Here is a 57671-nt window from a genome sequence, read left to right as displayed (position 1 = left end):
AGTCGTCGTGCATCAACTGCCTGATCACCTCGGTGATGGTGCGGGCGACCCCGGACGACGTCCGCATGGTGCTGGTCGACCCCAAGCGCGTCGAGCTGACGGCGTACGAGGGCATCCCGCACCTGATCACGCCGATCATCACCAACCCGAAGCGCGCCGCCGAGGCACTCCAGTGGGTCGTGCGGGAGATGGACCTGCGGTACGACGACCTCGCGGCGTTCGGCTACCGCCACATCGACGACTTCAACCAGGCCGTCCGCAACGGCAAGGTCAAGCCGCCCGAGGGCAGTGAGCGCGAGCTCTCGCCCTACCCGTATCTGCTGGTGATCGTCGACGAGCTCGCCGACCTGATGATGGTCGCTCCCCGCGATGTGGAGGATGCCATCGTCCGGATCACCCAGCTGGCCCGCGCCGCCGGTATTCACCTGGTGCTGGCGACCCAGCGGCCCTCGGTCGACGTCGTCACCGGTCTGATCAAGGCGAACGTGCCCTCCCGGCTCGCCTTCGCGACCTCGTCGCTGGCCGACAGCCGGGTCATCCTCGACCAGCCCGGCGCCGAGAAGCTCATCGGAAAGGGTGACGGTCTGTTCCTGCCCATGGGTGCGAACAAGCCGACCCGGATGCAGGGCGCCTTCGTCACCGAGGACGAGGTCGCGGCCATCGTCCAGCACTGCAAGGACCAGATGGCGCCGGTCTTCCGCGAGGACGTGGTGGTCGGCACCGCCAAGAAGAAGGAGATCGACGAGGACATCGGCGACGACCTGGATCTGCTTTGCCAGGCCGCCGAGCTGGTCGTCTCCACTCAGTTCGGGTCCACCTCGATGCTTCAGCGCAAGCTGCGTGTCGGCTTCGCGAAGGCAGGCCGGCTGATGGACCTGATGGAGTCGAGGAACATCGTCGGCCCCAGCGAGGGATCCAAGGCGCGCGACGTCATGGTGAAACCCGACGAGCTGGACGGAGTGTTGGCTCTGATCCGCGGGGAAACCGGTTCGTAAGGGTGTTACGGGCAACCGTTTCGTCGGGTCGTACGTCAACTTGGGGAGAGGGGCGGCAGAATTGTCCCTCCCGGGGCGGTCCGGCGAATCGGACAGTGTTCGAGTCCGATGGAGGACAAAGGCCTTCCTCCCGGTTGCCCCACCCTTTCGTACCCCCCCTAGACTGAACACCCAGCAGGTGGCTCACGCTCGAAAGGCGCCCCCGTGTCCATCGGCAACTCCCCCGAAGACGACCGGCCTTCGATCGGTCGAGTGCTCCAGCAGGCTCGTATCGCCGCAGGTCTCACGGTCGAAGAGATCAGCTCGTCCACCCGGGTGCGCATCCCCATCGTGCACGCGATCGAAGAGGACGACTTCTCCCGCTGCGGCGGCGACGTGTACGCACGCGGCCATATCCGTACGCTCGCGCGTGCCGTCGAACTCGATCCGGAACCGCTGGTTTCGCAGTACGACGCGGAACACGGCGGCCGTCCCGCACCCACCCCCGCGGCGCCGCTGTTCGAGGCCGAGAGAATCCGTTCCGAACCCCGCCGGCCCAACTGGACGGCGGCCATGGTCGCGGCGATCGTCGCCGTCGTCGGTTTCGTCGGCTTCACGTTCCTCAAGGGCAGCGACGACGGTTCCGCGGCCACCCAGGTCGCGGAAGGGCCCGCACCCCACAAGACGAGCTCCGCGCCGAAGACCGGCAAGCCCGTCGACCCCAAGCCGGCACCTTCCGACAGCGCCATCGCCGCGGCGCCCAGGGACAAGGTGACGGTCCGGCTCAACGCCAACCAGGGCAAGAGCTGGATCTCCGCCAAGGACCACAACGGGCGGCTGCTCTTCGACGGTCTGCTGCTGCAGGGCCAGACCAAGACCTTCCAGGACCAGGAGCGGGTCGACCTCGTCCTCGGTGACGCGGGTTCGATCGAGCTCTTCGTCAACGGCAAGAAGGTCGAGGACAAGTTCCAGCCCGGCCAGGTCGAGCGGCTCTCGTACACCAAGGGCGACCCGGCGGTCGGCTGACGGGTACGCACCGCCGCCTCGGGCGGCATCCGCGACGCGGCGAGCGCCCGGCAACCAGGCCGGGCGCTCGCCGCATTTGTTACTCGGTGTAACGGTGGAACCCTGCGCGGCAGGGCGAGTGCCGGGACAAAGTAGTCTTGAGCCCATGCCCGAACGCCGTACCGTCGCCCTTGTCACTCTTGGCTGCGCCCGTAACGAGGTGGACTCGGAGGAGCTCGCAGGCCGCTTGGCAGCGGACGGCTGGGAGCTCGTCCAGGACGCCTCCGACGCGGATGTCGCCGTAGTCAACACCTGTGGATTCGTCGAGGCCGCCAAGAAGGACTCCGTCGACGCCCTGCTCGAAGCCAATGATCTGAAGGACCACGGCAGAACCCAGGCCGTGGTCGCCGTCGGCTGCATGGCCGAGCGCTACGGCAAGGACCTCGCCGAGGCCCTGCCCGAGGCGGACGGCGTCCTCGGCTTCGACGACTACGCCGACATCTCCGACCGCCTCCAGACCATCCTCAACGGCGGCATCCACGCCTCGCACACCCCGCGCGACCGCCGCAAGCTGCTGCCGATCAGCCCGGCCGAGCGGCAGGACGCGGCCGTGGCCCTGCCCGGGCACGCACAGGAGGCCGCGCCGGCCCCCGAGGACCTCCCCGACGGCGTCGCCCCGGTCTCCGGGCCGCGGGCGCCCCTGCGCCGGCGCCTGGGCACCAGCCCCGTCGCCTCGGTGAAGCTCGCCTCCGGCTGCGACCGCCGCTGCTCCTTCTGCGCCATTCCGTCCTTCCGCGGCTCCTTCATCTCGCGGCGCCCCTCGGACGTGCTGCAGGAGACCCGCTGGCTGGCCGAGCAGGGTGTCAAGGAGGTCATGCTGGTCTCCGAGAACAACACCTCGTACGGCAAGGACCTCGGCGACATCCGGCTGCTGGAGACGCTGTTGCCGGAGCTCGCCGACGTCGAGGGCATCGAGCGGATCCGGGTCAGCTACCTCCAGCCGGCCGAGATGCGGCCCGGCCTCATCGACGTGCTGACCTCGACCCCGAAGGTCGCGCCGTACTTCGACCTGTCCTTCCAGCACTCGGCCCCCGGTGTGCTGCGGGCGATGCGCCGCTTCGGTGACACCGACCGGTTCCTGGAGTTGCTGGACACCATCCGGAACAAGGCGCCGCAGGCCGGTGCCCGCTCCAACTTCATCGTGGGCTTCCCGGGTGAGACCGAGGCCGATCTGGCGGAGCTGGAACGCTTCCTCACCGGCGCCCGGCTCGACGCCATCGGCGTCTTCGGCTACTCCGACGAGGAGGGTACCGAGGCCGTCGGCTACGAGAACAAGCTGGACGCCGACGTCATCTCCGAGCGGCTCGCGCACATCTCACAGCTGGCCGAGGAGCTGACCTCGCAGCGTGCCGAGGAGCGCCTGGGCGAGTCGCTCCAGGTGCTGGTCGAGTCCGTGGACGACGAGGACGGTGCAGTGGGCCGCGCGGCGCACCAGGCACCCGAAACGGACGGCCAGGTGCTCTTCACCACACGCGACGGCCTCGCACCCGGCCTTATGGTCGAGGCAAAGGTCGTGGGCACCGAAGGAGTGGATCTGGTGGCCGAGTGTTCCGGACTCGTGGAGGCAGCCAGATGACGGGAGCCCCGGCATCCGCGGCAGGCGGCTCCGGCGCGAAGCCGGTCCGCGGCGGCAAGCTGGGCACTGCGGCCGTCAATCAGGCCAGCCTGTGGAACATCGCCAATCTACTCACCATGCTGCGGCTGGTGCTGGTGCCCGGTTTCGTGCTGCTGCTGCTGCACAACGGCGGGTACGACCCGGTCTGGCGGTCGTTCGCCTGGGCGGCCTTCGCCATCGCCATGATCACCGACCTCTTCGACGGGCATCTGGCACGCACCTACAACCTGGTCACTGACTTCGGGAAGATCGCCGACCCGATCGCGGACAAGGCGATCATGGGGGCGGCGCTGGTCTGTCTCTCGTACCTCGGCGATCTGCCCTGGTGGGTCACGGGTGTGATTCTCTTCCGCGAGCTCGGCATCACGCTGATGCGCTTCTGGGTGATACGGCATGCGGTGATTCCGGCCAGTCGCGGCGGGAAGATGAAGACCCTGGCGCAGGGGACGGCCGTCGGGATGTACGTCCTGGCGCTCACCGGTCCACTCGCCACCCTGCGCTTCTGGGTGATGGCGGTCGCCGTCGTGCTGACGGTCCTCACCGGGCTCGACTATGTGCGCCAGGCGGTGGTCCTGCGACGCAAGGGGCTCGCGGCCGAACGGGCCGCCGCAGCGGCGGCGGGGCCGGTCCAGGGGGCCACGGGAAGCCGTGATTCGGCGGAGGCCGAGCGGTGACTGCCGCGGCCAGGGTGCTGGAGCTGCTCGTGGAGCGTGGCGAGACCCTTGCCGTCGCGGAGTCGCTGACCGGCGGTCTGGTCGCGGCGGAGCTGACTTCCGTGCCGGGCGCCTCGCGCTCTTTCCGGGGCTCCGTGACGGCGTATGCGACGCCTCTGAAGCGGGATGTCCTGGGGGTGGACGGGGTCCTGCTGGCGGAGCGCGGTGCGGTCGACCCGGAGGTGGCGCGGCAGATGGCAGCCGGTGTGCGCCGCGTTCTCGGGGCGGACTGGGGCATGGCCACCACGGGGGTCGCCGGCCCCGATCCGCAGGACGGCAAGGCCGTGGGGACCGTCTATGTCGCGGTGGCCGGGCCCGGAGGCGTGCAGAATATGGCCGAGCTGAGGTTGAACGGCGTACGGGCGGACATCCGTAAAGAGAGCGTACGGAGCGTGCTCGAGTTGCTCTCTGCCGAACTCGGCAAGAACGCAAGGGCACAGGATACGGAACAGAACGGGGGGAATTGATGTTTGCAGCCCTGAGTGAACACGACATCGCTCCCCGCACGGCCGCGGCGCGAGGCGGTACGGTGGGGCGTGAAGGATGCGGCTACGCGGTCCGAGGAGGGAGCCACCGATGATTCTGCTCCGTCGCCTGCTTGGTGACGTGCTGCGTCGGCAGCGCCAGCGCCAAGGCCGTACTCTGCGCGAAGTCTCCTCGTCCGCCCGAGTCTCGCTCGGCTATCTCTCCGAGGTGGAGCGGGGGCAGAAGGAGGCATCCTCCGAACTGCTCTCCGCCATTTGCGACGCGCTTGACGTACGGATGTCCGAGCTCATGCGTGAAGTGAGCGATGAGCTGTCGCTGGCCGAACTGGCCGAGTCGGCAGCAGCCAGCGATCCGGTGCCTGTGCCGGTGCGGCCAATGCTCAACTCCGTCTCCGTGACGTCGGTGGCAGGTGTGCCGACGGGACGGGTGACCATCAAGGCGCCCGCGGAAGCGGTGGATGTCGTCGCCGCCTGACCCGCGTGGTCCGGTGTGAAGCGGTGTGTTCGGTGGAGCCCCGGTCGTCCCCTTGAGGAGGGCGGCCGGGGCTTCCGCGTGCTCGGGTGTGGGCTCGGGACGGGTGCCCCGGACTCTTCTCGAATGACCGATTTGTTGCGTTTGTGTCATCGTGGGTGATGCCGAACGGGCAGAGAGAACATCCCCTTACCCGAAGGAGCCGCAATGGTTGACGAAGGTGCCAAGGACAAGATGAAGGGCAAGGCGAAGGAAGCCATGGGCAAGATGACCGGCGACCGTCGCAAGGAGGCCGAGGGCAAGATGGACCAGGCCAAGGGCCAGGCCAAGAGCCGGGCCAAGGGCGCCATGAGCGACGCCGAGGAGCGCGCGGAGGGCATGAAGGACTCTCTGCGCCGCGACGAGCACTGACCGCGTCAGCCGGGCCCCCACTCGCAATGGTGGGGGCTCGGTGCTGCCGAGGCGCGCCTCGTTCTGGATGCGGTCCGGGCATTGCCGGGCGAGACTGCGGAGAGCGGAGCGTCGGCCTGCGGGATCGCAGAAGGATGCGACGGCGTCGCGGTGTGGCCGTTGGTGCGGCGTGATCGCGTCGCCGTGGCGGGGGCGCGGTGCGGTGTGGCCGTGGCGCGGTGGGATCGCGGTGTGCGGGGTCGTGGTGTCGCGAGGGTGTGCGCTCCGGTTCTGTGCCGGAGGGCGTCCGGCCGTGGCGGGCCCGGTCCCGCGCGGCACACCCTGGAGTTCCGGGCAAGAGCGTGGAACGGTCTGCGGCTGCGCGCAGCGCGCCGGTGGTGCGCCGATGCGCTCTCCCGCCGGGTGAGTGCGCCGCACTAGGTTCGGCCGGAGGAGGCAGCCATGGTACGGCGATGGGTGCCGGCGCTCGTTCTCGGCGGGGTGTGGTGGTGGGCCGTGCTGCGGCTCGTGCTGGAACCGGCCCATGCGGGACTTGTCGAGGGTGCGGTGGCGGCGGGTGGATGGGGTCTGAGTCTGCTGCCCGTGCATGTGGCCGCGACCGCCGGATCGGCGGGTGCGGGCCGAAGGGGCATGGGGGCGGACGGTACGGGAGCGGACGGCGGGGGTGCGAAAGCGGGTGCTGCCCGGTGGGCGGCCCTCGGGGCGCGGTGGGCGGGCTGTTGGTTCGCTGCCGGGGTGCGGGGTGCGGAGCGGGCTCGACGGGTCACCAGGGCATGGCTACGCCGCCGTTCGGGCGGAGGATCTGGCCGGTCATGAACGCCGACGCGTCGGAAGCGAGATGCAGCACGGTGTGGGCGACGTCCTCGGGTTCGCCCACCCGTCCCAGCGGGGACATCCGGGCCATCGTCGTCTCCACCCGTTGCTGCCGGTCCGCGTCGTGGCGGGCGGTCATGGGCGTACGGATCCAGCCCGGGGCGACGGCGTTGACGCGGATCGCGTGCGGCCCCAGTTCCGTCGCCAGCGTCTTCGTGAGCTGGACGACCGCCGCCTTGGCCGCGCTGTAACAGAGCAGCCCCGGGCCCGCGGAGTCGACCGCTCCCGAGGCCATGGTGATCAGCGAGCCGGGGGCACCGCGCGCGATCATGCCGCGGGCCACCTCCTGGCAGGCGTACAGCACGCCCTTGAAATTGACCGCCAGGACGCGGTCGAGGTCCGCGTCCGAGGTCTCCAGGACGCTGCTCGTATGCATGATTCCGGCGACGGCCGCCAGGATGTCCAGGTCGCCCGCGGCGGCCACGGCGGCCCCGACCCGACTGCGGTCGGTGACATCGAGGACCTGGATGTGGGATGTGCCACCCGCTTCGGTGATCAGGTCCCGGGTTTCCAGCAGGCCCTTCTCGTCGAGATCCGCGCAGTGCACCGTGGTGCCCGCGGCCGCGAGCAGGACGGCGCAGGATCGGCCGATGCCGCCTGCCGCGCCGGTGATGAACGCGGAGCGGCCCGTGAGGTCGTACGCGGTGAGAGGCATGAGCGGACGCTACGACTGAATCTGACGGATCGTCAACTGTTGGGCTGTTCTCAGCCGGTGGGGCCGGACTGGCAGTGCGGACACCAGAAGGCGGGGCGGCTGTCCTGGTCCGCGCTGCGGATGGGAGTGCCGCAGCGCAGGCAGGGGCGGCCGGCCCTGCCGTAGACCCAGAGCCGTTCTCTCGGGCCGGGGCCGCGCGGGGCCACGCCGGTGGTCGTGCGCATGGGGCGGTTGCGGTTGGCTTCGAGCAGCTGCTTGGCCGTCGTGATCAGGCGGGCGGTGGTGGGGGCGGCCAGTTCGCCGATCGCGAGCCAGGGGGTGGCGCGGGCCAGGAAGCAGAGCTCGGCCTTGTAGATGTTGCCGATTCCGGCCAGATTGCGCTGGTCCAGCAGAGCTTCGCCGAGCGGGCGGTCGGGGTCGGCGAGCAGATTGCGCAGAGCGATGTCGGGGTCCCAGTCGGGGCCCAGCAGATCGGGGCCGAGGTGGCCGACCGCCTTGTTCTCGTCCCGGGTGCGGAGCAGTTCGAGGACGGGGAGCCGGTAGCCGACGGCGGTGTGCTCCGTGTTGGCGAGGACGGCGCGGATCTGGTGGGCGGGGCCACCGCGCCAGCGCTCGCCCGGGGCGTAGACGCGCCAGGCTCCGTCCATCCGGAGATGGCTGTGCAGGGTGAGGCCGCCCTCGACGCGGGTGAGGAGATGCTTGCCGCGCGAGATGACGTCCAGGACCGTCCGGCCGGTGAGGTCGGTGGTGGCGAATCGGGGGACGCGCAGGTCGGAGCGGGTGAGGATCCGGCCTGCGAGTGCGGTGTGCAGACGCTCGGCGGTCTGCAGGACGGTGTCTCCTTCGGGCATGCCTCCATGATGCGGGGTGGGGAGCGCCGCGATGGCGGGTTCAGGCGCGCAGGCGCAGCCCCCTCGGGGTCGCGAGGAAGCCGGCCGCTTCCAGTGTCCGGCCGAGCGGGGAGGTCAGGGACGGTGCGCCATTGGTGCGCTCCACCGTGACCGTGCCCAGCGCGCCCGCGCGGGCGGCCGCCGCCAGCGCTCCGGACGCCGCGAGGAGAGCCGGGTCGTCCGGGTCGGTGGGCCAGGCCAGCAGTGTCTTGCCGCCACGCTCCATGTACATCGCGAGCTCTCCGTCGACCAGCACGACCAGGGCGCCCGCCTTGCGGCCGGGCTTGTGACCGGCGCCGTCCGGCGGCTCGGGCCAGGGCAGAGCCGCGCCGTACGCGTTGGCCGGGTCCGCTGCGGCGAGGACCAGGGCGTGGGGTGCGGCACCCGGCTCCGTACGGTCGCGGGCGGTGGACGTGGCGCGCAGCCGGTCCACCGCGCCGTCCATCGCGAACTGCGCCGCCCCCAGGCCCTCGACGACATAGCCGCGCCGGGCCTGCCCGTTGTCCTCGAAGGCGGACAGCACACGGTACGTCGCGGAGAAGCCGCCTTCGACGCCCTCGGCCTGGACCGCGCCCCGGGTCACCACCCCGTGGCGGTCCAGCAGCGTGCGGGCCAGGGCGTGAGCACGGTGTGTGGGGTCGGATTCGGTGGCGGGCAGCAGGGACCACCGGCCCGAGACGGTGGGCGGGCCGGTGCGGGACGCGGGCCGGGCGGCGGAGGTGAGCGAGCCGTAACGCCCGCGCGGGACACTGCGTCTGGCGCGGTGGGCGGTCGAACCCGCCGTGCGGCCGGAGCCGAGCAACGAGCGCAGCGGGGCGAGCGTGTCATTGGTGAGCCGGCCCGACCAGGCCAGCTCCCAGATGGCGTCGGCAAGTTGCGGATCGGTGCAGTCCGGATGGGTGGTGGCGCGGACCTGATCGGCGATCTGCCGGAAGAACAGTCCGTATCCGCCGTTCAGCGCGGTCAGGACGGATTCGTGCAACGCGCTGAGCTCCAGCGGGTGCGGGGGCGGAAGGAGCAGGGGTGCGCTGTCGGCGAGGTAGAGGGACAGCCAGCCATCCTTGCCAGGGAGGGCGCCCGCACCGGCCCAGACGACCTCGCCGGTGGTGGTCAGCTCGTCGAGCATCGCGGGGTTGTAGCCCGTGACCCGGCCCGGCAGGATCAGCTTCTCCAACGCCGATGCCGGGACGGGCGCGCCCTGCAACTGCTCGATGGCACGGGCCAGTCCGTCGATTCCGCGCAGGCTGTTGCTGCCCAGGTGCTGCCACTGCGGCAGGAAGGCGGCCAGGGCGGCGGGCGAAACCGGTTCCAGCTCGTGGCGGAGCGCGGCGAGCGAACGGCGGCGCAACCGGCGCAACACGGTGGCGTCGCACCACTCCTGGCCGATGCCGGCGGGATGGAACTCGCCCTGGACGATCCGGCCGGACGCGGAGAGCCGTTGCAGAGCCCCGTCGGTGACGGCGGTGCCGAGTCCGAAGCGGGTGGCGGCCCCGGTGGAGGTGAACGGACCGTGCGTACGGGCGTACCGGCCGAGGAGATCGCCGAGCGGGTCCTTCACCGGCTCGGTGAACGCCTCGGGGACGCCGACCGGGAGGGCGGTTCCCAGCGCGTCCCGGAGGCGGCCCGCGTCTTCGATCGCGGCCCAGTGGCCGGCTCCGCCGATCCGGACCCGGATGGCCCGGCGGGCCGAGGACAGCTCCGGAGCCCATGACGGGTCGGCGCCGCGCTCCGCCAACTCCTCGTCGGTGAGCGGACCGAGGACCCGCAGGAGGTCGGCGACGCCTTCGACGTCCTTGATCCGGCGGTCCTCGGTCAGCCACTGGAGCTCCTGCTCCAGCTCGGACAGGACATCCGCGTCGAGCAGCTCGCGCAGCTCCGCCTGGCCGAGGAGCTCGGCCAGCAGATGGGAATCGAGGGAGAGGGCGGCGGCCCGCCGCTCGGCGAGGGGCGAGTCTCCCTCGTACAGGAACTGGGCGACGTAGCCGAACAGGAGCGAGCGCGCGAAGGGCGAGGGCTCAGGGGTGGTCACCTCGACCAGCCGGACCCGGCGGGCTTCGATGTCGCCCATGAGTTCCGCGAGCCCGGGGACGTCGAAGACGTCCTGGAGGCATTCGCGGACCGCTTCCAGGACGATGGGGAAGGAGCCGAACTCCGATGCGACCTGGAGCAGTTGTGCGGCGCGCTGGCGCTGCTGCCACAGCGGGGTGCGTTTGCCGGGGCTGCGGCGCGGCAGCAGCAGGGCGCGGGCCGCGCACTCGCGGAACCGGGACGCGAACAGCGCCGAGCCGCCGACCTGGTCGGTGACGATCCCGCCGATCTCGCCCTGCTCGAACGTCACGTCCGCCGCGCCGACGGGCGGTTGTTCGCTGTCGTACGAGAGAGCCGGCAGCGGTGCCGGGTCCTGGACCGGACCGTGCGCCGGGTCCTGCGCCAGATCCTGTGCGGGGTCGAAGTCCAGGAGGTCCAGGCCCATCAGGTCGGCATCCGGCAGCCGGAGCACGATGCCGTCGTCGGCATGCATCACCTGCGCGTCCATGCCGTACCGCTCGGCGAGGCGGGCACTCAGCGCCAGCGCCCACGGCGCGTGCACCTGCGCGCCGAACGGGGAATGGACCACGACCCGCCAGTCACCCAGCTCGTCACGGAACCGCTCGACGAGGATGGTCCGGTCGTCCGGCACATGGCCGCAGGCGCGGCGCTGTTCGTCGATGTACGACAGGGTGTTGTCGGCGGCCCAGGTGTCGAGGCCGGCGGCGAGCAGTCGCGCGCGGGCGTCCTCCTGCGACAGTCCGCCGATCTCGCGGAGGAACGCACCCAGAGCGCGCCCCAGCTCCAGCGGGCGGCCCAGCTGGTCGCCCTTCCAGAACGGCAGCCGGCCGGGAACGCCGGGGGCGGGCGAGACCAGGACCCGGTCACGGGTGATGTCCTCGATCCGCCAGGACGTGGTGCCGAGCGTGAAGACGTCGCCGACCCGCGACTCGTACACCATCTCCTCGTCGAGCTCACCGACCCGGCCGCCGCCCTTCTTGGGGTCGGCGCCCGCGAGGAAGACCCCGAAGAGCCCCCGGTCGGGGATCGTCCCCCCGGAGGTGACGGCGAGCCGCTGTGCGCCGGGGCGGCCGGTGACCGTGCCGGCCACCCGGTCCCACACCACGCGGGGGCGCAGCTCGGCGAAGGCGTCGGAGGGGTAGCGGCCGGCGAGCATGTCCAGCACGGCGGTGAACGCGGACTCGGGCAGTGAGGCGAAGGGCGCGGCGCGGCGGACCGCCGCCAGCAGGTCGTCCACCTGCCAGCTGTCCAGGGCGACCATGGCGACCAGCTGCTGTGCCAGCACGTCCAGCGGGTTGGAAGGGACCCGGAGCGCCTCGATGGAGCCCTCGCGCATCCGCTCGGTGACCACGGCCGCCTGCACCAGATCGCCCCGGTACTTCGGGAAGACCACTCCGGTGGAGACCGCACCGACCTGATGTCCGGCTCGGCCTACCCGTTGAAGGCCGGAGGCGACCGAGGGCGGCGATTCCACCTGGATCACGAGGTCGACCGCCCCCATGTCGATGCCCAGCTCCAGGCTGGAGGTGGCGACGACGGCCGGCAGCCGGCCCGCCTTGAGGTCCTCCTCGACCTGGGCGCGCTGTTCCTTGGAGACCGAGCCGTGGTGTGCACGGGCGAGTAGCGCCGGGGCGCCCTTCGCCGCACCGGACTCGGCCATGATCTCGGCGGGGGAGTGGGACTCGGCGATCGTCTCGCCGGTGAGCCGCTCGTACGCGATCTCGTTGAGCCGGTTGCACAGCCGCTCGGCGAGGCGACGGGAATTGGCGAAGACGATGGTGGAGCGATGCTGCTGGACCAGGTCGACGATCCGCTCCTCGACGTGGGGCCAGATCGACGGCTTGTCCGCCTGGCCCGCCTGGTCGGGGTCGGTGGCGGGGGAGCCGCCGAGCTCACCCAGATCCTCGACCGGGACGACCACCGACAGGTCGAACCGCTTGGTGGACGGCGGCTGGACGATCTCCACCTTGCCCCGGGGCGAGAGGAACCGGGCCACCTCGTCGACCGGACGGACCGTCGCCGACAGGCCGATCCGCCGTGCGGGACGCGGCAGCAGCTCGTCGAGACGCTCCAGCGACACGGCGAGATGGGCGCCGCGCTTCGTGCCCGCCACTGCGTGCACTTCGTCAAGGATCACCGTCTCGACGCCGGACAGCGCCTCCCGGGCGGACGAGGTCAGCATCAGGAACAGTGATTCGGGTGTGGTGATCAGGATGTCCGGTGGCCGGGTCGCCATCGAGCGGCGCTCGGCGGGCGGGGTGTCGCCGGAGCGGATCCCCACCCGGACCTCGGGTTCGGGCAGCCCCAGGCGCACCGACTCCTGGCGGATGCCGGTCAGTGGTGAGCGGAGGTTGCGCTCCACATCGACCGCGAGCGCCTTGAGGGGCGACACGTACAGCACCCGGCAGCGCTTCTTCGCCTCGGCGGGCGGCGGGACGGACGCCAGGGCGTCCAGCGCGGCGAGGAACGCGGCGAGGGTCTTGCCGGAGCCGGTCGGTGCGACGACCAGCACGTCCGAACCCTCGCCGATCGCGCGCCAGGCGCCCTCCTGGGCGGCGGTGGGCGCACTGAAGGCACCCGCGAACCAGCCGCGGGTCGCGGGTGAGAACGAATCGAGCGCAGAGCCGGCCATGTCCCCCATCGTGCACCCCACCACTGACAACGGCCCCGAAGCCGTGGACGCCACTGCCGGCGACGGCCCCGAAGCCGTGCACCCCGGCCCACCTGCAAGGGCTCCGGCCGCCCTCGGCGGCCCTGCCCCGGAGCTGCGAGAATTCGTGCATGGCAGCGATACCGGAACCGGGATCGGGGGAGTGGGCGAGGTACTGGCAGTACGCGGAGCTGCCCGACCTCGATCTGCTGCGTGCCCGGTACGTGCGCCACACCTTCCCGCGCCACAGCCACGAGGGCTATGTCTTCGGCACCATCAGCCACGGGGTGGAGGACGTCGGGCTGCCGGGCGGCACCGTCCACGCCGGCCCCGGCACCGTGGTCATGATCAACCCGGAGGTTCCGCACACCGCCCGTGCCGGTGTGCCCGAGGGCTGGGTGTACGCCACGCTCTACCCGTCCTCGCAGGTCGTCAAGGACATAGCGGCCGATACGACGAGCCTGCGCGGCACCGTCGGATTCAGCGAGACCAGCATCGTGGACCCGTACGCGGCCCGGCTGATCGGCGAGGTCCACCGGGCGGCCGAGGAGGGCAACGCGCTCGCCGCCGACACGGTGCTGCGAGTCATGGTCACGCGGCTGCTCAGACGGTACGGCAGCGTGCTGCCCGCCCGCGCGCCCCGCTCGGCGGGCGCCCGCGACGCCGCACGGGCCCGCGCGGTGCTGGAGGGACGGATGGCGGCGCCGCCCACCCTGGAGGTGCTGGCGGGGGAGCTGGGAACGAGTCCGTTCGCGCTGCTGAGAGCCTTCAAGAAGCAGTACGGGATGCCGCCGCACGCCTGGCTCACCGATGCCCGGGTGCGGGCGGCGCGGCGGTTGCTCGACGCGGGGACGGCGCCCGCGGAGGCGGCCGCCGAGGTCGGATTCACCGATCAGCCGCATCTCAACCGTCACTTCACCCGGATCGTGGGAGTGCCACCCGGCGCGTACCAGCGCGAACGTGCAAGAACGTACAAGACCGGTCCCGATCTGCCCACGTAGCGTTCCGGTCGTGGCAGAACAGACAACACTCCCAGAGGGCGTCGGCGAATCGGCCGACGCACCCCACGGCGCCGCGACCGGCCCCGGAGCGCGGCCGGAAGCAGCCGTGACCAAGCCGGACGCGGCCGTCGTACGCGATGCGCTCGGCGTCGGTATAGCCGTCGGGCTTTCCGGCTTCGCCTTCGGCGTGACCTCGGCCGGTTCCGGACTGAGCCTGCTGCAGACCTGTGTGCTCAGCCTCGCCGTCTTCACCGGCGCCTCGCAGTTCGCCCTCGTCGGCGCCCTCGCGGCGGGCGGCAACCCGTACACCGCGGCGGCCGGCGCCTTCTTCCTCGGCGTACGCAACTCGTTCTACGGGCTGCGGCTGTCACAGCTGCTGGCGCTCCCCCGGGTACTGCGCCCCTTCGCCGCCCAGTGGGTCATCGACGAGACGACCGCCGTGACACTGCCGCAGCCGACTCGGCGGGCGGCACGGATCGGTTTCACCGTCACCGGACTGACCCTGTATGTGCTGTGGAACCTGACCACGCTGCTGGGAGCTCTGGGCGCCGAGGCGCTCGGCGACACCGACACCTGGGGGCTGGACGCCGCATCGCCCGCGGTCTTCCTCGCCCTGCTCGCGCCGATGCTGAAGAGCACCACGGAACGCGTCACCGCCGCGATCGCGGTACTGCTCGCGCTAGGGCTGCTGCCCGTGCTCCCCGCAGGCGTCCCGGTCCTGCTGTCCGCGCTCGCCGCACCTGCCGTCCTGTTCCTGGGCGGACGCACGAAGGGCGCGAGCCGGGGAACGGCCACCACGGAGAAGAGCACGGAGAAGGACCGATGAACGTCTGGATCGCCATCGCACTGACCGCCGTCGGTTGCTATCTCGCCAAGCTCCTCGGGCTGCTGGTGCCCGCCGGTGTACTGGAGCGCCCGCTCGCCCAGCGCCTTGCCGCGCTCCTGCCCGTGGCGCTCCTGGCCGCCCTCACCGCGCAGCAGACGTTCGGCGACGGGCAGCACCTGGCACTGGACGCCAGAGGAGCCGGCCTTGCAGCAGCGGCGCTCGCGCTGGTCCTGCGCGCCCCCTTCCTCGTGGTCGTGGGCGCCGCCGTGGTCGTCACCGCAGGGGTACGTGCCCTCGGTTAGGCCCCCGCCCCGCATGGACGTGTAAGGGGCTCGGTCCATTGAGCCCAGCCCCTTACACATGCAGCCGTGGACATGACGGTCGGCGAACCCACCACCCCGAACCGGTGACCGGGGCTCAGCCGAGGCCGCGGCCGTGGGCACGCAGGGTAAGGAGCGCCTTGAGCGTCACGATGGGCCGCCCCTCCAGAGCCGTCCCCGGCGCCCACTGCCGCCAGTCGACCGGCCAGCCGCCGTCCGGCTGCTGCCCGGCCGCGAGATGGTCGAGCGAGCGGGAGAGCTCCTCGTCGGTGAACCAGTGGCGGGCGAGCGACTCGGGAGTACGGGCGTAGTCGTACGGAAAGTGCTGCTCACCCGGCGCGTATCCGGCCGCGACCGGGTACTCGGCCCGCCGCTCCGGATCCAGTACGGCGAGACGCTGATCCCGCACCAGCCGCCCGAGCCGGTCGGCCGCCGCCTCTGCCCGAGCCCGGTCCGGAGCGCCGTCCAGGAAGGCGAGCGCCGCCTGGATCTCGTACGGATGCGACCGGTCCAGCGCGTCCACCGCGGCCCAGCAGAAATCGGTGGCCCGGAACAGCCAGGCGTGCCACACCGCATTGCGGTGCAGGAGCCCGACGACCGGGCCGGTGGTCAAAAGCTCCGCGGGCGGATCGTCGACGATCGGGATGAACGGCGCGGCGGGATAGCCACGCTGCGTCGGCAGCAGAGCGGGCAGCGCGCCCTCCTTGGTCGACACCTGGGTGAGGAAGCGGCAGATCCGCTCCACCCGCAGTCCTTCGCAGCGCCCGATGGAGTCCAGCACGTTGAGTGCGTGCGCGGTGTGCAGTGGCTGACTGACGGGGCCGCGCAGATCGGGTTCGAGCGCGTGCCCGTAGCCACCGTCCTCGTTCAGATAGGCGGCGAGTGCGGTTTCCACGGCGTCCGCACTTCCTTCCAGGAAGTGATGAGCGAACCGCCGCTGTTCCAGGACACGGGCCGTGAGCCAAATGAACTGCTCAGCACGGTTGAGGGGACTTGTTCCGGTTCCAGCCATGGACCGACCGTAGGGCGGTAAGCGCTCTCGGCAAGACGTAGCGGCCCGGCTGCACTCTCAGGAGCGGGATACTGAGGTCATGCGGTTGACGATTTTCTGGGAACGGATGGCGGACCACTTCGGAGCCGGGTACGCCGACTCCTTTGCACGTGATCATGTGATGGCCGAACTCGGCGGGCAGACGGTGCACCAGGCGCTGGCAGCGGGCTGGGAGACCAAGGACGTCTGGCGCGGTGTCTGTATCGCGGTCGGCATCCCGGTGGACAAGCGCTGACCCGAGTTTCGTGGCCGGACCTGTGCTGTTGTCCGGGGTGGCCGGTTGCTCGTCGCGGTCGTAGGCGAGACTGGAGCCGTGGCACCGACAGACGAGACAGCACAGACCCAGCCGCCTTCCGCACCGCCCGTCCCGCCGGCCGCGCCACCCACCGCGTCCGCCGCCGGCGGACCGGTACGCATGCCCGCGTGGCTGCCGCGCGCCATGGTGCTCGCCCTGGCGCTCTACGCCTGCTACCGGCTCGGCAGCTGGGCGTTCGACCAGCTCATCGGGCTGCTGATCAATGTGCTGATTGCGTTCTTCCTGGCGCTCGCCATCGAGCCTGCGGTGAGCCGGATGTCGGCGCGCGGCATGCGCCGCGGCCTCGCCACCTTCCTGGTCTTCCTGGTGGTGCTGATCGCCGGGGTGGGCTTCGTCGTGCTGCTCGGCTCGATGCTCGCGGGCCAGATCGTCGACATGGTCGAGGAGTTCCCGAAGTATCTGGACTCGGTGATCAACTGGGTCAACCAGAGCTTCCACACCGACCTCTCCAGGGTCGAGGTCCAGGACAGCCTGCTCCACTCCGACTGGCTGCAGAAGTACGTCCAGAACAGCGCGACCGGAGTGCTCGACATCTCCACCACCGTGCTCGGCGGGCTGTTCCGTCTTCTGACGATCTTCCTGTTCTCGTTCTACTTCGCGGCCGACGGCCCCAGGCTGCGGCGCGCCCTGTGCTCCGTGCTGCCGCCCGCCCGGCAGGCGGAGGTCCTGCGCGCCTGGGAGATCGCGGTCGACAAGACCGGCGGCTACCTCTACTCACGCGGTCTGATGGCCCTCATCTCCGGGATCGCGCACTACATCCTGCTGGTGATCCTCGGCGTTCCGTACGCGCCCGCGCTCGCCGTCTGGGTCGGGCTGGTCTCCCAGTTCATCCCCACGATCGGTACGTATCTGGCGGGCGCGCTGCCGATGCTGATCGCGTTCACCGTCGACCCCTGGTACGCGGTGTGGGTGCTCGGCTTCGTCGTGGTCTACCAGCAGTTCGAGAACTACGCGCTGCAGCCCAAGCTCACCTCCAAGACCGTAGACATCCATCCGGCGGTCGCCTTCGGATCGGTCATCGCGGGCACGGCCCTGATGGGGGCCGTGGGCGCGCTGATCGCGATCCCGGCCGTCGCCACGCTCCAGGCGTTCCTCGGCGCATACGTGAAGCGGTACGACGTGACGGACGACCCGCGTATGCACGGCCGGGGCCGACGACGCGGCGAGCCGGTGCTCACGCGGCTGCGCCGTTCCTGGCGGGCCCCCGAGAGCGATGACGACCAGGGGAGCGACGGGAGCGAAGGCGGACGGAGTGCTGCCGGGGAGCCGGAGGGCCCCGCGCACGCCTGACCCCGTCGACGGGAGACGCCGGAGGAGCGAGCGCGCCTGATTCTCCGGGCTCCGGTTCTCTTCCGGTCCTCAGCGACAGCCGGTCGCACCTCAGCGACAGCCGGTCACATCGGCGGGTCGGCCCGGGTCCTGGACTTCGGTGACGTACCTCCAGGCATCGGGCCGGCTGCCGTCGAGATCGGTGAAGCCGTAGACCATCGCCGGCTGACCGCTCGACAGCGACCTGCCGTTCCAGCGTGACACCCGGGGGTCCAGCGCGAGCGCGGCCACCGCCCGGCCGACGAACGCCGGGCTCCCGGAGATGGCGAAGTGAGGCGAGTGCGCGATCGCGTCGTGCCAGTTGGCTTCGGTGATGTGGTGGGCCTCCAGCATGGCCTCGGACCGCAGCCAGCCGGGTGTGAGGGACACCGCGGTCGCACCGTGGGGCGCCAGCTCGTGCGCCAGCGCGAACGCCATCCGGTTCACCGACGCCTCGGCCAGGTCGTAGAAGAAGGAGACCCGGTAGTGGGTGGCGTTGTACTCGTCGGTCCCGTCCGTCACCTCGACGACCAGTCCTCCCGGTGTCCCGATCAGGAGCGGGAGCGCGTAATGGCTGGTGATCGCGTGGGTGTCGACCGCCAGGCGCAGCGTGTGCAGCCCCTTGTCGAGGGAGGACTCCCAGGATTTCCGGCGATCTCGCCGACGGTACAGCGGGACTGCGATGAGGTGGCCTCGTGGAGTTTTCGGAAGACCGTGCTGTGCGCGAAGACGGGCCGGTGTGGTCGCATACCTGCGCCCTCGAATCGGTGTCCCGGGCGGGCCAGGTGGTACGCGAGGATGGGGGAACGCCGTGGGAGTCCGGCGGGCAGCGAAGGGCGTCAGCGAGTTCCTGATGGAGACGGTTGGGGAAGCCGTCGCCGAGGTGATCCTCAGCCTGCTCGCTTGCGCCCTGCTCGCCAGCCTGGCTCTGATCGCCTATCTGAGCTGGTCCTTCAGCCCGCGCTTGACTGTGGCGGGCGCCGCACTGCTCAGCTCTTCCTCGCCCACGGCGCCTGGGGATCTTCCGCGACCCCACGAAGGGTCGCCGCCGTAGGGGCCTCGCCGTCGTGACCGCGGCCGGCTTCACCCTGACCGCCGCGACGGGCGTGTTCCTGTTGTTCTATGCCACCGGATGCGGCTGCCTGCGAAAGCCGTTCCTGGCAACGGAGGTCGCAGCTGGGAACGTTTGTCGTCAGTTTCCAGGAACGGTTCGTGATCACGGCTGCACGCGATGTCGGCGAGAAGCAGGAACGCCTGCCAAGGCCAGGGCGACCAGGCGGTGCGGGGTCTGTCAGAGGCGGCTGGCAGTCTGGGCTCGTGTTGATCGACGGATTCGAGAACGACCCGCTGGCTGCCGGGGAGGGACTGCTGTCCCTGCCGGGCTTCTGGCCCGCCTACCTGCTATGGCTGTGCCAGACCGAGGACAACGAACCGGAGCCGGCATGGTTCGGCGCCGACGAGGCCGACACGGACGCGGCGTACGAGGCCCTGACCGACGAAGATCGATGGCCGGTTTTCCGGATCCCGTTCGGCGGCGGCCATACCGCGGTCATTGTGGGCCGCAACCTCGCCGACGACGCGGGGACGGAGTACTTCATCTCCCACCCGGAGTGGGAACGGCACGGGTACCTGGCGACCGTCGACGGACACCAGGCAGGCCCTGGACTGTCTTGGCGCGAACTTACGCACATCGCCCGCACGCCCGATCCACGCGCTCCCGGCGTCCATGCACCGCATGCCCGCCTGCTGCTCCTGCTGCCCGCACTCGGCGATGCCGATCTCCCCGACGAGGCGACCACGCTGATCGGCGACGCACTCATCCAGGTGGGCGCCGATGCTGACGAGGCCCCCGGGCTGGCCCAGGCCCTTCTCCAGGACCACCCTTTGTGGGAGTCGGCTGGATGGGCGCTGCCCACCGCCTCCCCGCTCTCCGGAAGCCAGGACCATTTCCCCGGCATCCTGCACTGCGACGAGCCCAGCAGCCCGCGGTGCGGAACCCGCCTCGCGCAAGGCATCACCCGCGATCAGAGTGACCGGCTGGCACAAGCACTCGGTACCTGGCCCACCACATGACTCCTCGGACCGCGGACGCACAGATGTGACGCTTCTGGCTCTCGGTGACAAAGCCACCGTTCCCTACCGCATCACCGCTGGCCACACCGTCTGACCTGCGAAGGTGCCTGTTTCAGCGCGTTGGACACAGGGGTGAAGCTGCGTCCTCCATCGTGCGGGCATAGGTGTGCGGGCTCCTGACCCGTACGAATGCCGGTGCTCAGGACGGTCAACTATCGCGCTCAGTGGCCAACTAGAACGCTCAGTCACACCACACCGGCTTGTACCACTCGGTCTCCGCTCCCCAGATGCCGTTCACGAGAACGTGCAGACAGCCCTGCTCCCTCCGGATACGGGCCACGAGCCCGTCGGCCTCCTCGGGCACCAGATGGTCGGCCCGGACCGGGATCCCGCGGCCGCCCGCCTCGTCCACAAGAGCCGCGGTCTCCTCCACGGTCTCGGGGCGGTTCATCTCCGAGCGCTCTGACCCGCTCGTCCGTCCCGTGACGTAGACGGTCGCTCCGGTCGCACCGAGCTGGACGGCGATGCCGCGGCCCGCCCCACGCGCCGCCCCGGCGACCAGCGCCACTTTTTCTGCCGGTTTCGTCACCATGTGGCCGGAATTTAGCATGGGGTTGATCGCCTGTTCTTGACTCCTTGGGCGCGGAATGCTAGGCGCCACTCTGGGTGCGGATCGGTCCGGCGTGGTGCGCTTGACACCAAAATCGAACATCCATTCTCATGGGATTCCGGCCGGGTTTTCCCGGGCCCGACCGTGGAGTTGTCCACAGGCCGGGAGGACGTCGAGGCCCATTGTCAGTGGCAGGGGTTAGCGTCTTTGACGTGAAGCGATCGACTCAAGCAAATCGGGTGGAACCCATGGCAGGAAACGACCGCGAGAAGGCGCTGGACGCCGCACTCGCACAGATTGAACGGCAATTCGGCAAGGGCGCGGTGATGCGCCTCGGCGAGCGGCCGAACGAGCCCATCGAAGTGATTCCCACCGGGTCGACCGCCCTCGACGTGGCTCTCGGTGTCGGCGGCCTGCCGCGCGGCCGAGTGGTGGAGGTGTACGGACCGGAATCCTCCGGTAAGACGACGCTGACGCTCCACGCGGTGGCGAACGCGCAGAAGCTCGGCGGTTCTGTCGCCTTCATCGACGCGGAGCACGCTCTCGACCCCGAGTACGCGAAGAAGCTCGGCGTCGACATCGACAGCCTCATCCTGTCCCAGCCGGACAACGGCGAGCAGGCCCTCGAGATCGTGGACATGCTGGTCCGCTCCGGTGCCCTCGACCTGATCGTCATCGACTCCGTCGCGGCGCTCGTGCCGCGTGCGGAGATCGAGGGCGAGATGGGTGACTCGCACGTGGGTCTCCAGGCCCGCCTGATGAGCCAGGCACTCCGCAAGATCACCAGTGCGCTCAACCAGTCCAAGACCACTGCGATCTTCATCAACCAGCTCCGCGAGAAGATCGGTGTGATGTTCGGCTCGCCGGAGACCACCACCGGTGGCCGGGCGCTCAAGTTCTACGCCTCGGTGCGCCTCGACATCCGCCGGATCGAGACGCTGAAGGACGGCACCGACGCCGTCGGCAACCGCACCCGCGTCAAGGTCGTCAAGAACAAGGTCGCGCCGCCCTTCAAGCAGGCCGAGTTCGACATCCTCTACGGCCAGGGCATCAGCCGCGAGGGCGGTCTGATCGACATGGGCGTGGAGCACGGCTTCGTCCGCAAGGCCGGCGCCTGGTACACGTACGAGGGCGACCAGCTGGGCCAGGGCAAGGAGAACGCCCGCAACTTCCTCAAGGACAACCCCGATCTCGCCAACGAGATCGAGAAGAAGATCCTGGAGAAGCTGGGCATCGGTGTCAGGCCCGACGACAGCGCCGCCGAGTCCGGTGCGGACGCGGCAGCCGGTGCCGCGGCTCCGGCCGACAGCGCGAAGTCGGTGCCCGCTCCGGCCGGCAAGTCCAAGCCGGCCAAGACCGCGGCGGCCAAGAGCTAGACCGTGACGCGTCGTACGGAGTGGCCGGTCAGCGCCACTGACCAGCACGCCGGACCCGGCCACGAGAGCACCGCCGGGTACATGGCCGGGTCCGAGGGCGCGCACGAGCCGGAGGCCGGTCGCGGCACGGGCTCGGGCGCCGGATTCGGCGAGGGGGCGGGCCGCCGTGACCGCTCCCGCACCAGGAGCAGCGGTTCCCCTTCCTCGTCGAGGGCCGAGAAAGGGGAACCGCGAGACCCGGTGGAGCAGGCGCGCAACATCTGCCTGCGACTGCTCACCGGGACCCCGCGCACCCGGAAGCAGCTCGCGGACGCCCTGCGCAAGCGGGAGATCCCGGACGAGGCGGCCGAAGAAGTGCTGTCGCGCTTCGAGGATGTCGGGCTGATCGACGATGCGGCGTTCGCGGACGCCTGGGTGGAGTCCCGGCACCATGGCCGGGGCCTGGCCCGCCGGGCTCTAGTCCGTGAGCTGCGTACCAAGGGGGTGGACTCCGCGGTCATCGACGAGGCCGTCGGGCAGCTCGACCCGGAGCAGGAGGAGGCGACCGCTCGGGAGCTGGTTGCGCGAAAGCTGCGCTCCACCAGTGGCCTGGAGCGCGACAAACGCCTGCGCCGCCTTTCGGGCATGCTCGCCCGCAAGGGGTACGGGGAGGGCATGGCCCTGCGCGTGGTGCGGCAGGCGCTCGAAGAAGAGGGTGAGGACACGGAAGGCTTGGACGAGCCCTTCTGACCGTCCGCGTACCGGGCGGGGCGGCCGCGGCGATCACTGCCCGGCACGGGCGGCGCGGGTGATGGTGGCGTCGATCAGGGCGAGCGCATCCGAGGCGGTGCGGCCGGGGCAGCGGTTCCAGGGGCCGATCAGTCCGGTCCAGCCCCGGGAGCGGAGCTCGGCGACGAGCCAGGCGCCGGCCCGGTCCACGGTGTCGAGGGAGCCGTAGCCCAGGCGATGTGCGGTGAGGAGGGCGCCGCAGATGCACCGTGCGCCGCGTGCGTTGCGGAGCCGGTACGGGGTGTTCTGCCAGCCCCATTCGGTCAGGATCTGCCTCGCGTAGGCGAGATGCGTGGAGGGCCGTACCTCGGGCTGGCCGATGCGTCGCCAGGAGTGGAGCCGGTCCGGGAGGACCGCGCCCAGCCGCCCGGGAAGCGGGCGCTCGCGCGGCGCGGCCGGAGGCAGGGCACGGACGGAGTCGGCGATGAGCTGGTCGACCGGCACGGACAACAGGCTGCGCCAGTCGGTGGGGTGGCTGTCCGACAGCAGCTGTTCCGTGGCGGCGGGGGAGGAGAGCTGTACGGGGGCGGGGGCTGTGGTGTCCCAGCCGGTGATGATCTGCTGCCATGCCTCGGTGTCATGGAGACGAGCGGCCTGGGCGTCCAGTTGATCGGGGGTGAGGGTGAGGGTGGGGGTCGGCATGGGTGCGAGGTCTCCGTCACGTCGGTCCTTGGCGTTGAGGCGAATGTCGGTCGGGTAGGGGAATTGCTCCACCGGAGCGTGGCGTTCGGGTGTGTCGGGGCGGATTCGGGGGAACTGCGGGCGGCGTGGAGGAGCGGCCCTGGACGAGGCGCGGCAAGATCCGGTGCGCAGGTGTCTGTGTGCGGAGCGCTGTGTGGGATTCGGCCAGCGAGGCTGTGGAGGGCAGAGCGCCTGCGTAAGGCTGGGCGTCTTGCGTAGGGCCGGACGCCTGCAGTAGGGCTGGGCGTTTGGTCCGTTCGGTCCGGAGACGCCGAGGCTGGGGCGTAGGGTTGGGCGTTCGGTCCGGAGACGCCGAGGCTGTCCGGGGGACGGCGGGTGTCAGAGCCGCCGTAGAGGTCGTGTCGCGATACCCACGGCCACTGTCGATCTTGCGGTCTGCGGTCTGCGGTCTGCGGTCTGCCGTCGTGGGCGGGGCGGGGCTTCGGCGCGGGTCGACTCGCACTCGCGCCCGGCCTTGTAGCCCGGCGCATGGGGACCTCGACAGGGCTCCGACAACCGGGCGCCCCGAGCCTGACCCGTCACTGCGAGACCGAGCCCGGCCCGTCATCGCGAGACCGAGCCCGGCCCGTCATCGCGAGACCGAGCCCGGCCCGTCATCGCGAGACCGGACCCGGCCCGTCATCGCGAAGCCCGGGTCCGGCCCTCGCTCCGAAACCCGGGCTCCGAAGCCAGGGCTCCAACCCGGGCTCCGCCCGTCACACCTCGACCGGCAGGCCCGCCGCACGCCACGCCTGGAAGCCGCCGATCAGGTCGGTCGCCCGGTGCAGTCCCAGCTGTCGCAAGGACGCGACGGCGAGGCTCGATGCGTAACCCTCGTTGCAGATCACCACGATCCGGAGAGTGTGGCTCACCGCCTGCGGGGCGCGATGGCTTCCTTGTGGGTCGAGCCGCCACTCCAGTTCATTGCGCTCGACGACCAGCGCCCCCGGGATCAGTCCGTCCCGCTCCCGCAGCTCCGCGTAGCGGATGTCCACGAGCAGTGCCCCGTCCGCAGCCGCCGCGGCCGCCTCCTGCGGGCCGACCCGGACGAACCCCGCCCGGACCTGATCCAGCAGCTGATCGACCCCCACCGCGACTCCGGCCCCAGTGCTGGCCCCAGCGTCGGCCTCGGCCTCATCTGGCTCCGTAACACCCCGGCGTTTGTCACTCACTGCCAGTCCTCCGGCCGTTCGACCTGCTCAAGACGGAGCACTGCGCCGGTGCGGCTGTAGCGGCGGATCTGCGGCAGCGGCGGGTAGTACGCATGAACGGAGACGGCGTGCTCCGTGCCCGACTCGTTCAATACCTCGTGGACGTGGTGGCGGCCGAACGCCCTGCCCTGTCCGGCAGCCAGCTGCCGGGAACGGTCGATTCCCTCGGCGAGTTCGAGGGTCTTCCAGCCGTCGGTGGGCAGCCGGGCGGCGAGCGACAGTTCCTTGAGCGTGCCGGCCGCGGTGGTGAAGGCGCCGATCGAGTCGGCGTGGTCGTGCCACCCCGTACCCGTACCCGGTGGCCAGCCGATCAGCCAGGCCTCGCTGCCGCCGGGCCCTTCGAGCTGGACCCAGGTTCGGCCTTCGGGGTCGAGTGGGAGCGAGGCGACGATCTCGGCGTCGGCTGCTGCACCGCGGACGAAATCGAGCAGTTCCGCGGCCGTCGGACCGGAAGCATCATCGGCGGCGGAGGGCACACGTACAGAGGGTGACGAAGGGGCAGACACAGGGACCGTCCTGAGGGTTCGCGCGGATGCCCGCCCGTACGGCAGCGCACATGGCGGGGCAGAGGAAGGCGATTCAGCAGGACGGACGACACACGCAGCCCGCATAGCGGACGAGGTCCATGTGGACCCTCCGCCACAGGCGCACATCGGTGTCGGTCACGTTTCGGAGTACACCATCTGCCATCCGCATCGGTCAATTGATGCCCGCAGTCTGGTCGGAACGTACGGCGGCGCGCACCGCTCCGCCACGTACCGCGTCCGCCGCCGCGAAGAGGTCCCGGGGCTGCACCCCGCCGAACGACGCCACGAGATGACCGTCCGGTCTGACCAGCAGTACGGTGTGGGCCGAAGCCCCCGGGTAGCTCTCGGTCACCAGCAGCTCGCCCTTCATCGGCAGGGCGTCGACGGCGGCGGCGAGCCGGGGCATGACACCGGCGGTCATCCAGTGACGCCGGTCCCAGACCCCCGTCCCGGGCGCCACCAGTACCACCAGCAGATGCCCCTGCCCCAGCCGTTCCCGGAGCCGTACGGTCGTTCCGTCGGGGGCCGTCACCCGCACATCGGCCACCGGCGCACCGGGGGGCGTACTCACCGATGTGTGCGCCTCGGCGCGTGGGGGCGCAAGGGGCGAATGCGAATACGAGGGGGGCGCACCGAGGGGGCCGCATCCCAGATGTCCGTCGGCGAGCAGCGAATCGTGCTCCCGTGCGCTCCCCGGGACCAGCGTCCGAAGCCCTCCGCCGCCACGCAGTATCGGCAGCGACTGGTCCGCGGCGCGCAGCCGTGCGGCGACCGCGGCCCGGCGCTCGGCCTGGTAACTGTCGAGCAGTACGTCGGAGGCGCCGTGGTGCCAGTCCTGGGCCAGTTTCCAGGCCAGGTTCTCGGCGTCCCGCAGCCCCTCGTCGAGCCCCTGGGTGCCCAGCGCGCCCAGCAGATGGGCGGCGTCGCCGGCCAGGAAAGCGCGGTCCACCCGCCAGCGCAGGGCGAGCCGGTGGTGCAGCGTGTACACGCCCGTGTCCAGCAGTTCGTACGGCGGCGTCTCGCCGCACCAGCCCGCCAGGGTGTCCCGGACCCGGGTGATCAGCGCGTCCGGGGTGACGAGCTCGCCACGCGGCGGCAGTAGCCAGTCCAGCCGCCAGACGCCGTCCGGCAGCGGCCGCGCCGTGACCTCGGCGCCGCCGGTGCGCCACGGCGGCAGCCGGTGCAGCACGGCCTGCCCGGGCCAGGGCAGCTCGGTACGCAGCGCCGCGACGGCATGCCGCTCCACCGCCGTACGCCCGGGAAACCGGATGTCGAGCAGCTTGCGCACGGTGGACCTGGCGCCGTCGCAGCCCACCAGGTAACTCCCGCGCCACCAGGTCGCGTTCGGCTCCCTGGTGTGCACGGTGACGCCGGTGGCGTCCTGCTCCAGGGTGTCGATCCGGCTGTGCGGGGCCACCCGCACCAGCTCCTGCGCGGCCACCGCCTCCCGCAGCCCGCGCGTCAGAACGTGCTGGGGCAGATGGATGGGGGCCGGCAACGGGTCACCCTCGGAGGAATCCTCGCCGAGCGGCAGCTCACGCACCAGCTGCTTGCGCCGCATCGACCGCCACCCGGACCACCGCACCCCCTCGTGCCGGAGCGCCTTGCAGCCCAGCCGCTCCACCAGGGCCGCGGTGTCCTCGCGCAGCACCACGGTGCGGGCGGGGCGCGTCTCGTCCTTGCCCGGGTCCTCGTCGAGCAGGACGGAGGGAACGCCCTGCGCCGCCAGGGCGAGCGACAGCGCCAGGCCGACCGGCCCGGCACCGACGACGATCACCGGGTCCACGGCGCGGCTCCTGGGATCCGTTCGAACGACGCGGACGTGGGGAACGAGCGGCTCGAAAGGTGGATGGAGGGTGGAGGAGGCGTGGCGACGGAGAGGACAGGGGGCGCGATCACAGAACGTATGCAACCTACTGCCGGTGCCTGCGTCAAGCGACACCGAAGAGCGGTGAGGGGCGGTGGCTCATCTGCCACCGCCCCTCGGGAACTCCATACGACGGTCCGTCAGACGGCGCGCCCGTCATCGACGACGAGCGACGGCGTGCCGATGGTCTCGGGTGCGCCCTCGGACGCGCTGCCCTTCCCCTTCTTCTTGCGCCGGAGCCACCGCTCCAGCCGGTTCGCGCATGTGGTGAGCGCGAAGTTCAGCGCGAGGTAGATCAAGGCAATGATCGTGAAGCACGCGATGGTGTTGGCGCCGTAGTTCGCGCTCATCGGGCGGACCGATGCCAGCAGCTCGGGGAAGGTCATCATGGCGCCGCCGAGCGCGGTGTCCTTCACGATGACGACGAGCTGGCTGACGATCGCCGGCAGCATGGCCGTCACCGCCTGCGGCAGCAGGACGGACAGCATGATCTGGCTCTTGCGCATGCCGAGCGCCTTGGCCGCCTCCGCCTGGCCCTTCGGCAGGGTCTCGATCCCGGCCCGCACGATCTCGGCGAGGACCGAGAAGTTGTACAGCACCAGTCCGGTCACCACGGCGTACAGCGGACGCATCTCGGTGTCGATGGTGGTGTACTCCGCGTACACCGCGTTCGCGGTGATCATCAGGATCAGCACCGGGACGGCGCGGAAGAGCTCCACGACGAAGCCGGCCGGCATCCGTACCCAGCGGTGGTCCGAGAGCCTGCCGATGCCGAACAGGGCGCCCAGCGGCAGCGCGATGAGCAGAGCGAAGAACGCCGCCTTGAGCGTGTTCTGGAGGCCCGGCCAGATGTACGTCTCCCACGGCTGGGAGCTGGTGAAGAAGGGCTTCCACTTGATCCAGTCGAGCTGGTGCTTCTCGGCCAGGCCGTCGTAGACCCACCACACCACGGCCGCGGCGCCCAGGACGAACAGCACCGTGTAGAGGATGTTGCGCTGCTTGGCGCGGGGCCCCTGGGCGTCGTAGAGGACGGAACTCATCGCTTCACCGCCACCTTCTTGCTCACCCAGCCGAGGATCAGGCCGGTCGGGAGGGTCAGGACGACGAAGCCGAACGCGAAGACCAGCGCGATCAGGATCAGCTGGGCCTCGGCCTCGATCATGTCCTTCATCAGGTAGGAGGCTTCGACGACGCCGATCGCGGAGGCGATCGTGGTGTTCTTCGTCAGTGCGATCAGCACGTTGGACAACGGGTTGACCACCGCGCGGAACGCCTGAGGAAGGATGATCAGCCGCAGTACCTGCGTGAAGCTCAGCCCGAGTGCGCGCGCCGCCTCGGCCTGGCCGACCGGCACTGTGTTGATGCCGGAGCGCAGCGCCTCGCAGACGAAGGCGGCCGTGTAGGCGACCAGGGCGAGCACGGCCAGCCGGAAGTTGATGTCCTCGATGACATCGGCGCCGAGCGAGATGGTCAGCGTCTGGTTCAGACCCAGCGACGAGAAGACGATGATCACGGTCAGCGGAATGTTCCGGACCACATTCACATAGGCGGTGGCGAAGCCGCGCATCAGGGGGACCGGGCTGACCTTCATGCCGGCCAGCAGCGTTCCCCATATGAGGGAGCCGAGGGCGGAGTAGACGGCGAGTTGCACCGTTACCCAGAAGGCCCCCAGCAGGTCGTAACCTTCAAGAAAGTCGAACACGATCTCCCGCGCTTCCGCGTCTAGGAGGGCACGGCGCGCCGCCGTTCACGGACGGCGCGCCCGGTCAGCCCTGCTTCACTTGACGATGTTGCCGATCTTCGGGGCGGGCTCGTTCTTGTAGTTCGCCGGGCCGAAGTTGTCCTTCACGGCCTTGTCCCAGGAACCGTCCGAGACCATCTTGGTGAGCGCGGCGTCGATCTTCTTCTTGAGGTCGGCGTCGCCCTTCTTCAGACCGATGCCATAGTTCTCGTTGGTCATCTTGAAGCCGGCCAGCTTGAACTTGCCCTGGAAGTTCGCTTGCGAGGCGTAGCCCGCCAGGATGCTGTCATCGGTGGTCAGCGCGTCGATGGCCTTGTTCTCCAGGCCGGTCAGGCACTCCGAGTAGCCGCCGTACGTCTGGAGCTGCGCCTTCGGCGCCAGCTTGTCCTTGACGTTCTTCGCCGAGGTCGAGCCGGCGACCGAACACAGCTTCTTGTTGTTCAGGTCGGCCGGGGACTTGATCGAGGCGTCGTCGGCGCGGACCAGGATGTCCTGGTGGGCCAGCAGGTACGGACCGGCGAAGTCGACCTTCTGCAGGCGCTCGTCGTTGATCGAGTAGGAGGCGGCGATGAACTTCACGTCACCGCGCTCGATCGCCGTCTCGCGGTCGGCGCTCTTGGTCTCCTTGAAGACGATGTCCTTGGCGTCGTAGCCGAGTTCCTTGGCCACGTACGTGGCGACATCGACGTCGAAGCCGGTGTACTTGCCATCGGGGGTCTTCAGGCCGATGCCCGGCTGGTCGATCTTGATGCCGATCGTGATCTTCTTGCCGTCGCCCGAGCCGCCGTCCTCCTTGTCGGAGCCACAGGCGGTGGCGGTGAGGGCGAGGGCGAGCACGGCGGCCGACGCGGCGGTGACCTTACGAAGCTGCATGGTGGTTTTCCCTAGAGTTGACGCGATGTGAGTGATCAGCCGGTCCGGGGCCCGGCAGTGCAGGATCAGTCAGTGGTGAAGGATCTTCGACAGGAAGTCCTTGGCCCGGTCACTGCGCGGGTTGCTGAAGAACTGGTCGGGCGTGGCCTCTTCGATGATCTTTCCGTCGGCCATGAAGATGACCCGGTTCGCGGCCGAGCGCGCGAAGCCCATCTCATGGGTGACGACGACCATCGTCATGCCTTCCCGGGCGAGCTGCTGCATGACCTCCAGCACCTCGTTGATCATCTCCGGGTCGAGCGCCGAAGTCGGCTCGTCGAAGAGGATCACCTTCGGGTCCATCGCCAACGCCCGTGCGATGGCCACGCGTTGCTGCTGACCGCCGGAGAGCTGGGCGGGGTACTTGTCGGCCTGCGTCGCCACACCCACCCGGTCGAGCAGCGAACGGGCCTTGTCCTCCGCGGCCTTCTTGTCCGTCCTGCGGACCTTGATCTGGCCCAGCATCACGTTCTCGAGCACCGTCTTGTGCGCGAAGAGATTGAACGACTGGAAGACCATGCCGACATCGGCACGCAGCCTGGCCAGCTCCCTGCCCTCCGCGGGCAGCGGCTTGCCGTCGATCGAGATGGCGCCCGAGTCGATCGTCTCCAAGCGGTTGATCGTGCGGCACAGCGTGGACTTCCCGGACCCGGAGGGCCCGATGACGACCACGACCTCGCCACGGGCGATCGTCAGGTCGATGTCCTGGAGCACATGCAGCGCGCCGAAGTGCTTGTTGACGTTGCTCAGCACGACAAGGTCGTCCGCCGCAGGCGCGGCGTCCCCGGCACCCTTGGTCACTGAAACTCCGCTCATCGGCTTCATGCTCCGTCCTCCTCGGTTGGGAAGGACCCTAGTGACGCGGTGCTACCAGCGTCATTACATCTGAGCGGAAATTGAGGATAACGATCCGGCGGCAACCGGACACTCCGTGTGAAGGGGGTGTGGGGTGTGACGCCCGTGGCGTACCGGGTGCATAACAGATGGCCGGATGCGGCGGGCGGGCCTTGACTGACCCACCACTCATCGGAGTGGATGCCCTGGTACGCCATGACGTGAAACGCCTCGGTACGGGGAAGTGACGGGGAGCGTACGGGAGACCGCACCGACACCTGCCGACACCTATTGGCAGGTGTCCCGTCGAAACCATCGCAGAACCGGAGAGGGAGGCCATGAGACTGCTGCTCGTCGAGGACGACAACCATGTCGCGGCCGCCCTCTCCGCGATCCTCGCCCGGCACGGCTTCCGGGTCGTGCACGCGCGCAGCGGCGAGGAGGCCCTGCAGGCGCTGCTGCCCGCCGACACGGAGCCGTTCGGTGTCGTGCTCCTCGATCTGGGCCTGCCCGACCAGGACGGGTACGAGGTGTGCGGGAAGATCCGCAAGCGCACCTCCACGCCGGTGATCATGGTGACCGCGCGTGCGGACGTACGGTCGCGGATCCACGGCCTCAACCTGGGCGCCGACGACTACGTGGTCAAGCCGTACGACACCGGTGAACTCCTCGCCCGTATCCACGCCGTCAGCCGGCGCAAGGCACCGGGCGAGGACACCGTGCCCATGCCCGTCGCAGGGCTGCGTCTCGGCCATGTCCACATCGAGCTGCCGACCCGCAAGGTCAGCGTCGACGGATCGGAAGTCCAGCTCACCCGCAAGGAGTTCGACCTGCTCGCGCTGCTCGCCCAGCGGCCCGGAGTGGTGTTCCGCCGGGAGCAGATCATCAGCGAGGTGTGGCGCACGAGCTGGGAGGGCACGGGGCGCACGCTCGAAGTGCACGTCGCGTCCCTGCGTTCCAAGCTGCGGCTGCCCGCACTCATCGAGACGGTGCGCGGAGTCGGCTACCGCCTCGTCGCGCCGTCCGCGTAGAGGCGTACGTCCCAGGTGCGCACCCGGCTGCTTCCCCTGCTCATCGTTCTCATGGCGAGCGTCCTGCTCGCTCTCGGCTTCCCGCTCGCCGTCAGCGTGGCCGCCGCCCAGCAGCAACGCGTCGTCATCGACCGCATCGACGACACGGCACGCTTCGCCGCACTCGCGCAGTTCATGACCGAGCCGGCCGCCGGATACGACGAGCGCCGGCGCACCCTGCGCAATGAACTCGACACCTACGCGTCCGTGTACGGCATCCGTGCCGGTGTCTTCCGCCGGGACGACAGCGCCATGGCCAAGGCCCCAGCCGCCTGGCAGCTCCCGTTGGAGGGGGAGGGGCGCGAGGCGTTCAAGGAGGCCCTGCTCGGGCGCCGCAGCCACGACCCGCCGCAGGTCTGGCCGTGGCAGAACGGCAGGGTCGTCGTCGCCTCACCGGTCGTACGGGACGGCGATGTCGTCGCCGTGGTGGTCCTCGACTCGCCCACCGACGAGATGCGCTCGCGCACGATCCGCGGCTGGCTGCTGATCGCGGCCGGCGAAGCGATCGCGATGCTGGTGGCCGTCGGTGCGGCGATCCGCCTCACCGGCTGGGTCCTGCTGCCGGTGCGGACGCTGGACGCGGCCACCCACGACATCGCCAGCGGACGCATGCGATCGAGGGTCGCGGCTTCCGGCGGACCACCGGAACTCAGGCGCCTGGCCCGTTCGTTCAACGAGATGGCCGACAACGTCGAGGACGTGCTGGAGCAGCAGCGCGCCTTCGTCGCCGACGCCTCGCACCAGCTGCGCAACCCCCTCGCCGCGCTGCTGCTGCGGATCGAGCTCCTCGCGCTCGAACTCCCCGAGGGCAACGAGGAGATCGCCTCCGTACGCACGGAGGGCAAGCGCCTCGCGCAGGTCCTCGACGACCTGCTCGACCTGGCGCTGGCCGAACACGCCGCGGCCGATCTGCAGCTCACGGACATCGGCGCGCTCACCGCGGAGCGCGTCGCGTCCTGGCGGCCGGTCGCCGAGGAGAAGGGGGTACGGCTCCGGGCGGACGGCTCGTCCGCGGTGACCGCCTGGGCGGACCCCATCGCGCTGTCGAGCGCCCTCGACGCGATCATCGACAACGCCCTGAAGTTCACCCCCGCCGACGAAGAAGTCGTCGTCACGGTCGCCTCCGGCCGCGATGACGTCACGATCGTCGTCGCCGACCGCGGGCCCGGCCTCACCGCACAGGAGATGGAACGCATCGGCGACCGGTTCTGGCGCAGCACCCAGCACCAGAACATCAAGGGATCCGGCCTCGGGCTCTCCATCTCGCATGCGCTCCTGGCGGCCTGCGGCGGCTCCCTCGGCTACACGGCCCATGAGCCGCACGGACTGCGGGTCACGGTCTCGGTGCCGCGCAGCGGCCCGCAGGGCTGAGCGCGACGGGGCTGGGGAGACGCGACGGGGCAGGGGAGAACGGTCAGGGCTTGACCGAGCGGTAGTAGCGGCTGGCCCCTTCGTGCAGCGGCAGCGGATCGGTGTAGATCGCCGTACGCAGATCCACCAGCTGGGCCGCGTGCACCTCGCGCCCGATCCGGTCCCGGCTGTCGATCACGGTCCGGGTGAACGCCTCCGTCAACGCCGGATCCGAGCGGTCCGTGGTCACCAGCACATTGGCGACCGCGACCGTCGGCACCGCCTGGTCCCGCTGCGCGTTGTGGTAGGCATCGGCGGGCATCACGGCCGAACGGTAGTAGCGGGCGGACCCGCCGGCCGCCTGGAGCTCCTTGACCAGCGAGGCATCCAGCGGCACCAGCCGGATCGCGAACCGGTCCGACAGCTCCTGCACGGCGGAGGTGGGCAGTCCGCCGGACCAGAAGAAGGCATCGAGCCGGCCGTCCTCCAACTGCTCCGGCATGGTGTCGATACCGGAGGGGACCGGGGTCACGTCGTTCATGGGGTCGAGCCCCGCAGCCGTCAGCAGCCGGTCGGCGACCAGCCGCACGCCCGAACCCCGCTGCCCCACCCCGACCCGCTTGCCGCGCAGGTCCGAGACCTTGCGCACCCCCGAGTCGCGGGGTACGACCAGCTGGATGTAGTCGTCGTACAGCCGCACACAGCCCCGAAGCCGGTCCGCGCCGGGCTTGCCGCTGCGCAGATAGGTGGCGAGGGCATCGGTGGTGGCGATGGTGAAGTCGGCCTTCCCGGTCGCCACCCGGGCGATGTTCTGCTGCGAGCCCTCACTGGTCTGCAGCCGTATCGACACCTGGGGCAGATCCTTGGCCAGGTCCCCCTTGAGGCGTTCGCCGTAGCGCTGGTAGACCCCGCTGCGCACACCGGTGCTGAACGTCAGCGTTCCGGTCGGGGCCGGCTGCCCGAGCGGCAGCACCCACCACAGCAGCAGCCCGAGCACGACGGCGAGGACGGCGCACACCTGAAGAACGCGTCGCCTGCCGATACGGAAGAGTGCCTGGAGCATGGCGGCGATCCTGCCAGCCCGCTCCCGCGATGACCAGGGCCGCTCCCCGGCGACGGGTGGTCACCGGGCGGGGCATCCATCATCGGGGCCCCGCGGAGCCCTTACCCTGGACGGGTGAGCGGCAACGACGTGGCTGGTGGAGTAGTGGACGGTTTGAAAACGTACGAGGTGCGCACCTACGGGTGCCAGATGAACGTCCACGACTCCGAGCGGCTTTCGGGGCTGCTGGAGGGCGCGGGTTACGTACGTGCCGCCGAGGGCTCCGACGGCGACGCCGACGTCGTGGTCTTCAACACCTGTGCGGTGCGGGAGAACGCCGACAACAAGCTCTACGGCAACCTCGGCCGGCTCGCCCCGATGAAGACCAAGCGGCCCGGCATGCAGATCGCCGTCGGCGGCTGCCTGGCACAGAAGGACCGCGACACCATCGTCCAGCGGGCCCCCTGGGTGGACGTCGTCTTCGGTACGCACAACATCGGCAAGCTGCCCGTGCTGCTGGAGCGCGCCCGCATCCAGGAGGAGGCGCAGATCGAGATCGCCGAATCCCTGGAGGCCTTCCCCTCCACGCTCCCCACCCGCCGCGAGTCCGCCTACGCCGCGTGGGTCTCGATCTCCGTCGGCTGCAACAACACCTGCACCTTCTGCATCGTCCCGGCGCTGCGCGGCAAGGAGAAGGACCGCCGTACCGGCGACATCCTCGCCGAGATCGAGGCCCTGGTCGCCGAGGGTGTCTCCGAGATCACCCTGCTCGGCCAGAACGTGAACGCGTACGGCTCCGACATCGGCGACCGCGAGGCGTTCTCCAAACTGCTGCGCGCCTGCGGGAGGATCGAGGGCCTGGAGCGGGTCCGTTTCACCTCGCCGCACCCCCGCGACTTCACGGACGACGTGATCGCGGCGATGGCCGAGACGCCCAACGTGATGCCCCAGCTCCACATGCCGATGCAGTCGGGCTCGGACACGATCCTCAAGGCGATGCGGCGCTCGTACCGGCAGGAGCGCTTCCTCGGCATCATCGAGAAGGTGCGCGCCGCGATGCCGGACGCCGCCATCTCCACCGACATCATCGTGGGCTTCCCCGGCGAGACCGAGGAGGACTTCGAGCAGACCATGCACGCGGTCCGCGAGGCGCGCTTCGCCAACGCCTTCACCTTCCAGTACTCCAAGCGCCCCGGGACCCCGGCCGCCGAGATGGAGGGGCAGATCCCCAAGGAGGTCGTCCAGGAGCGGTACATGCGCCTGTCGGCACTTCAGGAGGAGATCTCCTGGGAGGAGAACAAGAAGCAGGTCGGCCGGACGCTGGAGATCATGGTCGCGGAGGGCGAGGGCCGCAAGGACGGCGCCACCCACCGCCTCTCCGGCCGCGCCCCCGACAACCGCCTGGTCCACTTCACCAAGCCGGACGAGGAAGTGCGCCCGGGGGACGTGGTGACCGTCGAGATCAGCTACGCGGCCCCGCACCACCTGCTCGCCGAGGGCGCACCGGTCGCTGTGCGGCGGACCCGGGCCGGGGACGCCTGGGAGAAGCGCAACGCCACCGAGGCCGCCAAGCCGGCCGGAGTGATGCTGGGACTGCCCGGCGTCGGGGTCCCGGCACCGCTGCCGGCCGCGGCGGCCCCGGGCTGCGGCTGCGACTGACACGGCGCGCCCGGCGGGCGCCTCCCGTGCCGCAGTACCGAACAGCGCCCGGGACGCCCGCGGGACCGGGACCGCGGGCGCCTCGCGTCCAGGCAGTACGCTGCCCACCATGCTTGTCGCCGCCGCTGTCTGCCCCTGCCCGCCCCTGCTGGTACCCGAGGTCGCCGCCGGTGCCGCGCCCGAGCTCGACACCCTGCGGGACGCCTGTGCCGACGCCCTCGGCGTGCTCGCCGCCGCGCGCCCCGACCTGCTGGTCGTGGTCGGGCCCGCGGACCGGCCGGGCCGCGGGCCGCACCCCGAGGGGAGCACCGGAACGTTCGAGGGCTTCGGCGTCGACCTGGGCGTACGGCTCGGCCGCGACCTCGGACCGGTGGCGGACCACTCGCTTCCGCCGTCCCTCGCCGTCGGCGCATGGCTGCTGGCCCGCGAGGGATGGGCAGGTGTGCCGGTCGAGGGGCTGGGGGTGGGGGAGCCGTTGGCGACCGACCGCTGTACGAGCGCCGGGCGGGACCTGGCTGCCCGGGCGGACCGGGTCGCGCTGCTGGTGATGGGCGACGGAAGCGCCTGCCGTACGCTCAAGGCCCCGGGCTACCTGGACGAACGCGCCGAGGCGTTCGACGTTGCCGCCGCCCGCGCGCTGGGCGCGGCGGAGCCGGACGAGCTGATCGCGCTGGACGAGTCACTGGCGTCCGAACTGAAGGCGGCGGGCCGGGCACCCTGGCAGGTGCTCGCGGGCGCGGCACAGGGCGCCGGCCTGGCAGGACGGCTGCTGTACGAGGACGCCCCGTACGGCGTGGGCTACCTGGTCGCCGCCTGGTCCTGAGCCGCCGGCGCCCGGGGACCCGCAGGCGACGGCCGTGCGGCGTCGCTCCACGGCCGTCACCCGGACTTGATCAGTGCATGGTCAGGAAGCGGGCGGCGGCGTACCACCCTCGTCCTTGTGGGAGAGGCGCTCGACCGCGTCCTTGGCCTTCCTCGCGCCGGACTCGATCTTGTCGCTGTACTTGCCCTTGGTCTTTGCATCGACCGTCCGCGCGGCCTTGTCGAGCCCTTGGTCGATCTTGTCCCCGTGCTGATGCGCGAGTTCGCCGACCTTGTCCTTCGCGGGGCTCAGCTTGGCCTTCAAATTGTCCAGGAAGCCCATCGGGCACCTTCCCTGCTGGGGGACTACGGTCGGACGCTTCTTCAAACCATGAAAAAACGCCCATATTCAATATGAATTCTACTGGCCCGCGAGACGATCCGCGCCGCTCGGAGGGGTGGGCGGACGGGGCGGGGCAGGCACGGCAAACGATTCCCGTTCCCGGCCGGTCACCTCACTCGTTCGGGAAGACCGCCGGAGGTTTGCGAGACTGTGGCGGTGAGTAGCTCAGCTCCCGCACCGCGGGTCATCACCGTCGTCGGCCCCACTGCGGCCGGAAAGTCCGATCTGGGAGTATTTCTTGCTCAGCAGCTCGACGGCGAGGTGGTCAACGCCGACTCCATGCAGCTCTACCGGGGGATGGATATCGGTACCGCGAAGCTGACGCTCGCCGAACGCGAATCCGTCCCGCACCACCTGCTGGACATCTGGGACGTCACCGAGACCGCCAGCGTCGCCGAGTACCAGCGGCTGGCCCGCGCCGACATCGACCGGCTGCTCGCCGCCGGCCGCACCCCCGTCCTGGTCGGCGGCTCCGGGCTCTACGTGAAGGGCGCCATCGACGCCCTGGAGTTCCCCGGCACGGACCCCGAGGTCCGGGCCAGGCTGGAGGAGGAACTGGTCGAGCACGGCTCCGGAGCGCTGCACGCCCGGCTCGCCGCCGCCGACCCCGAGGCGGGCCGGGCCATCCTGCCGAGCAACGGCCGCCGGATCGTCAGGGCCCTCGAAGTCATCGAGATCACCGGCAAGCCCTTCACCGCCAATCTTCCCGGTAACGATGCGGTGTACGACACCGTCCAGATCGGTGTCGACGTGGCCCGCCCCGAACTCGACGAACGCATCGCCCTGAGGGTCGACCGGATGTGGGCGGCCGGACTCGTGGACGAGGTGCGCGCCCTGGAGGCACACGGCCTGCGCGAGGGCCGGACCGCGTCCCGGGCGCTCGGCTACCAGCAGGTGCTCGCCGCGCTGGCCCGGGAATGCAGCGAGGACGAGGCACGCGCCGAGACCGTCCGCGCCACCAAGCGATTTGCCCGCCGTCAGGACTCGTGGTTCCGCCGCGACCCGCGGGTCCACTGGCTGAGCGGCGCCGCCGAACACCGCGGGGAACTCCCGCGCCAGGCGCTGGCGTTGATCGAACGAGCGGTTACAGCCTGATCACGTGATGGCATCGGGAAGCCCTGCCCGTCATTTCGGTGACCTGGAGCGTGCCATCATCGAGCATCGATCGACCAGTGGAGTCCGAGTTGGGAGGGCGCGTGGCGATGGAGGCCGGCCCTCGCGACACTGAACAAGACGCACCGGACGCGCTGCACGAGGCGGGAAGTCTGAGCCCCGACGGGCCGGACGAGCTCGAAGCGACCCCCGAGGTCGAGGTCGAGCTGCGGCCCGCGCGCAGACTGCGGATCTGGCAGCTGGCGCCGATCGTCATGCTCGCCGCGGTGGGATCGCTGATGTTCGCCTTCCCTCTGGCCTTCGAGTTCGGCGACGGCGGCGCGGTCGTGGCCATGCTCGGCCTGCTGATCAGCTGCTGCGCCGCGGGCTGGGGCATGATGGCCGCCCGCCGCGTGGGATACACCTGGCCCGGCCTGCCCCAGCGGGGTTCGGGCGAGCGCTCCGACTGGCGGGTGATCGCCCTGTACGTCGCCGTCGGCGGCGCGCTGGTGGCCCTGGCCGTCTGGCGGGTGGCGCGGCTCCGGTGACGGCCGGAGCGGTCCCTTTCCGCAGGTCCCGCCCTCGCGCCGGCGCCCGCGGAGCGGGCCGGGGACGTCGGTTGTCGGCGCCGTTTCGTACAGTTGCCCTGTGAGCACCTCGCAGATCGCCTTCCTCAAGGGTCACGGCACCGAGAACGACTTCGTGATCGTTCCCGACCCGGACAACGCCATCGACCTGCCCGCGTCCGCCGTCGCCCGGCTCTGCGACCGTCGGGCGGGAATCGGCGGTGACGGGCTGCTGCACGCCGTACGGTCCGCCGCGCACCCCGAGGCGCAGGCCATGGCGGCCGAGGCCGAATGGTTCATGGACTACCGCAACGCGGACGGCTCGATCGCCGAGATGTGCGGCAACGGGGTCCGGGTCTTCGCCGGATACCTCCAGCGCGCCGGCCACGTCGAGGAGGGCGACCTCGCCGTCGCGACCCGGGGCGGCGTGAAGAAGGTGCACATCGCCAAGGACGGCGCCATCACGGTCTCCATGGGGCGCGCGCGGCTCCCCGAGGACGGCGTCACGGTCAGCCTCGACGGCCGTAGCTGGAACGCCCGCAACGTGAACATGGGCAACCCCCACGCGGTCGCCTTCGTCGACGACCTGACACACGCCGGTGACCTGCTCTCCGTGCCGCCCTACAGCCCGGCGGCCGTCTACCCCGACGGCGTCAACATCGAGTTCGTCGTGGACCGCGGACCGCGCCATGTCGCCATGCGGGTCCATGAACGCGGCTCCGGCGAGACCCGCTCCTGCGGCACGGGCGCCTGTGCCGTGGCCGTCGCCGCGGCCCGCAGGGACGGCGCGGACCCCGCGGAGACCGGCACCCCGGTCACGTACACGGTCGATCTGCCGGGCGGTACGCTCCTGATCACCGAGCGGCCGGACGGCGAGATCGAGATGACCGGACCGGCCGTGATCGTCGCCGAGGGCCTGATCGACCCCGCCTGGCTCGAAACGTTGGCCGGTTAGGACTTCGCTCGAATGGGTGATCCCTTTCACGCTGGGCGAGAGCGGGACTCCGCCACGTGGTGGGCTCGGTAGCATCAAGCACCGGCCCGGAGGCGCGACCGCACCTCCCCACCGCCGGTCGACGTCGCCGGAGGTGCCCCCATGAGTGCAGAGGCCACCAGCCCAGGTGCCCCCATCCGCAGACGGGGCCGTCCCCGGATCGATCTGCGCAGGCTCGGCCGTGTCGCGCTGCTCGGCCCCGCCTCCCGCGACCGGCTGCCCGACGCCATCGGCCATGTCGCCGAGGCCCACCGGGCCCACCACCCGGATGCCGACCTCTCGATCCTGCGCCGGGCCTACGTGCTCGCCGAGTCCTCGCACCGGGGCCAGATGCGCAAGAGCGGCGAGCCGTACATCACGCACCCGCTCGCGGTCACACTGATCCTCGCCCAGCTCGGTGCCGAGACGACGACGCTCACCGCATCGCTGCTCCACGACACCGTCGAGGACACCGATGTGACCCTCGATCAGGTGCGGGACCAGTTCGGCAAAGAGGTCTGCTATCTCGTCGACGGCGTCACCAAACTCGAAAAGGTCGACTACGGAGCGGCCGCCGAACCGGAGACCTTCCGCAAGATGCTGGTCGCCACCGGGGACGACGTCCGGGTCATGTCCATCAAGCTCGCCGACCGGCTGCACAACATGCGCACCCTCGGCGTGATGCGGCCCGAGAAACAGGCCAGGATCGCCAAGGTCACCCGCGACGTACTGATCCCGCTGGCCGAACGGCTCGGGGTGCAGGCCCTCAAGACCGAGCTGGAGGACCTCGTCTTCGCGATCCTCCACCCCGAGGAGTACGAGCGGACCCGCGCGCTGATCGACGCCGCTTCGGCGCGGTCGGACGGCTCCGGCGCCGTCCGTCAGGACCCGCTCGCGGCGATCGCCGAGAACGTCACAGCGGTGCTGCGGGAAGCCGGCATCCCCGCCGAAGTCCTCATCAGGCCACGCCACTTCGTGTCCGTGCACCGGGTCGGCATCAAGCGCGGCGAACTGCGCGGCACCGACTTCGGCCGGCTGCTGGTGCTGGTCGGCGAGGATGCCGACTGCTATGCCGTGCTCGGTGAACTGCACACCTGCTTCACGCCGGTGATCTCCGAGTTCAAGGACTTCATCGCCGCCCCCAAGTTCAACCTGTACCAGTCGCTGCACACCGCCGTCGTGGGCGAGGACGGAGCGGTCGCCGAAGTCCTCATCCGTACCCACCGGATGCACAAGGTCGCCGAGGCCGGAGTCATCGCCCTCGGTAATCCGTACGCCGCCGCGGACTGCGGCACCGGACCCCAGGCCGCCGAACCCGCGGAGGGGGAGCGCGCCGACCCCACCCGGCCGGGCTGGCTCTCCCGGCTCCTCGAATGGCAGCAGTCCGCCACGGACCCCGACACCTTCTGGACCACGCTCCGCGCCGACCTGGCCCAGGACCGGGAGATCACGGTCTTCCGGACCGACGGCGGCACGCTCGGGCTGCCCGCCGGAGCCAGCTGCGTCGACGCCGCCTACGCGCAGTACGGGGACGAGGCGCACAACTGCATCGGTGCCCGGGTCAACGGCCGCCTGGCCACCCTCGGCACCGTACTCAGCGACGGCGACACCGTGCAGCTGCTGCTCGCCGAGGACGCCGCATCGGCCCCCTCGCCCGACTGGCTCGACCACGCCCGGACCCCCGCCGCCCGCATCGCCATCACCGGCTGGCTGGACGCCCACCCCCAGGACGCCCGCGGTCCGCAAGGCACCCGGCCCGCGAAGACCGGTCCCGAGCAGCAGCCGCAGGGCTACTCCAGGCCCGGACCGCAGGCGCAGCGGACCGCCGGCACCGGGCCCGCCGTGGTGGACCGGCCGGACGCTCCCGTGAGGCTCGCGGGCTGCTGCACCCCCGTACCCCCCGACGCCATCACCGGATTCGTCGTGCGCGGCGGCGCCGTCACCGTGCACCGTCTGGAATGTCCCGCCGTCGCCCGGATGCGGTCCGTCGGCCGGGCACCGGTCGGGGTGAGCTGGGGGGAAGCCACCGAGTGCCGGGTCACACTGGTCGCCGAGTCCTTCGGACGCCCCCGGCTGCTCGCCGATCTCACCGAGGCGATCGCGACGGCCGAAGCGGCGATCATCGCCGCCACCGTCGAACCGCCCAGCGAACAACGTGTCCGGCACACCTACACCCTGCAACTCCCCGACGCGGCCGGACTCCCGGCCCTGATGCGCGCCATGCGTGACGTGCCCGGGGTGTACGACGTGAGCCGCGCCCAGCACCGCGCGGCCACCGTCTGACCCCGCCGGCCGGAGCCATCTGCCCACAGGGATCTCGTTCGGGTGGTGCGGCGCGCGCCGCACCTGTTCTGCGTGAAGTCGCTGGTAGCGGTAGTTCATGCCGTTCATCTCCCGCCGCCTGCGGGCCGCTCTGCTGGCCACCGCGTCAGCCACCCTCGTCGCAGCCACACTCCCCTCACCTGTGCCGCTCGGCATCGGCGATCCGCTCTTCCCCCACCTCGGCAACCCGGGGTACGACGTCCGCGCCTACGACATCGGACTGACCTACCACGGCGACAACAGCAAGCCGCTGGAAGCCGTCACCAGGATCGACGCGCGGACCACCGAACCGCTCGACCGGATCAACCTCGACTTCACCCGCGGCGCGGTCCGCAGGGTCGAAGTCAACGGACTGCGCGCCGACTTCGCGGTCAAGGACGAGGATCTGATCATCAAGCCACTGGGACGGCTCCCCGCCGGGGTGCCGCTGCGCATCACCGTGCGGCACACCAGCGACCCCGGCGGTGACCAGGCCAGCGGCGGCTGGCTGCGTACCGCCGACGGCCTGGCCATGGCCAATCAGGCCGACGCCGCGCACCGGGTCTTCCCGAGCAATGACCACCCCGCGGACAAGGCGTACTTCACGTTCCGGGTCACCGCGCCCGAGGGCCTCACGGTGGTGGCCAACGGACTGCCCGCCGGTTCGGTCCGCCACGGCGCGGACACCACCTGGACCTACCGGACCGAACACCCCATGGCCACCGAACTGGCCCAGGTCTCGATCGGCCGGTCCACCGTCCTGCGACGGACCGGCCCGCACCGGCTGCCGATCCGCGACGTGGTGCCCACCGCCGACCGCAAGCGCCTCGAACCCTGGCTCAGCAGGACACCCGCCCAACTGGAGTGGATGGAACAGCAGGTCGGCCGCTACCCCTTCGAGACGTACGGACTGCTCGTCGCCGGCACCGAAACCGGTTTCGAGCTGGAGACCCAGACGCTCTCGCTCTTCGAGCGTTCCCTGTTCGTCGGGGCCGACTATCCCGAGTGGTACCTCGAATCGATCATGGTGCACGAGCTCGCCCACCAGTGGTTCGGCGACAGCGTCTCCCCGCAGCGCTGGTCCGATCTGTGGCTCAACGAGGGACACGCCACCTGGTACGAGGCCCGCTACGCCGAGGATCACGCCGACAAGCCGCTGGAACGCCGGATGCGCGAGGCGTACACCAGGTCCGACGGCTGGCGCGCCGCGGGTGGTCCGCCGGCCCGTCCCGACGCCCCGGCGCCCGGACACAAGATCAGCCTGTTCCGGCCGGTGGTGTACGACGGCAGCGCACTGATCCTCTACGCGCTGCGTCAGGAGATCGGTGAGAGTGCGTTCGACCAGCTGGAGCGGAGCTGGGTGAAGAAGCACCGGGACTCCAACGCGACCACCGAGGACTTCGTCCGCATGGCGTCCCGGACCGCGGGCCGCGACCTGACCTCGTTCTTCGACGGCTGGCTGTACGGGGAGAAGACGCCGCCGATGCCGGGGCACCCGGACTGGCACAGCACCGCGCCCGCCGCACAGCGATAAATCCGGGTGACCTGTGAGGTACGGCCATGCCACTATCGAGGGGTCGCCGCGGCGGCCGGACCGGAGATTCCCCACGGCGGGAATCATCGGAAGGGGTCACGCGTTGTGACTGATGTAACGGATTTCCAACGACGTAAGGATCCAATGACCTCCTCTTCTTCCCTTCCCCAGGACGCGCAGGATGCGCAGAGCGCTACGGAGAATGTCACCGAAAGCCTCACCGAGAGCCTTCGGGCCGACGCCCTGATGGAAGAGGACGTCGCCTGGAGCCACGAGATCGACGGAGAGCGGGACGGCGAGCAGTTCGACCGCTCCGAGCGCGCGGCGCTGCGGCGTGTGGCCGGGCTCTCCACCGAGCTCGAAGATGTCACCGAGGTCGAGTACCGACAGCTGCGCCTGGAGCGCGTGGTGCTGGTCGGTGTCTGGACATCGGGGACCGTGCGTGACGCGGAGAACTCCCTCGCGGAGCTGGCCGCACTTGCGGAGACGGCGGGCGCCCAGGTGCTCGACGCCGTCTTCCAGCGCCGCGACAAGCCCGACCCGGCCACTTACATCGGTTCCGGCAAGGCGCTGGAGCTGCGCGACATCGTCCTCGAATCGGGGGCCGACACCGTCGTCTGCGACGGTGAGCTCAGCCCCGGCCAGCTGATTCATCTGGAAGACGTTGTCAAGGTCAAGGTGGTCGACCGGACCGCCCTGATCCTCGACATCTTCGCCCAGCACGCCAAGTCCCGGGAGGGCAAGGCGCAGGTCTCGCTGGCACAGATGCAGTACATGCTGCCGCGGCTGCGCGGCTGGGGTCAGTCGCTCTCCCGTCAGATGGGCGGCGGCGGTTCCAGCGGCGGTGGCGGCATGGCCACCCGTGGTCCCGGTGAGACCAAGATCGAGACGGACCGGCGTCGGATCCGCGAGAAGATGGCGAAGATGCGCCGGGAGATCGCGGGGATGAAGACGGGCCGCGAGATCAAGCGCCAGGAGCGCAAGCGCAACAAGGTGCCGTCGGTCGCCATCGCCGGCTACACCAACGCGGGCAAGTCCTCGCTGCTCAACCGGCTGACCGGTGCGGGTGTCCTGGTGGAGAACGCCCTGTTCGCCACCCTGGACCCGACCGTGCGGCGGGCCGAGACACCGAGCGGCCGCGTCTACACCCTGGCCGACACCGTCGGGTTCGTACGGCATCTGCCGCACCACCTCGTCGAGGCGTTCCGCTCCACCATGGAGGAGGTCGGCGACTCCGATCTGATCCTGCACGTGGTGGACGGCTCGCACCCGGCGCCGGAGGAGCAGCTCGCCGCGGTGCGCGAGGTGATCCGCGATGTCGGTGCGGTGGACGTGCCCGAGATCGTGGTGGTCAACAAGGCGGACGCGGCCGATCCGCTGGTGCTCCAGCGACTGCTGCGCATCGAGAAGCACGCGATCGCCGTCTCGGCGCGCTCCGGCGCCGGTATCGAGGAGCTGCTCACGCTCATCGACACCGAGCTGCCGCGGCCGTCGGTCGAGATCGACGCGCTCGTCCCGTACATCCAGGGCGGACTCGTCTCCCGGGTGCATGCCGAGGGCGAGGTGATCTCCGAGGAGCACACGTCGGAGGGCACCCTGCTCAAGGCGCGGGTGAATGAGGAGCTGGCGGCCGAGCTCTCCTCGTTCGTCCCCGTGGCGCACTAACCTCGGCGACAAGGATCGTAACGGCCGAAGGCCCGCCCCGACCGGGGGCGGGCCTTCGGTTGTCATGGGGCGCCGGAGGCCGTCAGCGGCCGGCGAACTTCTTGCTCATCGTGGTGAATACGTCCTTGGCGCCCGGGCCCAGCTGGGGGCCTGCGAGCCAGCCGGAAGTCACCGGCCCGATGGACGTGTTGGAGACCAGCACCGACTTGCCGTCACTCCCCTTCCGGAACCAGCCGCCGCCGGACGACCCACCGGTCATGGTGCAGCCGATGCGGTACATGGCCGGAGTGCTCGGGCTGATGGAGAGCCGACCGGGGCGGTCGACGCACTTGTGCATGATCAGGCCGTCGTACGGGGGCGCGGCAGGGTAGCCCCAGGCGCCCATTGCGTCGATCCGCGATGTCTCGGGAGCGTCGAAGTCGACCGACAGGGCGTTGCCCACGGTCTCCTCCAGGGACTTGGTGCCCTTCTCCGGCTTCACGTGCAGCACCGCGTAGTCGTAGGGGGCGCCCTCACCTCCGGTGGGACCGCCGTCGGCGAGCCATTCACCCGAAGTCGTCGCCCAGTCCGCCCAGTACGCGCCGTAGGGGGCGATCTCCTGCGGCTGCGCGTTCTCCAGCGCGGCGGCGGACTTGCCCTTGTCGTTGTACGCAGGCACGAAGACGATGTTGCGGTACCAGCCGCCTTTCGAACCGGCGTGCACACAGTGTCCCGCGGTCCACACCAGGTTGGACCTGCCCGGGTTCCCGGGGTCCTTGACGACCGTGCCCGAGCAGACCATCGAGCCTTCGGGGGAGTCGAAGAACACCTTGCCGACCGGGGCCGCGTAGTCGTGGTACGGCGTCTTCTCGCGCTCGGCCCGCACCGGAGCGGGCTCCGGGTCGGTGACGCCCTGGTCGCCGGAGACGTCGCCGGCCGTCATGGTCTTCGCCGGGTCCTCGGCCGACTTCATCCGGTCGGGCTTCCACAGCCCCTCGATGACCGGGTTGACGAAGTCCTTGGCCTCACGCAGCCACTTGTCCTTGTCCCAGTTCTTCCACTCGCCGTTCTTCCACTTCTCCGGGTCGACACCGTGCTTCTTCAGCGTCTCGGCCAGGCCGTCGGGCAGGGAGCCGGCGGCGTCCTGGCCCCCCGCGGAGCCGGCGGCGGGCTTGCCGGTCGCGTTGTCCTCGCTCGGACCACAGGCCGTGGCCGTCAGCGCGAGCGCGGCGACGAGACCGGTCGCGGCGAGCAGGGGACGTATGGATCGCATGGAAAGGGTTCCCCCTGAAATTTCCGAAATTGCCATGAACGTGTCATGCGGTTCGGTGGCCGGACCAACGGCCACCGAAGATGCAGGGGCCACCCTATGACGGTCCGGAGCATGCCCCTCGTCACGGCGGCACCGCCCGCACTAGGCGTGGCCGGGTGGCTGTGCCGCACCACGGACAGGGGCCCCCGGCGCGCAACTGCCGCGCCGGGGGCCCCTGACGTGCTGTCGCCGTCACCGCTCCCGGGACCGGGCCGGGCGACGGTCCGTCATCACTACTGTCCCGCGTACTTCTTGCTGACCGACTCGTAGACGCCCTTGGCCTCCTTGCCGAACCGCGGCCCGGCCAGCCAGCCCGCGGTCACCGGCCCGATGGAGGTGTTCGAGACCAGCGCGGGCTTGCCGTCCTGCCCGGCCGCGACCCAGCCACCGCCCGAGGCCCCGCCGGTCATGGTGCAGCCGATGCGGTACATCGTCGGGTCCTGCGCCGTCAGCGAGAGCCGGCCCGGCTTGTCCACGCACTGGAACGCCTTCTGGCCGTCGTACGGCGGAGCGGCCGGGAAGCCGGTCGCGGTCATGCTGCTGATCTCGGGCACGGCCGGGGCGTTGAACTCGACGGGCAGTGCGGAACCGACCGTCTCCTCCAGGGACTTGCCCGTCGAACCCTTCTCCGGCGTCACGTGCAGCACCGCGAAGTCGTACGGCGCGCCCTGTCCGCCCATCGAGGCACCCTGCGAGATCCACTGGTCGGACGTCTGCGCCCAGGTGCCCCACCACACGCCGTAGGGGGCGATCTCCTGCTTGGACGCCTTCTTCAGCTCGGCCAGCGAAAGTCCCTGGTTGTTGTACGAGGGCACGAAGGCGATGTTGCGGTACCAGCCGCCCTTCTTGCCGGCGTGCACACAGTGCCCGGCGGTCCACACCAGGTTGGACTTCCCGGGGTGCGCCGGATCCTTCACCACGGTCGCGGAACAGACCATGGAGCCCTCGGGGCCGTCGAAGAGCAGCTTTCCGGACTCCGCGGCGTTGGCGTGGTACGGCGTCCGGACGCCTGCGGCCTGGACCGGCGCGGGCGTCGGGTCCGTCACGCCGACGTCCCCCGAGATGTCGTTGTCGACCGGCTTCTCCGGCGACTTGTCCGCGTCCCGCATCCGGTCCGGGTCCCAGAGGTCCTCGATGATCGGGTTGACGAAGTCCTTGGCCTCACGCAGCCACTTGTCCTTGTCCCAGTTCTTCCACTCGCCGTTCTTCCACTGGTCGAGGTCGATCCCGTGTTCCTTGAGCCGGTCCTTCAGATCGTCCGGGATGGTGATCTTGCCGTCCGAGGACTGGCCGGCGGGAACGCTCGGCTTGTCACTCGCGTTGTCCTCTTCGGGACCGCACGCGGTGGCGGTGAGCGCGAAGACCGCGGTGACCGCGGCCACGGCGAGCACCGACGAAGGCCGGCGGCGCGCCCTCCCCTGACGTGCGGCGAGAGCCGGTCGAATGAGTCGCATGTGGTGATCCCCCTGGGACTTCGTAACTCAACACTTCTGTACTGCACTGCGGTACTGCTCCGAGCCACCTGCTCCGAACATCCTGCGGACTCCCGGACAACTTTCCGAGGTCCTGTGCGGCCCCCACTATGCCGGTGCCGATGGGGACGGCGAGTGGCAGGGCCGCGGTTCCGCCCCCGCAAGGATCTTCCGATTGACCCGTGCTCCGCCGCGCCCGGCGTCGTTGGTACGTGCGGGGGACCCGGGAGAAGCGTTCATCCCCGCAGTCCGTCCGTGCGCCGACGTACTGATGTGCAACGCAACCGTTACAGCAGGAGGACCGACAGCCGTGGCCGTGACCGAACCAGCCCCGGTGGCAGCACCGGCGGTGCACGAGGGGATCCTGCGCCGCCAGTCGCTGCGCGAATCCGCCGCCCGTACCTATGCCCGTTCACTGCCGATCGTGCCGGTGCGGGCCCGTGGGCTGACCATCGAGGGCGCCGACGGGCGGCGGTACCTCGACTGTCTCTCCGGAGCCGGCACCCTGGCGCTCGGCCACAACCACCCGGTCGTCCTGGAGGCGATCAAGAAGGTCATCGACTCGGGTGCGCCGCTGCATGTGCTCGACCTCGCCACCCCGGTCAAGGACGCCTTCACCACGGAGCTGTTCGCCAGCCTGCCGCGGCAGTTCGCCGACAACGCCCGGATCCAGTTCTGCGGACCGGCGGGCACGGACGCGGTCGAGGCGGCGTTCAAACTGGTCCGCGGCGCGACCGGCCGCGGCGGCCTCCTCGCCTTCACCGGCGCCTACCACGGGATGACGGCGGGCGCCCTCGCCGCCTCGGGCGGCGCCGAGGACGTACGGGTGACCAGGCTGCCCTTCCCGCGGAACTTCCGCTGCCCCTTCGGCGTCGGCGGCGAGCACGGCGCGGAGATCGCCGCCCGGTGGACCGAGAACCTCCTGGACGATCCCAAGGGGGGCACACCGGCCCCGGCCGGGATGATCCTCGAACCGGTACAGGGGGAGGGAGGAGTGAATCCCGCCCCCGACAGCTGGATGCGGCGGATGCGCGAGATCACCCAGGCCCGCGGCGTCCCCCTGATCGCCGACGAGGTCCAGACGGGCGTCGGCCGCACCGGTGCCTTCTGGGCGGTCGAGCACAGCGGGATCGTCCCCGACGTGATGGTGCTCTCCAAAGCGATCGGCGGTTCCCTCCCGCTCGCCGTGATCGTCTACCGCTCCGAGCTCGACACCTGGCAGCCGGGCGCACACGCCGGCACCTTCCGGGGCAACCAGCTCGCGATGGCGGCGGGCACGGCCACCCTCGCCTTCGTACGGGAGAACCGCCTCGCCGAGCGCGCCGCGACCCTCGGCGCCCGCATGCTCGCCCGCCTCCAGGCGCTCGCCACCGACCACCCCACCATCGGTGACGTGCGCGGACGCGGCCTGATGATCGGGATCGAGCTGGTCGACCCGAACGCCGCCGCGCCCGGCGACAGCCCCGAGCCGCCGCCCGCCCCCGCCCTCGCCGCCGCCGTCCAGCAGGAATGCCTGCGCCGCGGCCTCATCGTCGAACTCGGCGGACGCCACTCCACCGTCGTCCGCCTCCTCCCTCCCCTCACGCTCACCGACGAGCAGGCGACAGCGGTCCTGGACCGCCTCGCCGACGCCCTGGCAGCCGCCGAGCGTCTGCCGCACCACCGCACCATGACCGGGTCGCTCCGCTGACCCCGGACACCTTCACAAGAAAGACCGCCGTGAACCCCACCCCCGCGCCCCAGGCCGACGGCCCGCCCCCCACCCAGCAGCTCGCCGGCCCCCTCGTCGTCGAACAGTCCACCGTGCCGCGCCAGATGACGGCACCGCACGACGAGTGCCGCACGCCGAAGTCCACGGTCACCGGCACGGCGGAGGCCGACCCGCTCGACCACCCCGACCCGCTCCGCGCCGCCGACATGGCGGGCGCGGAGAATCTGCTGCGCTGCTGGGTCCGGGAGACCGGCCTGTCCGGGCCGGACGGGCGCACGCTCCGCATCCCCCTACCTGCCAGCGGAACGGCACTGCTCGTCCCCGTCCTCTACTGGTCGGCCACGGGCTGGCACCGCTTCGGCCCGCCCGTCCTGGAGGCGGCGCCCGAAGGGGCACCGCCCGCCGACGCCGTCACGATCGCCGCTCTGCTGGGCCGTGAGGCCGGCCGCGACGAGGGGGTCGACATGGTGGCCCGGGTCGCCGACTCGGTACGCCGCACCGCCGGATTCATCGCCGAGCGGCGCCGCGCCCCCCACGCCCCGGCCGAAGCGGACCTCTTCCTCACCGCGGAGCAGTCGCTTCTGCTCGGCCATCCGCAGCACCCCACCCCCAAGAGCCGCGAGGGGCTCTCCGACGCCGAATCGAGCCTCTACTCGCCCGAGTCGCACGGCTCCTTCGCGCTGAACTGGATGGCCGTCGACCGGTCCGTCCTGGCCACCGAATCCGCCTGGACCGACGGAGGCCGTCCGGTGCCGGCCACGGAGCTGATCACCGCCCACGCCCAGGGGCTGAGCCTCCCCGACAACACCGCACCGATTCCGCTCCACCCCTGGCAGGCCCGTGAACTCGGGCACCGTCCCGAAGTGGCCGCCCTGTTCGACGCCGGACTCCTCCACGACCTGGGACCGCACGGCGAACGCTGGCACCCCACCTCCTCCGTCCGCACCGTGCACCGGCCCGGCGCCGAGGTGATGCTCAAGCTCTCCCTCGGCGTCCGCATCACCAACTCCCGCCGGGAGAACCTCCGCAAGGAGCTCCACCGCGGAGTGGAGGTCCACCGGCTGCTCCGCAGCGGGCTCGCCACGCAGTGGCACGCCGCCCATCCGGGCTTCGACATCGTCCGCGACCCCGCCTGGCTGGCCGTCGACGGCCTGGACGGCGAACCCGTCCGGGGCCTCGACGTGATGCTCCGCCACAACCCGTTCGGGCCGCTGGACGACGCGGTCTGCATCGCGGCCCTGACCTCCCCCCGCCCGTGGCCGGGCAGGACCGGCATGCAGTCACGCCTCGCCCGGATCGTTCCCTCACTGGCCGAAGCCACCGGACGGTCCGTGGGCGCGGTCGCCGCCGAGTGGTTCCTGCGCTATCTGGACCGTGTCGTGGGTCCCGTGCTCTGGCTGGACGCCCACGCGGGCGTCGCCCTCGAAGCCCACCAGCAGAACACCCTGGTGCTGCTCGACCCCGAGGGCTGGCCCATCGGCGGCCGGTACCGCGACAACCAGGGCTACTACTTCCGTGAGTCCCACCGTGCGGCGCTCGAGCACCGGCTCGCCGGAATCGGATCGGTCAGCGACACCTTCGTCTCCGACGAGGTCACCGATGAACGCTTCGCCTACTACCTCGGCATCAACAATGTCTTCGGCCTGATCGGAGCGTTCGGCGCCCAGCACCTCGCCGACGAACGGGTACTCGTCGCGGCCTTCCGACGATTCCTCGGCTCGGCCGCCGACCTGGGCTCCCCGCTTCCCACGCACCTGCTGGAGAAGACCCACCTGCGGTGCAAGGCCAATCTGCTGACCCGGATGCACGGCCTGGACGAACTGGTCGGCCCCGTCGACACCCAGTCCGTCTACGTCACCATTGCCAACCCCCTGTGTGGCTGAAGGAACATGATTACCGCCTGAACCGCCGAGAGGAGAGCAACACCGTGGCTCCCGCCGATGCGCACACCGACGCCGGGACCGGCCCTGCGCCGCAGGCCGACACAGGTGCCGAGGACACCCTGGACCTGGAGCTCTCCGAGGAAATCCTCGCCCTGATCGGGGAGGAAACCCCGGCCGCCGAAGCACCGCACCTGCCGCCCGACGCGCCCGCGTCACCCGCGTCGTCCCTCCCGGGCGGCGCGGGCCCGGAGGCGCGCCCCCGGCCGGCCATCAGCAGGGCGGCCGTCTCCGAACTGCTCGACCGCCCGGCCGACTGGCGACCGGTCACCACCCCGGCCGGAGTCTTCCAACTCGTCCCCGTACGGCTCGAACGCGATCTCGCCGTACTGACCCGCTGGATGAACGACCCCGCCGTCGCGGCCTTCTGGGAGCTCGCCGGACCCGAAGCAGTCACGGCCGCCCATCTGCTCCCCCAACTGGAGGGCGACGGGCGCAGCGTCCCCTGCCTCGGTGTGCTGGCGGGCATTCCCATGAGCTACTGGGAGATCTACCGCGCGGATCTCGACCCGCTGGCCCGCCACTACCCGGCCCGTCCGCAGGACACCGGAATCCACCTGCTCATCGGTGGTGTGCACAACCGCGGGCACGGTGTCGGCACCACTCTGCTGCGGGCCGTCGCCGACCTCGTGCTCGACAACCGCCCCAGGTGCGCGCGGGTTGTCGCGGAGCCCGACCTGCGTAACACCCCGTCCGTCTCAGCCTTTCTGAGTGCTGGTTTCCGCTTCTCCGCGGAACTCGAACTTCCCGAAAAAAGGGCCGCTCTGATGGTCCGCGACCGAATCCATCGTGCCCAACTGTGAACGAATCGCTGCCTCATTCACCCCGCTCGAACCCCATCGGTTCCGTCCCGAGGAGTCCCCGTGCCGAAATATCCCGCGAGCCATGATTCAGCGGAGTCCGCCGAACTGCTCAGCACGCCAGAACTGAACCGGACGGTCTGGGACGGAGCCGCCGCCCGACTGCTCGCAAAGGTGCTCGGCCAATTCGCCTACGAGGAAGTCATCGAGCCGGTCGCGCAGGCCGGCGATGACGATACGTACACCCTCGTACTCGACGACGGGAAAAGCCTCGCCTTCAGCGCCCGGCGGGGCGTGTACGGCAGTTGGCACATTGCCCCTGACTCGATTGCGGAATTGCCGGGGCGCGTCTTCGGGGCGCCGGACGGCGCGGGGCCCGGGGACGGCCCGGGCGCCGGAGCCGTGCCCTTCCGCGATCCGCTCCAGTTCCTCGTCCGTGCCCGCCGGCTCCTCGACATCGACGGCGCCACCCTCGGACACCTCATCCGTGAGATCACCACCACCCTCACCGCCGACGCCCGGCTCGACCACACCGCGCTCCCCGCCGCGCGCCTGGCCGACCTCGACTACGCCGAGCTGGAAGGCCACCAGACCGGCCACCCCTGGCTCGTCGCCAACAAGGGCCGCCTCGGCTTCTCCGCCGCCGACGCCGCCCGCCACACCCCCGAGGCCCGCAGGCCACTCACGCTGCCGTGGATCGCGGTCTCCACGAGGATCGCCGCCTACCGCGGAGTGGCCTCCCTGGCCGACCCGGAGCGGCTGTACGCGCAGGAGCTCGACCCGTCGGTCCGTGACTCCTTCGCCGCCGTGCTCCGTACCCGCGGCCTCGATCCCGACAGCTATCTCTACCTCCCCGTGCATCCCTGGCAGTGGGACGAATGGATCGTTCCGGTCTTCGCCCCCGCCATCGCCGCCGGTGACATCGTCGCGCTCCACGCCGACACGGACCTCAGGCTGGCGCAGCAGTCCATCCGCACCTTCAGCAACGTGGCCCGCCCCGACCGGCACACCGTCAAGCTGCCCCTGTCGATCCTCAACACGCTGGTCTGGCGCGGACTGCCCACCGAACGCACCCTCGCGGCCCCCGCCGTCACCGCCTGGGTCCACGGCCTGCGTGACCAGGACGCCTTCCTGCGCGACACCTGTCGGGTCATCCTGCTCGGCGAGGTGGCTTCGGTGACGGTCGAGCACCCGCTCTACGACCACCTTCCCGAGGCCCCGTACCAGTTCAAGGAGATCCTCGGCGCGATCTGGCGCGAACCCATCCAGCCCCGGCTCGCACCGGGTGAGCGGGCCCGGACCCTTGCCTCGCTGCTCCACACCGATCCGCAGGGCCGCGCCTTCACCGCCGAGCTCGTCGCCCGCTCCGGGCTGGCTCCCACCGCCTGGCTGACCCGTCTCTTCGCCGCGCTGCTGCCGCCGCTGCTGCACTTCCTCTACCGGTACGGCACGGTCTTCTCCCCGCACGGCGAGAACGCCATCGTGGTCTTCGACGAGCACGACGTGCCGGTGCGCCTGGCGATCAAGGACTTCGTCGACGATGTGAACGTGAGCGCCCGGCCGCTGCCGGAGCACGAGTCGATGCCCGAGGACGTACGCCGGACGCTGCTCACCGAGGATCCCTCCTTCCTCATCCAGTTCATCCACTCCGGACTCTTTGTCGGGGTGTTCCGCTTCCTCTCCCCGCTCTGCGAAGAACAGCTGGGGGTCCCGGAGGCCGATTTCTGGTCACTCGTCCGGGCCGAGATCCTGCGCCATCACGCCCGCTTTCCCGAGCTCAAGGAGCGGTTCGAGATGTTCGACCTGCTGACACCACGCATCGAACGCCTCTGTCTGAACCGCAACCGCCTGCACGTCGACGGGTACCGGGACCGCCCCAAGCGCCCGCACGCGGCCATCCACGGGAGCGTGCCCAACCCGCTCCACCCCGCCGCCGGTGTCCGGGAGTGACCCTGTTGTCAGTGGCGCCCCGTACGCTGGTCGGGCTATGACGAAGCCATCCCTCCCCGAGCTCCTGCACGCCGCCGTGACCGCCGTCGGCGGTACGGAACGACCTGGTCAGGCCGCCATGGCCGAGGCCGTCGCAGCGGCCGTCGACGACAATTCCCATCTGCTCGTCCAGGCCGGCACCGGCACGGGCAAGTCCCTCGGCTATCTGGTGCCCGCGCTGGCGCACGGGGAGCGGGTCGTGGTGGCCACGGCGACTCTGGCGCTCCAGCGCCAGCTCGTGGAGCGCGACCTTCCGCGCACGGTCGACGCACTGCATCCGCTGCTGCGCCGGCGTCCTGATTTCGCCATGCTCAAGGGGCGGTCCAACTACCTCTGTCTGCACCGGCTCCACGAAGGAGTGCCGCAGGACGAGGAGGAGGGGCTCTTCGACCAGTTCGAGGCCGCCGCCCCGTCGAGCAAGCTCGGACAGGACCTGCTGCGGCTGCGGGACTGGTCCGACGACACCGAGTCCGGTGACCGCGACGACCTCACGCCCGGAGTCTCCGACCGTGCCTGGGCGCAGGTCTCCGTCTCCTCCCGCGAGTGCCTGGGCGCCAGCAAGTGCGCCTACGGCGCGGAGTGCTTCGCCGAGCTCGCCCGTGAGCGGGCCAAGCTCGCCGATGTCGTCGTCACCAATCACGCCCTCCTGGCCATCGACGCCATCGAGGGTGCGCCGGTGCTCCCGCAGCACGAGGTGCTGATCGTCGACGAGGCCCATGAGCTGGTCTCCAGGGTCACCGGGGTGGCCACCGGCGAGCTCACCCCCGGCCAGGTCAACCGCGCGGTGCGCCGCGCGGCGAAGCTGGTGAACGAGAAGGCCGCCGACGCCTTGCAGACCGCGTCGGAGGGATTCGAGCGGGTCATGGAGCTGGCGCTCCCCGGCCGCCTGGAAGAGGTCCCCGAGGACCTCGCCTACGCACTGCTGGCGCTGCGTGACGCCGCGCGCACCGTGATCTCGGCCCTGGGCAGCACGCGCGACAAGTCGGTGCAGGACGAGGACGCCGTCCGCAAGCAGGCCCTGGCAGCGGTGGAGACGATCCACGGCGTCGCCGAGCGCATCACCCAGGGCTCGGAGTACGACGTCGTCTGGTACGAGCGCCATGACCGGTTCGGTGCCTCCCTGCGGGTCGCACCGCTCTCCGTCTCGGGGCTGCTGCGGGAGAAGCTCTTCACGGAGCGGTCCGTCGTCCTGACCTCGGCCACGCTCAAGCTCGGCGGGGATTTCAACGGGGTGGGGGCCTCGCTCGGCCTGGCTCCCGAAGGCACCGCGGGCGACGAACTTCCGCAGTGGAAGGGGCTCGACGTCGGCTCGCCGTTCGACTACCCGAAGCAGGGCATCCTGTACGTCGCCAGGCATCTGGCCACGCCGGGGCGGGAGGGTTCGCGCACCGACATGCTGGACGAGCTCGCCGAGCTGGTCGAGGCGGCGGGCGGGCGCACGCTCGGGCTGTTCTCCTCCATGCGGGCGGCCCAGGCCGCCGCGGAGGAGCTGCGGGGCAGGCTGGACAAGCCGATTCTGTTGCAGGGCGAGGAGACGCTCGGCGAGCTGATCAAGAACTTCGCGGCCGATCCCGAGACCTGCCTCTTCGGCACGCTGTCGCTCTGGCAGGGTGTCGATGTGCCGGGCGCCAGCTGCCAGCTGGTGATCATGGACCGGATCCCGTTCCCCCGCCCCGACGACCCGCTGATGAGCGCGCGCCAGAAGGCGGTCGAGGAGGCAGGCGGCAATGGGTTCATGGCCGTCGCGGCGACGCACGCCGCGCTGCTGATGGCCCAGGGAGCCGGCCGGCTGGTCCGAGCCACCGGCGACAAGGGCGTGGTCGCCGTACTCGATCCGCGCCTGGCCAACGCCCGGTACGGCAGCTATCTGCGGGCCTCACTGCCCGACTTCTGGTACACCACCGACCGGAACCAGGCGCGCCGCTCACTCGCGGCGATCGACGCGGCAGCGAAGGCCGACGGCAAGTAGCCCGCTTTCGGGTGCCGGGCGGCACGGGCAGGGCCCCGGGATCGGCGCAGTGGATCCCGGGGCCCGGTCAGAACCGGCGGGCTTCACACCCGCCGCAGCACCGCCACCACCTTGCCGAGGATCGTGGCCTCGTCGCCCGGGATCGGCTGGTACGCGGAGTTGTGCGGGAGCAGCCAGACGTGGCCGTCCTCGCGCTTGAAGCGCTTGACGGTGGCTTCGCCGTCCAGCATGGCCGCCACGATGTCGCCGTTCTCCGCGACGGGCTGGCGGCGCACGGTGACCCAGTCGCCGTCGCAGATCGCTGCCTCGATCATCGAGTCACCGACGACCTTGAGCACGAACAGCTCGCCGTCACCGACGAGCTGGCGGGGGAGGGGGAAGACGTCCTCGACCGACTCCTCGGCGAGGATCGGGCCACCGGCGGCGATCCGGCCGACCAGCGGTACGTACGACGCCGCGGGCTTGCCGGTCGTGTCCGTGGGCTGCGAACTGGGCTGGTCCGAGCCGCGGACCTCGTACGCCCGCGGGCGGTGCGGGTCGCGGCGCAGAAAGCCCTTCCGCTCCAGGGCCATCAGCTGATGGGCGACGGAGGACGTGCTGGACAGGCCCACCGCCTGACCGATCTCCCGCATCGAGGGCGGATATCCACGCCGCTGCACGGAATCCCGGATCACCTCGATCACTCGCCGCTGCCGGTCCGTGAGCCCCGAGCTGTCCGCCCGGATTCCAGGAGGTCGGCCGGGCAATGAGCGCGCTGGGCGCGCGGGCTCTGGCCCCTCCATGTTCGTGACTGAGTCATTCATGGCATGTACCGGCTCGAATCGGCTCTGGGAGCGGTCCTGGGCAGTGATGGTGGCACTGTCAGCGGTGGTGGTCACGTCGGCCCCTCTCGAATGGTCTCCCTAGCTGGACAACGGTAGTAGCTTTCGAAAGGTTGCGCCAAACACACGTTCGAGTGAAAAACGAATAAAAGTCTGCCGTGTGTTCTCTGCCGGGTGTATGTGCGATGACCGAGAGGTCCTGGCCGCGCTGCGGGCCGAACCGAAATTCGGGCTTTTACGGTAGCGGCAGCCGGTGAGGCACCGCCGTGCGGGGCGCCCGTCGGGCCGTTGTTCGAGTCCGACGGCAGGGGCCCCGTAACCCCGGCGGCCGGACCGTTCCCGTAACCTCGTGCACGGCCGTACGCTGCCTGCCGGTCGCTCGTGATGCGCGACACGCGGTAGGGCCGAATGCGCACCCAAACCCAAGATCTAGTGTTTGGATTGCTCCGGCCACCCAGAAGTTGTGGTCCCCGGTCCGTCGGGGGTGTGGCCATCGCCTATGCTTGTGACAGCTTCGAGGGGCCCGGCGGGCCCTGAAGAGGCTATCCGGTCGTGCTGTGAAGGAGGGTTGGGAGCCATGCACTGCCCCTTCTGCAGGCACCCCGACAGCCGGGTCGTCGACAGTCGCACCACCGACGACGGTACGTCGATCCGACGTCGCCGCCAGTGCCCCGACTGCTCCCGCCGTTTCACGACGGTGGAGACGTGCTCGCTGATGGTGGTGAAGCGCAGCGGCGTGACCGAACCCTTCAGCCGCACCAAGGTCATCTCCGGCGTGCGCAAGGCGTGCCAGGGTCGGCCGGTCACCGAGGACGCCCTCGCCAAGCTCGGCCAGCGGGTCGAGGAGGCGGTGCGAGCCACCGGAAGTGCCGAGCTGACCACTCATGACGTGGGCCTGGCGATCCTCGGCCCCCTGCAGGAACTCGACCTCGTCGCATACCTGCGCTT

The 57671-nt window shown here is 70.5% G+C and carries 50 protein-coding genes and 2 pseudogenes (2 of these 52 only partly in view); 32 read left to right on the top strand and 20 right to left on the bottom strand.

Annotated elements, in window-relative coordinates:
- The 8 genes from OHA19_RS11055 to OHA19_RS11020 all read left to right on the top strand — a co-directional run.
- Nucleotides 1-995, top strand: partial view of a DNA translocase FtsK gene (locus OHA19_RS11055; RefSeq protein WP_405716938.1) — the 3' end only. The gene continues 1783 nt to the left of window position 1, outside the view; the window shows 995 of its 2778 coding nt (coding positions 1784-2778); the start codon falls outside the window, past its left edge; it ends in the stop codon at nucleotides 993-995.
- A gap of 204 nt (nucleotides 996-1199) precedes the next feature.
- Complete coding sequence (locus OHA19_RS11050) at nucleotides 1200-2000, top strand: helix-turn-helix domain-containing protein (RefSeq protein ID WP_405716939.1); 801 nt, start codon at nucleotides 1200-1202, stop codon at nucleotides 1998-2000.
- Between the two features lie 145 nt (nucleotides 2001-2145).
- Entirely contained in the window at nucleotides 2146-3615 is a 1470-nt protein-coding gene (gene rimO / locus OHA19_RS11045) for a 30S ribosomal protein S12 methylthiotransferase RimO (protein ID WP_405716940.1), read from the top strand.
- Entirely contained in the window at nucleotides 3612-4328 is a 717-nt protein-coding gene (gene pgsA, locus OHA19_RS11040; protein ID WP_405716941.1) for a CDP-diacylglycerol--glycerol-3-phosphate 3-phosphatidyltransferase, read from the top strand. Before rimO ends, pgsA begins: the two co-directional genes overlap by 4 nt.
- Nucleotides 4325-4834, top strand: a complete 510-nt coding sequence (locus OHA19_RS11035) for a CinA family protein (protein ID WP_405716942.1) — start codon at nucleotides 4325-4327, stop codon at nucleotides 4832-4834. The genes pgsA and OHA19_RS11035 overlap by 4 nt, the downstream gene beginning before the upstream one ends.
- Before the next feature lie 109 nt (nucleotides 4835-4943).
- Nucleotides 4944-5327: a helix-turn-helix domain-containing protein gene (locus OHA19_RS11030; protein ID WP_018105285.1), complete on the top strand. Its 384-nt coding sequence runs from the start codon at nucleotides 4944-4946 to the stop codon at nucleotides 5325-5327.
- A 204-nt stretch (nucleotides 5328-5531) separates the two neighbouring features.
- The gene (locus tag OHA19_RS11025) at nucleotides 5532-5735 is read left to right on the top strand and encodes a CsbD family protein (protein WP_405716943.1); all 204 of its coding nucleotides are present in this window, start codon (nucleotides 5532-5534) and stop codon (nucleotides 5733-5735) included.
- 441 nt (nucleotides 5736-6176) lie between these two features.
- Nucleotides 6177-6551: a hypothetical protein gene (locus OHA19_RS11020; RefSeq protein ID WP_405716944.1), complete on the top strand. Its 375-nt coding sequence runs from the start codon at nucleotides 6177-6179 to the stop codon at nucleotides 6549-6551.
- On the opposite strand, the gene OHA19_RS11015 is transcribed toward OHA19_RS11020, so the two are convergent.
- From OHA19_RS11015 to OHA19_RS11005, 3 genes are read right to left on the bottom strand one after another with little or no spacing between them, the layout of a single operon-like run.
- On the bottom strand, nucleotides 6499-7263 hold the full coding sequence (locus OHA19_RS11015; RefSeq protein ID WP_405716945.1) for an SDR family NAD(P)-dependent oxidoreductase: 765 nt from the start codon (nucleotides 7261-7263) through the stop codon (nucleotides 6499-6501). The genes OHA19_RS11020 and OHA19_RS11015 overlap by 53 nt on opposite strands.
- A gap of 50 nt (nucleotides 7264-7313) precedes the next feature.
- A complete protein-coding gene (locus OHA19_RS11010; protein ID WP_405750083.1) occupies nucleotides 7314-8114 on the bottom strand; it encodes a DNA-formamidopyrimidine glycosylase family protein in 801 nt (266 codons plus the stop codon).
- A gap of 40 nt (nucleotides 8115-8154) precedes the next feature.
- Nucleotides 8155-12834 carry a DEAD/DEAH box helicase gene (locus OHA19_RS11005; RefSeq protein ID WP_405750081.1) on the bottom strand — a complete coding sequence of 1560 codons (4680 nt, stop codon included), beginning with the start codon at nucleotides 12832-12834 and terminating at the stop codon, nucleotides 8155-8157.
- Between the two features lie 149 nt (nucleotides 12835-12983).
- Here OHA19_RS11005 and OHA19_RS11000 point away from each other — a divergent pair, with 149 nt between their 5' ends.
- From OHA19_RS11000 to OHA19_RS10990, 3 genes are read left to right on the top strand one after another with little or no spacing between them, the layout of a single operon-like run.
- Nucleotides 12984-13853 carry an AraC family transcriptional regulator gene (locus OHA19_RS11000; RefSeq protein WP_405750078.1) on the top strand — a complete coding sequence of 290 codons (870 nt, stop codon included), beginning with the start codon at nucleotides 12984-12986 and terminating at the stop codon, nucleotides 13851-13853.
- 10 nt (nucleotides 13854-13863) lie between these two features.
- Nucleotides 13864-14679: an AzlC family ABC transporter permease gene (locus tag OHA19_RS10995; RefSeq protein ID WP_405750076.1), complete on the top strand. Its 816-nt coding sequence runs from the start codon at nucleotides 13864-13866 to the stop codon at nucleotides 14677-14679.
- On the top strand, nucleotides 14676-14981 hold the full coding sequence (locus OHA19_RS10990; protein ID WP_385821604.1) for an AzlD domain-containing protein: 306 nt from the start codon (nucleotides 14676-14678) through the stop codon (nucleotides 14979-14981). Before OHA19_RS10995 ends, OHA19_RS10990 begins: the two co-directional genes overlap by 4 nt.
- A gap of 115 nt (nucleotides 14982-15096) precedes the next feature.
- On the opposite strand, the gene OHA19_RS10985 is transcribed toward OHA19_RS10990, so the two are convergent.
- Nucleotides 15097-16011 carry a hypothetical protein gene (locus OHA19_RS10985; RefSeq protein WP_405716950.1) on the bottom strand — a complete coding sequence of 305 codons (915 nt, stop codon included), beginning with the start codon at nucleotides 16009-16011 and terminating at the stop codon, nucleotides 15097-15099.
- 79 nt (nucleotides 16012-16090) lie between these two features.
- Between OHA19_RS10985 and OHA19_RS10980 the strand changes: the two genes are divergently transcribed.
- A complete protein-coding gene (locus tag OHA19_RS10980) occupies nucleotides 16091-16285 on the top strand; it encodes a DUF3046 domain-containing protein (RefSeq protein ID WP_405716951.1) in 195 nt (64 codons plus the stop codon).
- A gap of 180 nt (nucleotides 16286-16465) precedes the next feature.
- Nucleotides 16466-17656, top strand: a complete 1191-nt coding sequence (locus tag OHA19_RS10975; RefSeq protein ID WP_405721926.1) for an AI-2E family transporter — start codon at nucleotides 16466-16468, stop codon at nucleotides 17654-17656.
- A 90-nt stretch (nucleotides 17657-17746) separates the two neighbouring features.
- Here OHA19_RS10975 and OHA19_RS10970 read toward each other — a convergent pair.
- Nucleotides 17747-18325, bottom strand: a pseudogene (locus tag OHA19_RS10970) (short-chain dehydrogenase); the annotation flags it as partial.
- Between the two features lie 666 nt (nucleotides 18326-18991).
- Between OHA19_RS10970 and OHA19_RS10965 the strand changes: the two are divergent.
- Complete coding sequence (locus tag OHA19_RS10965) at nucleotides 18992-19747, top strand: hypothetical protein (protein WP_405716952.1); 756 nt, start codon at nucleotides 18992-18994, stop codon at nucleotides 19745-19747.
- Between the two features lie 250 nt (nucleotides 19748-19997).
- Here OHA19_RS10965 and OHA19_RS10960 read toward each other — a convergent pair.
- Nucleotides 19998-20315: pseudogene (locus tag OHA19_RS10960) on the bottom strand (SDR family NAD(P)-dependent oxidoreductase); the annotation flags it as partial.
- A gap of 290 nt (nucleotides 20316-20605) precedes the next feature.
- Here OHA19_RS10960 and recA point away from each other — a divergent pair.
- Both recA and recX read left to right on the top strand, forming a co-directional pair.
- The gene (gene recA, locus OHA19_RS10955) at nucleotides 20606-21733 is read left to right on the top strand and encodes a recombinase RecA (RefSeq protein ID WP_405716953.1); all 1128 of its coding nucleotides are present in this window, start codon (nucleotides 20606-20608) and stop codon (nucleotides 21731-21733) included.
- A 3-nt stretch (nucleotides 21734-21736) separates the two neighbouring features.
- Nucleotides 21737-22462 carry a recombination regulator RecX gene (recX, locus tag OHA19_RS10950; protein WP_405716954.1) on the top strand — a complete coding sequence of 242 codons (726 nt, stop codon included), beginning with the start codon at nucleotides 21737-21739 and terminating at the stop codon, nucleotides 22460-22462.
- Between the two features lie 33 nt (nucleotides 22463-22495).
- On the opposite strand, the gene OHA19_RS10945 is transcribed toward recX, so the two are convergent.
- The 9 genes from OHA19_RS10945 to OHA19_RS10905 all read right to left on the bottom strand — a co-directional run bounded on the left by OHA19_RS10945 (nucleotide 22496) and on the right by OHA19_RS10905 (nucleotide 30256).
- Nucleotides 22496-23143, bottom strand: coding sequence for a hypothetical protein (locus tag OHA19_RS10945; protein ID WP_405716955.1), 648 nt, complete (start codon nucleotides 23141-23143; stop codon nucleotides 22496-22498).
- Between the two features lie 755 nt (nucleotides 23144-23898).
- Nucleotides 23899-24354 carry a rhodanese-like domain-containing protein gene (locus OHA19_RS10940; protein ID WP_405716956.1) on the bottom strand — a complete coding sequence of 152 codons (456 nt, stop codon included), beginning with the start codon at nucleotides 24352-24354 and terminating at the stop codon, nucleotides 23899-23901.
- The gene (locus OHA19_RS10935; protein WP_405716957.1) at nucleotides 24351-24899 is read right to left on the bottom strand and encodes a cysteine dioxygenase; all 549 of its coding nucleotides are present in this window, start codon (nucleotides 24897-24899) and stop codon (nucleotides 24351-24353) included. The genes OHA19_RS10940 and OHA19_RS10935 overlap by 4 nt, the downstream gene beginning before the upstream one ends.
- A 73-nt stretch (nucleotides 24900-24972) precedes the next feature.
- Complete coding sequence (locus tag OHA19_RS10930) at nucleotides 24973-25083, bottom strand: putative leader peptide (protein ID WP_405750073.1); 111 nt, start codon at nucleotides 25081-25083, stop codon at nucleotides 24973-24975.
- 9 nt (nucleotides 25084-25092) lie between these two features.
- The gene (locus tag OHA19_RS10925) at nucleotides 25093-26706 is read right to left on the bottom strand and encodes an FAD-dependent monooxygenase (RefSeq protein WP_405750070.1); all 1614 of its coding nucleotides are present in this window, start codon (nucleotides 26704-26706) and stop codon (nucleotides 25093-25095) included.
- Nucleotides 26707-26927: 221 nt separating this feature from the next.
- Complete coding sequence (locus OHA19_RS10920; protein ID WP_405716960.1) at nucleotides 26928-27827, bottom strand: amino acid ABC transporter permease; 900 nt, start codon at nucleotides 27825-27827, stop codon at nucleotides 26928-26930.
- Nucleotides 27824-28489: an amino acid ABC transporter permease gene (locus OHA19_RS10915; protein WP_072488401.1), complete on the bottom strand. Its 666-nt coding sequence runs from the start codon at nucleotides 28487-28489 to the stop codon at nucleotides 27824-27826. Before OHA19_RS10915 ends, OHA19_RS10920 begins: the two co-directional genes overlap by 4 nt.
- Nucleotides 28490-28564: 75 nt before the next feature.
- Complete coding sequence (locus tag OHA19_RS10910; RefSeq protein WP_405716961.1) at nucleotides 28565-29401, bottom strand: glutamate ABC transporter substrate-binding protein; 837 nt, start codon at nucleotides 29399-29401, stop codon at nucleotides 28565-28567.
- Nucleotides 29402-29470: 69 nt separating this feature from the next.
- Entirely contained in the window at nucleotides 29471-30256 is a 786-nt protein-coding gene (locus OHA19_RS10905; protein WP_405721929.1) for an amino acid ABC transporter ATP-binding protein, read from the bottom strand.
- Between the two features lie 356 nt (nucleotides 30257-30612).
- On the opposite strand from OHA19_RS10905, the gene OHA19_RS10900 reads away from it, so the two are divergent.
- The gene (locus tag OHA19_RS10900) at nucleotides 30613-31305 is read left to right on the top strand and encodes a response regulator transcription factor (RefSeq protein ID WP_266729320.1); all 693 of its coding nucleotides are present in this window, start codon (nucleotides 30613-30615) and stop codon (nucleotides 31303-31305) included.
- A 15-nt stretch (nucleotides 31306-31320) separates the two neighbouring features.
- Complete coding sequence (locus tag OHA19_RS10895) at nucleotides 31321-32715, top strand: sensor histidine kinase (protein WP_405716962.1); 1395 nt, start codon at nucleotides 31321-31323, stop codon at nucleotides 32713-32715.
- Nucleotides 32716-32758: 43 nt separating this feature from the next.
- Here OHA19_RS10895 and OHA19_RS10890 read toward each other — a convergent pair whose 3' ends face one another.
- Nucleotides 32759-33757, bottom strand: a complete 999-nt coding sequence (locus OHA19_RS10890) for a TAXI family TRAP transporter solute-binding subunit (protein ID WP_405716963.1) — start codon at nucleotides 33755-33757, stop codon at nucleotides 32759-32761.
- Nucleotides 33758-33901: 144 nt separating this feature from the next.
- Between OHA19_RS10890 and miaB the strand changes: the two genes are divergently transcribed.
- Complete coding sequence (gene miaB / locus OHA19_RS10885; RefSeq protein ID WP_405721933.1) at nucleotides 33902-35395, top strand: tRNA (N6-isopentenyl adenosine(37)-C2)-methylthiotransferase MiaB; 1494 nt, start codon at nucleotides 33902-33904, stop codon at nucleotides 35393-35395.
- Nucleotides 35396-35504: 109 nt separating this feature from the next.
- On the top strand, nucleotides 35505-36218 hold the full coding sequence (locus OHA19_RS10880) for a class III extradiol dioxygenase subunit B-like domain-containing protein (RefSeq protein ID WP_405716964.1): 714 nt from the start codon (nucleotides 35505-35507) through the stop codon (nucleotides 36216-36218).
- Nucleotides 36219-36299: 81 nt separating this feature from the next.
- On the opposite strand, the gene OHA19_RS10875 is transcribed toward OHA19_RS10880, so the two are convergent.
- Nucleotides 36300-36539 carry an antitoxin gene (locus OHA19_RS10875; RefSeq protein WP_405716965.1) on the bottom strand — a complete coding sequence of 80 codons (240 nt, stop codon included), beginning with the start codon at nucleotides 36537-36539 and terminating at the stop codon, nucleotides 36300-36302.
- Between the two features lie 216 nt (nucleotides 36540-36755).
- On the opposite strand from OHA19_RS10875, the gene miaA reads away from it, so the two are divergent.
- The 6 genes from miaA to hflX all read left to right on the top strand — a co-directional run bounded on the left by miaA (nucleotide 36756) and on the right by hflX (nucleotide 44730).
- Nucleotides 36756-37694: a tRNA (adenosine(37)-N6)-dimethylallyltransferase MiaA gene (gene miaA, locus OHA19_RS10870; RefSeq protein ID WP_405716966.1), complete on the top strand. Its 939-nt coding sequence runs from the start codon at nucleotides 36756-36758 to the stop codon at nucleotides 37692-37694.
- Nucleotides 37695-37801: 107 nt separating this feature from the next.
- Nucleotides 37802-38239, top strand: coding sequence for a hypothetical protein (locus OHA19_RS10865; RefSeq protein ID WP_405716967.1), 438 nt, complete (start codon nucleotides 37802-37804; stop codon nucleotides 38237-38239).
- A 100-nt stretch (nucleotides 38240-38339) separates the two neighbouring features.
- Nucleotides 38340-39212 carry a diaminopimelate epimerase gene (dapF, locus tag OHA19_RS10860; RefSeq protein WP_405716968.1) on the top strand — a complete coding sequence of 291 codons (873 nt, stop codon included), beginning with the start codon at nucleotides 38340-38342 and terminating at the stop codon, nucleotides 39210-39212.
- A gap of 141 nt (nucleotides 39213-39353) precedes the next feature.
- Nucleotides 39354-41513 (top strand): RelA/SpoT family protein, encoded by a 2160-nt coding sequence (locus OHA19_RS10855; protein WP_405716969.1) that lies wholly within the window; start codon nucleotides 39354-39356, stop codon nucleotides 41511-41513.
- Nucleotides 41514-41610: 97 nt separating this feature from the next.
- Nucleotides 41611-43065: a M1 family metallopeptidase gene (locus OHA19_RS10850; protein WP_405716970.1), complete on the top strand. Its 1455-nt coding sequence runs from the start codon at nucleotides 41611-41613 to the stop codon at nucleotides 43063-43065.
- A gap of 144 nt (nucleotides 43066-43209) precedes the next feature.
- On the top strand, nucleotides 43210-44730 hold the full coding sequence (gene hflX, locus OHA19_RS10845) for a GTPase HflX (protein ID WP_405716971.1): 1521 nt from the start codon (nucleotides 43210-43212) through the stop codon (nucleotides 44728-44730).
- 82 nt (nucleotides 44731-44812) lie between these two features.
- On the opposite strand, the gene OHA19_RS10840 is transcribed toward hflX, so the two are convergent.
- On the bottom strand, nucleotides 44813-45982 hold the full coding sequence (locus tag OHA19_RS10840; RefSeq protein ID WP_405716972.1) for a trypsin-like serine peptidase: 1170 nt from the start codon (nucleotides 45980-45982) through the stop codon (nucleotides 44813-44815).
- A 272-nt stretch (nucleotides 45983-46254) separates the two neighbouring features.
- Nucleotides 46255-47475 (bottom strand): trypsin-like serine peptidase, encoded by a 1221-nt coding sequence (locus tag OHA19_RS10835; protein ID WP_405716973.1) that lies wholly within the window; start codon nucleotides 47473-47475, stop codon nucleotides 46255-46257.
- A 328-nt stretch (nucleotides 47476-47803) separates the two neighbouring features.
- Here OHA19_RS10835 and OHA19_RS10830 point away from each other — a divergent pair, with 328 nt between their 5' ends.
- Genes OHA19_RS10830 through OHA19_RS10810 form a run of 5 tightly spaced genes read left to right on the top strand, consistent with a single transcriptional unit; the run spans nucleotide 47804 to nucleotide 55902 of the window.
- Nucleotides 47804-49183, top strand: coding sequence for a diaminobutyrate--2-oxoglutarate transaminase family protein (locus OHA19_RS10830; protein ID WP_405716974.1), 1380 nt, complete (start codon nucleotides 47804-47806; stop codon nucleotides 49181-49183).
- Between the two features lie 29 nt (nucleotides 49184-49212).
- Nucleotides 49213-51087 (top strand): IucA/IucC family protein, encoded by a 1875-nt coding sequence (locus tag OHA19_RS10825; RefSeq protein ID WP_405750067.1) that lies wholly within the window; start codon nucleotides 49213-49215, stop codon nucleotides 51085-51087.
- A 44-nt stretch (nucleotides 51088-51131) separates the two neighbouring features.
- Entirely contained in the window at nucleotides 51132-51947 is an 816-nt protein-coding gene (locus OHA19_RS10820; protein WP_405716976.1) for a GNAT family N-acetyltransferase, read from the top strand.
- A gap of 60 nt (nucleotides 51948-52007) precedes the next feature.
- Nucleotides 52008-53894, top strand: coding sequence for an IucA/IucC family protein (locus OHA19_RS10815; RefSeq protein WP_405716977.1), 1887 nt, complete (start codon nucleotides 52008-52010; stop codon nucleotides 53892-53894).
- 37 nt (nucleotides 53895-53931) lie between these two features.
- Nucleotides 53932-55902 carry an ATP-dependent DNA helicase gene (locus tag OHA19_RS10810; protein WP_405716978.1) on the top strand — a complete coding sequence of 657 codons (1971 nt, stop codon included), beginning with the start codon at nucleotides 53932-53934 and terminating at the stop codon, nucleotides 55900-55902.
- Nucleotides 55903-55985: 83 nt separating this feature from the next.
- On the opposite strand, the gene lexA is transcribed toward OHA19_RS10810, so the two are convergent.
- Complete coding sequence (gene lexA, locus OHA19_RS10805; protein WP_072488421.1) at nucleotides 55986-56780, bottom strand: transcriptional repressor LexA; 795 nt, start codon at nucleotides 56778-56780, stop codon at nucleotides 55986-55988.
- 520 nt (nucleotides 56781-57300) lie between these two features.
- Here lexA and nrdR point away from each other — a divergent pair.
- Nucleotides 57301-57671, top strand: partial view of a transcriptional regulator NrdR gene (gene nrdR / locus OHA19_RS10800; RefSeq protein WP_356088048.1) — the 5' portion only. The gene runs 142 nt beyond the window's last position; the window shows 371 of its 513 coding nt (coding positions 1-371); it begins with the start codon at nucleotides 57301-57303; its stop codon lies beyond the right edge, outside the window.

This window comes from Streptomyces sp. NBC_00012, from assembly GCF_045040875.1.
In the GTDB taxonomy this organism is placed as follows: domain Bacteria; phylum Actinomycetota; class Actinomycetes; order Streptomycetales; family Streptomycetaceae; genus Streptomyces.
The sequence above is the reverse complement of the archived record's forward strand: the minus strand, read 5'-3'. Positions and strand labels throughout refer to the sequence as shown.

Coding starts and splice junctions, on each gene's coding strand:
- rimO (WP_405716940.1), top strand. CDS start 2,146: ATGCCCGAACGCCGTACCGTCGCCCTTGTCACTCTTGGCTGCGCCCGT.
- pgsA (WP_405716941.1), top strand. CDS start 3,612: ATGACGGGAGCCCCGGCATCCGCGGCAGGCGGCTCCGGCGCGAAGCCG.
- OHA19_RS11030 (WP_018105285.1), top strand. CDS start 4,944: ATGATTCTGCTCCGTCGCCTGCTTGGTGACGTGCTGCGTCGGCAGCGC.
- OHA19_RS11025 (WP_405716943.1), top strand. CDS start 5,532: ATGGTTGACGAAGGTGCCAAGGACAAGATGAAGGGCAAGGCGAAGGAA.
- OHA19_RS11020 (WP_405716944.1), top strand. CDS start 6,177: ATGGTACGGCGATGGGTGCCGGCGCTCGTTCTCGGCGGGGTGTGGTGG.
- OHA19_RS11015 (WP_405716945.1), bottom strand. CDS start 7,263: ATGCCTCTCACCGCGTACGACCTCACGGGCCGCTCCGCGTTCATCACC.
- OHA19_RS11010 (WP_405750083.1), bottom strand. CDS start 8,114: ATGCCCGAAGGAGACACCGTCCTGCAGACCGCCGAGCGTCTGCACACC.
- OHA19_RS11005 (WP_405750081.1), bottom strand. CDS start 12,834: ATGGCCGGCTCTGCGCTCGATTCGTTCTCACCCGCGACCCGCGGCTGG.
- OHA19_RS11000 (WP_405750078.1), top strand. CDS start 12,984: ATGGCAGCGATACCGGAACCGGGATCGGGGGAGTGGGCGAGGTACTGG.
- OHA19_RS10990 (WP_385821604.1), top strand. CDS start 14,676: ATGAACGTCTGGATCGCCATCGCACTGACCGCCGTCGGTTGCTATCTC.
- OHA19_RS10985 (WP_405716950.1), bottom strand. CDS start 16,011: ATGGCTGGAACCGGAACAAGTCCCCTCAACCGTGCTGAGCAGTTCATT.
- OHA19_RS10980 (WP_405716951.1), top strand. CDS start 16,091: ATGCGGTTGACGATTTTCTGGGAACGGATGGCGGACCACTTCGGAGCC.
- OHA19_RS10975 (WP_405721926.1), top strand. CDS start 16,466: ATGCCCGCGTGGCTGCCGCGCGCCATGGTGCTCGCCCTGGCGCTCTAC.
- recA (WP_405716953.1), top strand. CDS start 20,606: ATGGCAGGAAACGACCGCGAGAAGGCGCTGGACGCCGCACTCGCACAG.
- OHA19_RS10945 (WP_405716955.1), bottom strand. CDS start 23,143: ATGCCGACCCCCACCCTCACCCTCACCCCCGATCAACTGGACGCCCAG.
- OHA19_RS10930 (WP_405750073.1), bottom strand. CDS start 25,083: ATGGCAGATGGTGTACTCCGAAACGTGACCGACACCGATGTGCGCCTG.
- OHA19_RS10920 (WP_405716960.1), bottom strand. CDS start 27,827: ATGAGTTCCGTCCTCTACGACGCCCAGGGGCCCCGCGCCAAGCAGCGC.
- OHA19_RS10910 (WP_405716961.1), bottom strand. CDS start 29,401: ATGCAGCTTCGTAAGGTCACCGCCGCGTCGGCCGCCGTGCTCGCCCTC.
- OHA19_RS10905 (WP_405721929.1), bottom strand. CDS start 30,256: ATGAGCGGAGTTTCAGTGACCAAGGGTGCCGGGGACGCCGCGCCTGCG.
- OHA19_RS10900 (WP_266729320.1), top strand. CDS start 30,613: ATGAGACTGCTGCTCGTCGAGGACGACAACCATGTCGCGGCCGCCCTC.
- OHA19_RS10890 (WP_405716963.1), bottom strand. CDS start 33,757: ATGCTCCAGGCACTCTTCCGTATCGGCAGGCGACGCGTTCTTCAGGTG.
- OHA19_RS10880 (WP_405716964.1), top strand. CDS start 35,505: ATGCTTGTCGCCGCCGCTGTCTGCCCCTGCCCGCCCCTGCTGGTACCC.
- OHA19_RS10875 (WP_405716965.1), bottom strand. CDS start 36,539: ATGGGCTTCCTGGACAATTTGAAGGCCAAGCTGAGCCCCGCGAAGGAC.
- OHA19_RS10865 (WP_405716967.1), top strand. CDS start 37,802: ATGGAGGCCGGCCCTCGCGACACTGAACAAGACGCACCGGACGCGCTG.
- OHA19_RS10855 (WP_405716969.1), top strand. CDS start 39,354: ATGAGTGCAGAGGCCACCAGCCCAGGTGCCCCCATCCGCAGACGGGGC.
- OHA19_RS10850 (WP_405716970.1), top strand. CDS start 41,611: ATGCCGTTCATCTCCCGCCGCCTGCGGGCCGCTCTGCTGGCCACCGCG.
- hflX (WP_405716971.1), top strand. CDS start 43,210: ATGACCTCCTCTTCTTCCCTTCCCCAGGACGCGCAGGATGCGCAGAGC.
- OHA19_RS10840 (WP_405716972.1), bottom strand. CDS start 45,982: ATGCGATCCATACGTCCCCTGCTCGCCGCGACCGGTCTCGTCGCCGCG.
- OHA19_RS10835 (WP_405716973.1), bottom strand. CDS start 47,475: ATGCGACTCATTCGACCGGCTCTCGCCGCACGTCAGGGGAGGGCGCGC.
- OHA19_RS10810 (WP_405716978.1), top strand. CDS start 53,932: ATGACGAAGCCATCCCTCCCCGAGCTCCTGCACGCCGCCGTGACCGCC.